General features: G+C 68.3%; 49 protein-coding genes (2 of these 49 running past the window's edge). 28 read left to right on the forward strand and 21 right to left on the reverse strand.

Annotated elements, in window-relative coordinates:
* From phnD to ACK3BB_RS04685, 4 genes are all read left to right on the forward strand, one after another.
* Positions 1-721, forward strand: the 3' portion of a protein-coding gene (gene phnD / locus ACK3BB_RS04670) for a phosphonate ABC transporter substrate-binding protein (RefSeq protein WP_428927571.1). 182 nt of this gene lie to the left of the window's left edge; 721 of the gene's 903 nt are visible here — the last part of the coding sequence; its start codon lies off the left edge, out of view; its stop codon occupies positions 719-721.
* Between the two features lie 94 nt (positions 722-815).
* Complete coding sequence (gene phnE / locus ACK3BB_RS04675; protein WP_428927572.1) at positions 816-1,688, forward strand: phosphonate ABC transporter, permease protein PhnE; 873 nt, start codon at positions 816-818, stop codon at positions 1,686-1,688.
* Entirely contained in the window at positions 1,685-3,013 is a 1,329-nt protein-coding gene (gene phnE, locus ACK3BB_RS04680; RefSeq protein WP_428927573.1) for a phosphonate ABC transporter, permease protein PhnE, read from the forward strand. The genes phnE (ACK3BB_RS04675) and phnE (ACK3BB_RS04680) overlap by 4 nt, the downstream gene beginning before the upstream one ends.
* A complete protein-coding gene (locus tag ACK3BB_RS04685) occupies positions 3,010-3,630 on the forward strand; it encodes a chloramphenicol acetyltransferase (protein WP_428927574.1) in 621 nt (206 codons plus the stop codon). The genes phnE (ACK3BB_RS04680) and ACK3BB_RS04685 overlap by 4 nt, the downstream gene beginning before the upstream one ends.
* 186 nt (positions 3,631-3,816) lie before the next feature.
* Here the strand turns inward: ACK3BB_RS04685 and phnF are convergent, their stop codons facing one another.
* Positions 3,817-4,527 carry a phosphonate metabolism transcriptional regulator PhnF gene (gene phnF / locus ACK3BB_RS04690; RefSeq protein ID WP_428927575.1) on the reverse strand — a complete coding sequence of 237 codons (711 nt, stop codon included), beginning with the start codon at positions 4,525-4,527 and terminating at the stop codon, positions 3,817-3,819.
* Between the two features lie 136 nt (positions 4,528-4,663).
* On the opposite strand from phnF, the gene phnG reads away from it, so the two are divergent.
* The 8 genes from phnG to phnN all read left to right on the forward strand — a co-directional run bounded on the left by phnG (position 4,664) and on the right by phnN (position 10,700).
* Entirely contained in the window at positions 4,664-5,122 is a 459-nt protein-coding gene (phnG, locus tag ACK3BB_RS04695) for a phosphonate C-P lyase system protein PhnG (RefSeq protein WP_428927576.1), read from the forward strand.
* A complete protein-coding gene (gene phnH / locus ACK3BB_RS04700) occupies positions 5,119-5,691 on the forward strand; it encodes a phosphonate C-P lyase system protein PhnH (RefSeq protein WP_428927577.1) in 573 nt (190 codons plus the stop codon). The genes phnG and phnH overlap by 4 nt, the downstream gene beginning before the upstream one ends.
* A gap of 3 nt (positions 5,692-5,694) precedes the next feature.
* Positions 5,695-6,786 (forward strand): carbon-phosphorus lyase complex subunit PhnI, encoded by a 1,092-nt coding sequence (locus tag ACK3BB_RS04705; protein ID WP_428927578.1) that lies wholly within the window; start codon positions 5,695-5,697, stop codon positions 6,784-6,786.
* Between the two features lie 5 nt (positions 6,787-6,791).
* Positions 6,792-7,649: an alpha-D-ribose 1-methylphosphonate 5-phosphate C-P-lyase PhnJ gene (locus ACK3BB_RS04710; RefSeq protein WP_428928682.1), complete on the forward strand. Its 858-nt coding sequence runs from the start codon at positions 6,792-6,794 to the stop codon at positions 7,647-7,649.
* Between the two features lie 73 nt (positions 7,650-7,722).
* A complete protein-coding gene (gene phnK / locus ACK3BB_RS04715; protein WP_428927579.1) occupies positions 7,723-8,493 on the forward strand; it encodes a phosphonate C-P lyase system protein PhnK in 771 nt (256 codons plus the stop codon).
* 4 nt (positions 8,494-8,497) lie between these two features.
* Positions 8,498-9,451: a CorA family divalent cation transporter gene (locus tag ACK3BB_RS04720; RefSeq protein ID WP_428927580.1), complete on the forward strand. Its 954-nt coding sequence runs from the start codon at positions 8,498-8,500 to the stop codon at positions 9,449-9,451.
* A 23-nt stretch (positions 9,452-9,474) separates the two neighbouring features.
* Positions 9,475-10,158 (forward strand): phosphonate C-P lyase system protein PhnL, encoded by a 684-nt coding sequence (phnL, locus tag ACK3BB_RS04725; protein ID WP_428927581.1) that lies wholly within the window; start codon positions 9,475-9,477, stop codon positions 10,156-10,158.
* Positions 10,155-10,700 (forward strand): phosphonate metabolism protein/1,5-bisphosphokinase (PRPP-forming) PhnN, encoded by a 546-nt coding sequence (gene phnN, locus ACK3BB_RS04730; RefSeq protein WP_428927582.1) that lies wholly within the window; start codon positions 10,155-10,157, stop codon positions 10,698-10,700. Before phnL ends, phnN begins: the two co-directional genes overlap by 4 nt.
* On the opposite strand, the gene ACK3BB_RS04735 is transcribed toward phnN, so the two are convergent.
* Positions 10,682-11,362, reverse strand: coding sequence for a DUF1045 domain-containing protein (locus tag ACK3BB_RS04735; protein ID WP_428927583.1), 681 nt, complete (start codon positions 11,360-11,362; stop codon positions 10,682-10,684). The genes phnN and ACK3BB_RS04735 overlap by 19 nt on opposite strands.
* A gap of 56 nt (positions 11,363-11,418) precedes the next feature.
* Here ACK3BB_RS04735 and ACK3BB_RS04740 point away from each other — a divergent pair, with 56 nt between their 5' ends.
* On the forward strand, positions 11,419-12,561 hold the full coding sequence (locus ACK3BB_RS04740) for an alpha-D-ribose 1-methylphosphonate 5-triphosphate diphosphatase (RefSeq protein ID WP_428927584.1): 1,143 nt from the start codon (positions 11,419-11,421) through the stop codon (positions 12,559-12,561).
* A 370-nt stretch (positions 12,562-12,931) separates the two neighbouring features.
* Here ACK3BB_RS04740 and ACK3BB_RS04745 read toward each other — a convergent pair whose 3' ends face one another.
* The 7 genes from ACK3BB_RS04745 to ACK3BB_RS04775 are packed head-to-tail and all read right to left on the reverse strand — an operon-like array spanning position 12,932 to position 19,409.
* On the reverse strand, positions 12,932-13,408 hold the full coding sequence (locus ACK3BB_RS04745; protein WP_428927585.1) for a class I SAM-dependent methyltransferase: 477 nt from the start codon (positions 13,406-13,408) through the stop codon (positions 12,932-12,934).
* Positions 13,405-14,169, reverse strand: coding sequence for a polysaccharide deacetylase family protein (locus ACK3BB_RS04750; RefSeq protein ID WP_428927586.1), 765 nt, complete (start codon positions 14,167-14,169; stop codon positions 13,405-13,407). The genes ACK3BB_RS04745 and ACK3BB_RS04750 overlap by 4 nt, the downstream gene beginning before the upstream one ends.
* Positions 14,166-15,287, reverse strand: a complete 1,122-nt coding sequence (locus ACK3BB_RS04755) for a glycosyltransferase family protein (RefSeq protein ID WP_428927587.1) — start codon at positions 15,285-15,287, stop codon at positions 14,166-14,168. Before ACK3BB_RS04755 ends, ACK3BB_RS04750 begins: the two co-directional genes overlap by 4 nt.
* On the reverse strand, positions 15,284-15,868 hold the full coding sequence (locus ACK3BB_RS04760) for a histidine phosphatase family protein (protein WP_428927588.1): 585 nt from the start codon (positions 15,866-15,868) through the stop codon (positions 15,284-15,286). The genes ACK3BB_RS04755 and ACK3BB_RS04760 overlap by 4 nt, the downstream gene beginning before the upstream one ends.
* The gene (locus tag ACK3BB_RS04765) at positions 15,865-16,941 is read right to left on the reverse strand and encodes a glycosyltransferase family 4 protein (protein WP_428927589.1); all 1,077 of its coding nucleotides are present in this window, start codon (positions 16,939-16,941) and stop codon (positions 15,865-15,867) included. The genes ACK3BB_RS04760 and ACK3BB_RS04765 overlap by 4 nt, the downstream gene beginning before the upstream one ends.
* 3 nt (positions 16,942-16,944) lie before the next feature.
* On the reverse strand, positions 16,945-18,189 hold the full coding sequence (locus tag ACK3BB_RS04770) for a glycosyltransferase family 4 protein (protein ID WP_428927590.1): 1,245 nt from the start codon (positions 18,187-18,189) through the stop codon (positions 16,945-16,947).
* A complete protein-coding gene (locus tag ACK3BB_RS04775; RefSeq protein ID WP_428927591.1) occupies positions 18,186-19,409 on the reverse strand; it encodes a glycosyltransferase family protein in 1,224 nt (407 codons plus the stop codon). The genes ACK3BB_RS04770 and ACK3BB_RS04775 overlap by 4 nt, the downstream gene beginning before the upstream one ends.
* A gap of 484 nt (positions 19,410-19,893) precedes the next feature.
* Between ACK3BB_RS04775 and ACK3BB_RS04780 the strand changes: the two genes are divergently transcribed.
* A complete protein-coding gene (locus ACK3BB_RS04780; RefSeq protein WP_428927592.1) occupies positions 19,894-22,245 on the forward strand; it encodes a mechanosensitive ion channel family protein in 2,352 nt (783 codons plus the stop codon).
* A gap of 63 nt (positions 22,246-22,308) precedes the next feature.
* On the opposite strand, the gene ACK3BB_RS04785 is transcribed toward ACK3BB_RS04780, so the two are convergent.
* Positions 22,309-24,048 carry a methyl-accepting chemotaxis protein gene (locus tag ACK3BB_RS04785; protein ID WP_428927593.1) on the reverse strand — a complete coding sequence of 580 codons (1,740 nt, stop codon included), beginning with the start codon at positions 24,046-24,048 and terminating at the stop codon, positions 22,309-22,311.
* Positions 24,049-24,050: 2 nt separating this feature from the next.
* Positions 24,051-24,512 carry a hypothetical protein gene (locus ACK3BB_RS04790; RefSeq protein WP_428927594.1) on the reverse strand — a complete coding sequence of 154 codons (462 nt, stop codon included), beginning with the start codon at positions 24,510-24,512 and terminating at the stop codon, positions 24,051-24,053.
* A 231-nt stretch (positions 24,513-24,743) separates the two neighbouring features.
* Here ACK3BB_RS04790 and ACK3BB_RS04795 point away from each other — a divergent pair, with 231 nt between their 5' ends.
* A complete protein-coding gene (locus ACK3BB_RS04795) occupies positions 24,744-25,574 on the forward strand; it encodes an amino acid ABC transporter substrate-binding protein (protein ID WP_428927595.1) in 831 nt (276 codons plus the stop codon).
* Positions 25,575-25,890: 316 nt separating this feature from the next.
* Here the strand turns inward: ACK3BB_RS04795 and ACK3BB_RS04800 are convergent, their stop codons facing one another.
* From ACK3BB_RS04800 to ACK3BB_RS04815, 4 genes are all read right to left on the reverse strand, one after another.
* Positions 25,891-27,054, reverse strand: coding sequence for an ABC transporter permease (locus ACK3BB_RS04800; protein WP_428927596.1), 1,164 nt, complete (start codon positions 27,052-27,054; stop codon positions 25,891-25,893).
* Positions 27,051-28,079, reverse strand: coding sequence for an ABC transporter permease (locus ACK3BB_RS04805; protein ID WP_428927597.1), 1,029 nt, complete (start codon positions 28,077-28,079; stop codon positions 27,051-27,053). The genes ACK3BB_RS04800 and ACK3BB_RS04805 overlap by 4 nt, the downstream gene beginning before the upstream one ends.
* 60 nt (positions 28,080-28,139) lie before the next feature.
* Positions 28,140-30,128 carry an ABC transporter substrate-binding protein gene (locus ACK3BB_RS04810; protein ID WP_428927598.1) on the reverse strand — a complete coding sequence of 663 codons (1,989 nt, stop codon included), beginning with the start codon at positions 30,126-30,128 and terminating at the stop codon, positions 28,140-28,142.
* A 154-nt stretch (positions 30,129-30,282) separates the two neighbouring features.
* Complete coding sequence (locus tag ACK3BB_RS04815) at positions 30,283-32,061, reverse strand: dipeptide ABC transporter ATP-binding protein (RefSeq protein WP_428927599.1); 1,779 nt, start codon at positions 32,059-32,061, stop codon at positions 30,283-30,285.
* Positions 32,062-32,364: 303 nt separating this feature from the next.
* On the opposite strand from ACK3BB_RS04815, the gene ACK3BB_RS04820 reads away from it, so the two are divergent.
* The 7 genes from ACK3BB_RS04820 to ACK3BB_RS04850 all read left to right on the forward strand — a co-directional run bounded on the left by ACK3BB_RS04820 (position 32,365) and on the right by ACK3BB_RS04850 (position 38,988).
* Positions 32,365-32,850, forward strand: coding sequence for a class I SAM-dependent methyltransferase (locus tag ACK3BB_RS04820; RefSeq protein WP_428927600.1), 486 nt, complete (start codon positions 32,365-32,367; stop codon positions 32,848-32,850).
* A 416-nt stretch (positions 32,851-33,266) separates the two neighbouring features.
* Entirely contained in the window at positions 33,267-34,280 is a 1,014-nt protein-coding gene (locus ACK3BB_RS04825) for an ABC transporter substrate-binding protein (protein WP_428927601.1), read from the forward strand.
* 55 nt (positions 34,281-34,335) lie between these two features.
* The gene (locus ACK3BB_RS04830) at positions 34,336-35,070 is read left to right on the forward strand and encodes an ABC transporter ATP-binding protein (protein WP_428928683.1); all 735 of its coding nucleotides are present in this window, start codon (positions 34,336-34,338) and stop codon (positions 35,068-35,070) included.
* On the forward strand, positions 35,067-35,945 hold the full coding sequence (locus ACK3BB_RS04835) for an ABC transporter permease (RefSeq protein WP_428927602.1): 879 nt from the start codon (positions 35,067-35,069) through the stop codon (positions 35,943-35,945). The genes ACK3BB_RS04830 and ACK3BB_RS04835 overlap by 4 nt, the downstream gene beginning before the upstream one ends.
* 9 nt (positions 35,946-35,954) lie before the next feature.
* A complete protein-coding gene (locus tag ACK3BB_RS04840; protein ID WP_428927603.1) occupies positions 35,955-37,355 on the forward strand; it encodes an FAD-binding oxidoreductase in 1,401 nt (466 codons plus the stop codon).
* A 108-nt stretch (positions 37,356-37,463) separates the two neighbouring features.
* Positions 37,464-38,090, forward strand: coding sequence for an NAD(P)H-dependent oxidoreductase (locus ACK3BB_RS04845; RefSeq protein ID WP_428927604.1), 627 nt, complete (start codon positions 37,464-37,466; stop codon positions 38,088-38,090).
* A 121-nt stretch (positions 38,091-38,211) separates the two neighbouring features.
* The gene (locus tag ACK3BB_RS04850; RefSeq protein WP_428927605.1) at positions 38,212-38,988 is read left to right on the forward strand and encodes a creatininase family protein; all 777 of its coding nucleotides are present in this window, start codon (positions 38,212-38,214) and stop codon (positions 38,986-38,988) included.
* A 60-nt stretch (positions 38,989-39,048) separates the two neighbouring features.
* Here ACK3BB_RS04850 and ACK3BB_RS04855 read toward each other — a convergent pair whose 3' ends face one another.
* The 6 genes from ACK3BB_RS04855 to ACK3BB_RS04880 form a co-directional block, all read right to left on the reverse strand.
* Positions 39,049-40,533 (reverse strand): ArnT family glycosyltransferase, encoded by a 1,485-nt coding sequence (locus ACK3BB_RS04855; protein WP_428927606.1) that lies wholly within the window; start codon positions 40,531-40,533, stop codon positions 39,049-39,051.
* Positions 40,487-40,789, reverse strand: a complete 303-nt coding sequence (locus ACK3BB_RS04860) for a lipid-A-disaccharide synthase N-terminal domain-containing protein (RefSeq protein ID WP_428927607.1) — start codon at positions 40,787-40,789, stop codon at positions 40,487-40,489. Before ACK3BB_RS04860 ends, ACK3BB_RS04855 begins: the two co-directional genes overlap by 47 nt.
* Positions 40,790-40,791: 2 nt before the next feature.
* Entirely contained in the window at positions 40,792-41,520 is a 729-nt protein-coding gene (locus tag ACK3BB_RS04865) for a glycosyltransferase family 2 protein (RefSeq protein WP_428927608.1), read from the reverse strand.
* 198 nt (positions 41,521-41,718) lie between these two features.
* Positions 41,719-44,856 carry an efflux RND transporter permease subunit gene (locus tag ACK3BB_RS04870; RefSeq protein WP_428927609.1) on the reverse strand — a complete coding sequence of 1,046 codons (3,138 nt, stop codon included), beginning with the start codon at positions 44,854-44,856 and terminating at the stop codon, positions 41,719-41,721.
* Positions 44,857-44,861: 5 nt separating this feature from the next.
* Positions 44,862-45,986: an efflux RND transporter periplasmic adaptor subunit gene (locus tag ACK3BB_RS04875; RefSeq protein ID WP_428927610.1), complete on the reverse strand. Its 1,125-nt coding sequence runs from the start codon at positions 45,984-45,986 to the stop codon at positions 44,862-44,864.
* A gap of 330 nt (positions 45,987-46,316) precedes the next feature.
* Positions 46,317-47,261 (reverse strand): alpha/beta fold hydrolase, encoded by a 945-nt coding sequence (locus tag ACK3BB_RS04880; RefSeq protein WP_428927611.1) that lies wholly within the window; start codon positions 47,259-47,261, stop codon positions 46,317-46,319.
* Between the two features lie 350 nt (positions 47,262-47,611).
* Between ACK3BB_RS04880 and ACK3BB_RS04885 the strand changes: the two genes are divergently transcribed.
* From ACK3BB_RS04885 to mdoH, 6 genes are all read left to right on the forward strand, one after another.
* On the forward strand, positions 47,612-48,145 hold the full coding sequence (locus ACK3BB_RS04885) for a DUF302 domain-containing protein (RefSeq protein ID WP_428927612.1): 534 nt from the start codon (positions 47,612-47,614) through the stop codon (positions 48,143-48,145).
* 76 nt (positions 48,146-48,221) lie between these two features.
* The gene (locus ACK3BB_RS04890) at positions 48,222-49,841 is read left to right on the forward strand and encodes a thiamine pyrophosphate-binding protein (RefSeq protein WP_428927613.1); all 1,620 of its coding nucleotides are present in this window, start codon (positions 48,222-48,224) and stop codon (positions 49,839-49,841) included.
* Positions 49,842-50,197: 356 nt separating this feature from the next.
* A complete protein-coding gene (locus ACK3BB_RS04895; RefSeq protein ID WP_428927614.1) occupies positions 50,198-51,574 on the forward strand; it encodes a tetratricopeptide repeat protein in 1,377 nt (458 codons plus the stop codon).
* 32 nt (positions 51,575-51,606) lie between these two features.
* Entirely contained in the window at positions 51,607-52,830 is a 1,224-nt protein-coding gene (locus tag ACK3BB_RS04900; RefSeq protein WP_428927615.1) for an OpgC family protein, read from the forward strand.
* The gene (locus tag ACK3BB_RS04905; RefSeq protein ID WP_428927616.1) at positions 52,827-54,332 is read left to right on the forward strand and encodes a glucan biosynthesis protein; all 1,506 of its coding nucleotides are present in this window, start codon (positions 52,827-52,829) and stop codon (positions 54,330-54,332) included. Before ACK3BB_RS04900 ends, ACK3BB_RS04905 begins: the two co-directional genes overlap by 4 nt.
* A 9-nt stretch (positions 54,333-54,341) precedes the next feature.
* Positions 54,342-56,136, forward strand: the 5' portion of a protein-coding gene (gene mdoH, locus ACK3BB_RS04910) for a glucans biosynthesis glucosyltransferase MdoH (RefSeq protein ID WP_428927617.1). 77 nt of this gene lie beyond the right edge of the window; 1,795 of the gene's 1,872 nt are visible here — the first part of the coding sequence; the start codon lies at positions 54,342-54,344; its stop codon lies off the right edge, out of view.

Consider the following 56,136-nt stretch of genomic DNA (forward strand, 5'->3'; position numbering starts at 1 on the left):
TGCCCCGGCCGATTACGACGGCGTCATCCAGGGCCTGCTGGGCGGCACGATCGACATGGCCTGGCTGGGCGCTTCGGCCTATGCCAAGACCTATCTCAGCGATGCCGAGGCCGTCGAGCCGGTGCTGGTCAAGGTCAACACCGACGGCTCCTACGGCTATCACTCGATCGGTTTCGCCCGCGTCGACAGCGGCATCACCTCGCTGGAAGACATGCAGGGCAAGGTCTTCGGCTTCGGCGACCCCAACTCGACCTCGGGCTACCTGATCCCCTCGATCGAGATCCCGCAGGTCACCGGCAGCACCATGGAATCGGGTGACTACTTCGGCGAAGTGAAATTCACCGGCGGTCACGAGCAGACCATCGTTGCCGTGTTCAACGGCGACATCGACGGCGGCGTGACCTGGGCCGACGGCCTGGGCGAATGGGAAGACGGCTATAACTCGGGCGCCCTGCGCCGGGCCGTCGACGCCGGCCTGATCGACATGAACGAGATGGTCGAAATCTGGAAATCCAAGCCGATCCCGGAAGGCCCGGTCGTGCTGCGCAAGGCGCTGCCGGCGGACGTCAAGGAAAAGATGACCGCGCTGATGGCCGGCCTGAAGGAGCGTGACGCAGATTGCTTCTACGGCGTTGCCGCGGGCGATGCCCTGGGCTTCCAGCCGATCGGCCACGACGCCTATGAAAGCATCATCGCGGCCCGCCAGTCCGTGGGCGGCTGAGGCCAGGCACGATCCGACGGGGTCCGGCATCGTCCGGGCCCCGTTTTTCATGAGACCAGGGGCGTGACCCGCCCCGGCACGAGGCTTTCCCGAAATGGCAGAGACGACCGCAGGCGCCCCGACCGGGCTTGACCGGATCCAGGCGGATTACATGGCCATGGCGCAGAAGCGCCGGCTCTACAGCTTTGTCATGCTGGCCGTCTTCGTGGCGCTGATGGTCGCGGGCTTTCGCACCGCCGATGCGCGCAATGCGGGCGGGTTCTTTGACGGGCTGCACCGGATCTTCGACTATCCGTCCGAAGTGCTGGGCGAAGCCATTCAGAATGCCGCGGCGCTGCCCGGTTTCATGCTGGAATACCTGCCCTCGCTGGTCGAAACGCTGAACATCGCCGCGGCCTCGACGCTGATCGGCCTGCTGGGTGGCACCTTGCTGTCGCTGCTGGCCACTCGCGGCCTGTCGCTGTGGCCCGGGCTGATCCCGCTCTTCCGCCGGATCATGGATGTCTGCCGGGCGATCCCGGAAATCGTCATCGCCCTGGTGCTGATCTTTGTCATGGGCGGCGGCCCGGTGCCGGCGATGATCGCCATTGCCATCCACACCGCCGGCGCGCTTGGCAAGCTCTACTCGGAGGTCAACGAGAACGTCTCGCTGAAACCGGTCGAAGGGCTGGCCTCGGTCGGTGCCACCTGGGCGCAGCGCATGTACCTGGGCGTGATCCCGCAGGTCGGGCCGAACTATGTCAGCTATGCCCTGCTGCGCTTCGAGATCAACATCCGCGCCTCGGCCATCCTGGGCTTTGTCGGCGCGGGGGGCATCGGCTACGAGCTCAAGAACGCCATTGCCTGGGGCCAGGGGCGCTATGACCGGGCCACGGCGATCTTCATCCTTCTCATTCTCACCATCTTCGTGGTGGACCAGCTGTCGAGCCTGCTGCGCGACCGCCTGACGCACGGAACCAAGTCATGAGCACCTTTGCCACCGATCTGGACACGACCGGCCTGAAGGACGAGGCCGACCGGCTGTTCCGCCGCAAGCGGCTGATGAACTTCGGCCTGCCGGCGCTGATCCTGCTCTACCTGGTCTATGTCTTCTTTGCCTTCGACGTGCCGGGCCTGGCCGAACGGGCCAGCCTGGAAAAGGCCCAGACCCTGATTTCCGACAGCTACAGCTACAAGACCCATGTCACCCGCGACAACCGGTCGGGCGAGGTGTCGGTGGCCATCGAGGGCGAGCGCAAGGGCCGCTATGATCCGGGCACCGGCCCGGCCTGGGTCAGCCTGGGCGCCGACACGGTGATCGACCTCGAAGACGGCTATGTCGTGACCTTCGGCCCCGAGAATTTCGTCAGCTTCGAGATCCCGGGCTATGGCCTAGTCACCGCCCAGCCGACGCGCTCGGGCGGGGTCAACCCGGTCTTTCCGGCCGGCGACCTGCCCGAATGGATCTCGACCTCGAAGAACCGCCTCGACATCCGCACCGAGGCCGGCCGCCTGACCGTCACGCGCAACCGCACCGAGGTCTTCCGCTATTTCTTCGGCTGGGAGCTGTTCTGGTTCACCCTCGACAGCCCATACCACGGCCAGAATCCCGGCGCCCTGATGGGCCTGGCGTTTTCGGGCGAGGCCGGCGAGATCTGGAAGGATTTCTGGAACAATGCCATGTGGCGCCACAAGGACGTGGCCTGGGCGATCTTCGAAACCATCCTGATGGCTTTCCTGGGCACCTTCGGCGCGGCCATCGTCGCCCTGCCGCTGGCCTTCCTGGCCGCGCGCAACTTCACCCTGCTGATGCCCCTGCGCTTTGCCGCCCGCCGGCTGTTCGACTTCCTGCGCGGGGTGGATGCGCTGATCTGGACGATCATCCTGGCCCGGGCGTTCGGGCCGGGGCCGCTGACCGGCGCGCTGGCCATCCTGCTGACCGACACCGGCACCTTCGGCAAGATCTTCTCGGAGGCCCTGGAAAACGTCGACGAGAAGCAGATCGAAGGCGTGTCCTCGACCGGGGCCAAGCCGTTGCAGCGCTATCGTTTCGGCGTCATTCCCCAGATCACCCCGGTGCTGCTGTCGCAGCTGCTGTATTTCCTTGAATCCAACACCCGTTCGGCCACGATCATCGGGGCCATCACCGGCGGCGGCATCGGCCTGATGCTGACCCAGGCGATCATCACCCAGAAGGATTGGGAAGAGGTGACCTATTACATCGTGCTGATCCTGCTCATGGTCTTCTTCATGGACTGGCTGTCGGGCTGGCTGCGCAAGCGGCTGATCACGGGCGACGAGGGCGGACATTGACCAAGTCGCTCTCCGCCGACGCGCCGCTGGTCCACGCGGGCTGCACGCTGGTGCAATCGAGCTTCGGCGCCTTCACCGAGATCGGTGCGGGCAGCCGGGTGATGAATGTCGAGATGGGCGATTATTCCTATTGCGACCGGAGTTGCGACCTGGCCAACGCCAGGATCGGCAAGTTTTCCAACATCGCCAGCTTCGTGCGCATCGGTGCCACGGACCACCCGCTGGACCGGGCCTCGCTGCACCATTTCCTCTACCGCTCGGCCGATTACTGGCCCGATGCCGAGCCCGATGCCGATTGGTTCGCCCATCGTGCCTCGCGGCTGGCCCATGTCGGCCATGACACCTGGATCGGCCACAATGCCCAGGTCAAACCCGAGGTGACCATCGGCCATGGCGCCGTCGTGGCTTCGGGCGCGGTCGTCACCCGCGATGTCGCGCCCTACACGATCGTCGCCGGCGTGCCGGCCAAGCCGGTCCGGCGCCGGCTGCCCGAACCGCTGGCCGAGCGGCTCATGGCCCTGGGCTGGTGGGATTGGGACCACGCCACCCTGCGCACCGCCCTGCCGGATTTCCGCGCCATGACGGCCGAGGCCTTCCTCGACAAGTACGAAACCTGACGCCCGACCTTCGCTGTCACGACAACCGCCAGCGTCACCGCCGCCCCGGTCGCGCTCCCGCCCTGTCGACGTCCCGCTGGCCGGACCTGACCGCAAGCCCACCCCGCACGACCGGGGCGGTCCCTGCTGCTTCTTTCTCTTTCCAAATATCCGGGGCTGGCCCTGTCGCCGCCGCGACGCCCGTGGTCAATCCTCGCCCACCGTCAGCGTCACCCGGTCGCCGGCAAACCAGGTCCGCCCGAACTCGACCGGCCGGCCGTCGGGCCCGGCATTGATGCCCACCGTCCGCAGGATCGGCGCGCCCTCGGCGATCTGCAGGTGCAGCGCCTGGGTCGCCGTGGCCTCCTTGGCCGTGATCCGCGTCGACACCCGCGTGAAATCGGCCACCCCGCAGGCCGCCAGCGCCTCGGTCACCGAGGCCGTGGCCTCCAGCGCCCCGGCCAGGCCGGGCAGGCGGTCAGACGGGAACATCGACTGGAACACCGCAACCGGCTGGCCATCGGCCAGTGACAGCCCGTCATAGACCAGCACCTCGGCCCCTGCCGCGATCTCCAGCGCCGCGGCCTCTTCGGCCCCGGCCGCCTGCACCGCCAGCGACAGCACCTTCTTGGTCGGGATGCGCCCGCCCGAAGCGATGTTCTGGTGGAATCGCACCCGCCGCCCGATGGGATAATCCGCCGGCGCCGCCGCCACGAAGACCCCGGAGCCCCGGCGCGAATGCACCAGCCCGTCCTCGGCCATCACCGCCAGCGCCCGGCGCACGGTGTGGCGGTTGACCCCGAAGCGCCCGGCCAGCTGGGCCTCGGTCGGCAGCCGGTCGCCGGTGGCAAAGCGGCCCTCGGCGATGTCGGCGGTCAGCGACCGCTTGATGGATTGCCAGATCGGCGTGCGCGCCATGCCTGCTCTTTCCTCGCAAGGGCCCCCGCCGGGCGCTGTCATGAAAGTTTCAACTCTTTCCGTTTGCGCCCTCTGCCGGGGATGTCTATTATTTGTATAGTTGTATAGTAATCGCCAACAACCAGGCAAGGACAAAATGGCCGAAGAGATCACGGATACCGAACGTCGCCGGGCTTGGATGAGCCTCCTGGCCAAGGCGCCGGAGGCCGACCTGCTGGCGCTCTGGTCCGCCTATGATGACGCGCCCGAATTCGACTGGCTGCGTGCGCCCGAAGCCGGCGGCGTCATGGTCCGCGCCCGCCTCGGTGGCACCGGCGCGCCGTTCAACATGGGCGAGATGACCGTCACCCGCTGCTCGGTCGCGCTCAGGGACGGCACCGTCGGCCATGCCTATGTGCAGGGCCGGTCCAAACCCAAGGCCGAGGCCGCCGCGCTGATCGACGCGCTGATGCAGACCGATGCCGCGGCCGGGGTCCAGGGCCGCATCCTGGCCCCGCTGGGCAATCTCGTGGCCGACCGCGCCCAGGCCCGGGCCGCCAAGGCCGCGGCCACCAAGGTCGATTTCTTCACCATGGTCCGGGGAGAGAACGCATGACCGCCACCGCCGCCCTGACCGGAGGCTTTGCCGATGCCCCGGTCGATGCCGCCCATGCCTTTCGCGCCATCATGACCGTCATGGCCCGCCCCGGCGAGATCCGCACCGCCGCCCAGGCCACGCCGCCCGCGCCGCTGTCGGTCGCCGCCGGCACCGTCATCCTGACGCTCTGCGACCCCGAGGCCGGTCTGTACCTGGCCGGTCCCTGCGACACGCCGCAGGTCCGCGACTGGGTGGCCTTTCACACCGGCGCGCCCATCGTCGCACCCGACAAGGCCGCCTTTGCCGTCGGGCGCTGGGACGACCTGGTGCCCCTCGACCGCTTTCCGACGGGCACCCAGGAATACCCCGACCGCTCGACCACGCTGATCGTCGAATGCGATGCGTTGCAGGCCGATGGCGCGGTCCTTCGCGGCCCGGGCATCAAGGACACGGCCCGGCTGAACCTGCCGGACATTGCCACCTTTGCCGACAATCACAGGCTCTACCCGCTGGGGCTGGATTTCATCTTTGCTGCCGGAACCGAGGTTGCCGCCTTGCCCCGCAGCACCGCCGTGACGGAGGGCTGAGACATGTATGTTGCCGTGAAAGGCGGAGAGCGGGCGATCGACAATGCCCATGCCTGGCTGGCCGAGGAACGCCGCGGCGACCTGTCGGTCGCCGAGATGTCCATCGCCCAGATCCGCGAACAGCTGTCGCTGGCCGTGAACCGGGTGATGGCCGAAGGCTCGCTTTATGATCCCGACCTGGCCGCGCTGGCCATCAAGCAATCGCGGGGCGACCTGATCGAGGCGATCTTCCTGATCCGGGCCTATCGCACGACCCTGCCGCGCTTTGGCGTGACCACCCCGGTGGACACTGGCGAGATGCGCTGCGACCGCCGGATCTCGGCCACGTTCAAGGACGCCCCGGGCGGCCAGGTGCTGGGGCCGACCTTCGACTACACCCACCGCCTGCTGGATTTCAAACTGGCCGCCGAAGGCGAGCCGGTGACCGCCCCGCAGGGCGAGGCGCGCCGCGAGGCCACGCCGCATATCACCGAGTTCCTGCAGGGCGAGGACATCATACAGCGCGAGCCCCGCGACGACAGCGAACCGCGCGACATCACCCGCCAGCCCATGGCCTACCCGGCCGACCGGGCCACGCGGGCCCAAGCCCTGACGCGCGGCGACGAGGGCTTTGTGCTGTCGCTGGCCTATTCGACCCAGCGCGGCTACGCCAAGAACCACGCTTTCGTGGGCGAGCTGCGCATCGGGCTGGTGGACGTGGAAATGGAGATCCCCGAACTGGGCTTTTCCATCGACATCGGGGAAATCCAGCTGACCGAATGCGAAACGGTCAACCAGTTCGCCGGCTCCAAGACCGAACCGCCGCAATTCACCCGGGGCTACGGGCTGGTTTTCGGCCAGACCGAGCGCAAGGCGATTTCCATGGCCCTCGTCGACCGGGCCTTGCGCTGGGAAGAGCTGGGCGAGGATTTCAAGGGCGCGCCGGCCCAGGACGAGGAATTCGTGCTGAGCCATTGCGACAACATCCAGGCCACCGGGTTCCTCGAACATATCAAGCTGCCGCATTACGTGGATTTCCAGTCCGAGCTGGAGCTGGTCCGCAAGATGCGCCGCGAGGCGGCCGACAACGCCGCCGCACAGGAGGCCGCGCAATGAGCCTGATGGACGATTACAACTTTGCCTACCTGGACGAACAGACCAAGCGGATGATCCGCCGGGCGATCCTCAAGGGCCTGGCCGTGCCGGGCTACCAGGTGCCCTTTGCCAGCCGCGAAATGCCCATGCCCTATGGCTGGGGCACCGGCGGCGTGCAGGTCTCGGCCGCATCGCTGACGCCCGAGGACACGCTGAAGGTCATCGACCAGGGCGCGGATGACACGACCAATGCCGTGTCGATCCGGAAGTTCTTTGAGCGCACGGCCGGGGTGGCCACGACGGAACAGACCGAAGACGCCACGATCATCCAGACCCGCCACCGCATCCCCGAGGCCGAGCTGACCGAGGGCCAGATCCTGGTCTACCAGGTGCCGATCCCCGAGCCGCTTCGGTTCCTCGAACCGCGCGAGACCGAGACGCGCAAGATGCATGCCCTGCAGGAATACGGGCTGATGCATGTGAAGCTCTACGAGGATATCTCGCGGCACGGCAACATCGCCACGGCCTATGCCTATCCGGTCATGGTCAATGACCGCCATGTCATGGACCCGTCGCCGATCCCGAAATTCGACAATCCCAAGATGGAAATGGCCGCGATCCAGCTGTTTGGCGCCGGGCGCGAACAGCGCATCTATGCCGTGCCGCCCTGGACCAAGGTGGTCAGCCTGGATTTCGAGGATTACCCCTTCGAGGCGACCAAGGCCGACCATCCTTGCGATCTGTGCGGATCCGAGGTCAGCTATCTCGACGAGGTGATCATGGACGACGCCGGCAACCGGATGTTCGTCTGTTCCGACACCGATTACTGCCGCACCCGGTGCGAGGCCGGGCACAAGGGCCGTCTGGCCGGGGAGGCCGTGTGATGCCGGGACTGGCAAAATTTTCCGGAAAATTTTGTCCGGATTTTTCGAAAAATCCGGGCGCGGGAGACGACCGATGACACCCTTGCTGCAAGTGCGCGACGTATCAAAGCTCTATGGCGGCCGGATCGGCTGTGCCGACGTGTCCTTCGATCTCTATCCCGGCGAGGTCATGGGCATCGTCGGCGAATCCGGGTCGGGCAAGTCGACCCTGCTGAACTGCCTGGCCGGCCATCTGCCGCCCGACAGCGGCCAGGTGATCTTTGACACCCGCGCCGAGGGGCCGGTCGACACGATCACCATGTCCGAACCCGCCCGGCGCATGCTGGGCCGGACCGACTGGGCCTTTGTCCACCAGCATGCCCGCGAGGGGCTGCGCATGGGGGTCAGCGCCGGGGGCAATATCGGCGAGCGGCTGATGGCCGTGGGCGCGCGCCATTACGGCACGATCCGCCATTCGGCCGAGGACTGGCTGGGCCGGGTCGAGATCGACGCCGACCGGATCGACGACCGCCCGACGCAGTTCTCGGGCGGGATGCAGCAGCGCCTGCAGATCGCGCGCAACCTGGTCACCGGGCCGCGGCTGGTCTTCATGGACGAGCCGACCGGCGGGCTGGACGTGTCGGTCCAGGCCCGTCTGCTCGACCTGCTGCGCGGCCTGGTGCGCGAGATGGGCCTGTCGGCGCTGATCGTCACCCATGACCTGGCCGTCGTGCGCCTGCTGGCCGACCGGCTGATGGTCATGAAGGACGGCCATGTCGTCGAAACCGGGTTGACCGACCAGGTGCTCGACGATCCCCAGCATGCCTATACCCAGCTGCTGGTGTCCTCGGTGCTGCAGGTCTGAGCCGATGATGCGGCTCTTCTCCCGTTCCGGCTCCGGGCTGGAAGAGCTGCCCGCCGGGGCGGCCCCCGCCGGCGCGACCTGGATCGACCTGGCCGAGCCGACCGGGGCCGAAGCGGCCATGCTTTCCGGGTTGGGCATCGACATGCCCAGCCTGGCCGACATGCGCGAGATCGAGGTGTCGAGCCGGCTGTACCGCCAGGGCGGGGCCGATTACATGACGGTCTTCCTGCCCGGGCTGACCCCGGAGGGCAAGCGCCGGGCCCTGCCGGTGACCTTCATCCTGTCCGACGACCGGCTGGTCACCATCCGCCACCATGCCCCGCGGCCCTTCGACAGCTATCCCGGCCATGCGGCCACCTCGGCCGCGGGCACCGGATCGGCCCACCGCATCACCCTGGGCCTGATCGAAGAGATCGTCGGGCGCCAGGCGGACCTGATCGAAGGCGTGGGCGAAGAGCTGGATGCCATGCTGGCCCGGGTGCTGGCCGATGACCTGCCGCGGGCCTCGACGGCCCTGCGCGACGCCCTGCGCGGGCTGGGCCTGCAGGGCGAGCTGCTGGGCCAGGTGCGGCTGGCGCTGCTGTCGCTGGAACGGGCGCTGAGCTTTCACCGCCAGATCCATGCCCAACGCGACGAGACCCTGGTCGACCTGGTCGACGGGGCACAGCGCGACATCCGCGCGCTGGTCGAACATTGCGGGGCGGTCAGCGCGCGGATCACCTTTGCCACCGACCTGACGCTCGGCCTGATCTCGGTCGACCAGAACACGACCATGCGCATCTTCTCGATCGTGGCCGTGTTCTTCCTGCCGCCGACGCTGGTCGCCTCGATCTACGGCATGAACTTCTCGCGCATGCCCGAACTCGATTCGCCCTGGGGCTATCCCCTGGCCCTTCTCGTGATGGTCGCCTCGGCCGTCCTGTCCTATGCAATCTTCAAATGGCGCCGCTGGCTCTAGCGGCCGAAACGGGAGTTTCCCCGATGATCGACATCGAAAACGTGGCCAAGAGCTTTACCCTGCACAACCAGGGCGGAACCGTCCTGCAGGTCATGGCCGGGGCCAGCCTGCGCGTTGCGCCCGGCGAATGCATCGCCCTGACCGGGGCGTCGGGGGCCGGCAAGTCGACCCTGATGCGCTTGATCTACGGCAATTACCTGGCCGCGTCGGGCCGGATCGTCGTCGGCGGGGTCGACGTGGTCACGGCCGAACCGCGCGAGATCCTCAAGCTTCGCCGCGAGACCCTGGGCTATGTCAGCCAGTTCCTGCGCGTCGTGCCGCGCGTGCCCACGCTGGACGTCGTGGCCGAACCGCTGCTGTCGGTCGGCGTCGATGGCGAAACGGCCCGCGCCCGGGCCGGTGAGCTGCTGTCGCGGCTCAACATTCCCGAACCGCTCTGGGGGCTCAGCCCGACGACCTTCTCGGGCGGCGAACAGCAGCGGGTCAACATCGCCCGGGGCTTTGCCCATGATTACCCCGCGCTGCTGCTCGACGAACCCACGGCCAGCCTGGACACCGGCAACCGCCAGGTCGTGCTGGACCTGATCACCGAGGCCAAGTCCCGGGGCGCGGCCATCGTCGGCATCTTCCACGACGTGGCCGCCCGCGAGGCGGTCTGCGACCGCGAGGTCGACGTGTCGGTCTTTACCCCGGACCGCGCGGCATGACCGGCCAGCTGGTGGCCATCGTCGGGCCGTCGGGCGTGGGCAAGGACAGCGTGATGGCCGCGCTGGCCGCCGCCGATCCGGCCGTCCTGCTGGCCCGGCGGGTGATCACCCGGCCGACCGAGGCCGGCGGCGAGGATTTCGACGGGGTCAGCACCGAGACCTTTGCCCGGCGCGAGGCGGCCGGGGATTTCGTGCTGTCCTGGCCGGCCCATGGCCTGTCCTACGGCATTCCCGCGACGATCCGCCGGGATCTCGATGCCGGGCGGATCGTCATCGTCAACCTGTCCCGGGCCGTGCTGTTGCAGGCCCAGCAGGTCTTTCCCGATCTCCAGGTCGTCTCGCTCACCGCGCCGCCAGAGGTCCTGGCCGCGCGTCTCGCCACCCGCGGGCGCGAGGATGCCGAAGAGCAGAAACGCCGCCTGTCGCGCGGTGCGCTGCCCTTGCCCGAGGGCCTGCGCAACGTGCACCAGGTCGACAATTCGGGGCCGATCGAGGCCACCGTCGCGGCCGTCCGGTCGGCGCTTCAGCCCGAAAGCGTGTAACGATGGATCAGCCGGAACCGGCCGTCCGGCCCTTCGCCGACAAGGCCCATGTCCGGGATGTGGAAGGGCCGGGGCAGCAGCGGCTGCAGGTGGGCCTGCAGCCAGTCGGCCACCGGGCCGTCTGTTTCGCGCAGCCGGCGCGACAGAGTGATGTGAAAGCGGAACTGGTCCATCACGTAGGGATAGCCCCAGCGCAGCAGGTGGGCCTCTTGCTGCGGGCTCAGCCCGGCCTTGCGCCGGCGGTCCAGCTCGTCCTGCGGGGCCGGGGCGCGGAAGGCGTCCAGCCCGTCGACACAGGCCGCGGCCAGGGCCTCCAACGCCGTGGTATCGCCCACCGGGCGCAGCGCCAGGAACCCGCCCAGCTGTTCCACGGCCAGCCCGTCCAGCGTGACCGGGGCCAGCCGGGCACAAAGCGCCTCGGCCGCCTCGAACAGGGCGGCCGGCGTCTGGCCGGCGGCCAGCCGGAACGGCGGCTTGATCGTGGCATGCAGCCCGTATTTGCGCGGCCGCTCGGTGATCGCGGCCACGTCGATGCCCGGCACATCGGGGGCGGCGACTTCGGTCCCGGTCTCCATGTCCCAGCCCAGCCAGGACGTGGCCAGGCGGGTCCAGTCCGCCTCGGCCGGCGGGGCAACATACAGCGCGTAACGCGAAAATTCCATTTGGGCTCACTCCCGGATCTGCTCGGGGCAGGTAAGACAAGAAAGACGAAATCCAGATGACAGAAGACGTGATCCTTGCCAATGCGATGCTGGTCCTGCCGGGCGAGACCCTGCCGGGCAGCTTGCGGATCCGCGACGGGATGATCGCGGCCATCGACCAGGGCACCGCCGTGCCGGCCGGGGCCGTGGATTGCGGTGGCGACTACCTGGCGCCCGGGCTGATCGAGGTGCATACCGACAATCTCGAACGCCACATGAAGCCCCGGCCCCGGGTGGCCTGGCCGCTGGAACCGGCGATCCTGGCCCATGATGCCGAGCTGGCCTCGACCGGGATCACGACGGTGTTCGACGCCCTGCGCGTGGGCTCGATCCCGACGGGCAGCCGGGCGCCCTATGGCAAATACGCCCGGGCGCTGTCGTCGCAGATCCTGGCCATGCGCGACCGGGGCGTGTTCCGCATCAGCCATTTCCTGCACCTGCGGGCCGAGATCTGCTCGGAAACCCTGATCGAGGAGTTGGCCGAATTCAGTGCCGACGACCGGGTGGGCATCGTCAGCCTGATGGACCACATGCCCGGCCAGCGCCAGTTCCGCGACATATCCAAGTACCAGGATTACATGGTCGGCAAGTACGGGCTGAACCAGGAGGAATTCGACCGCCACGTCGGTGAGCTCTACGACCTGCACGCCCGGCTGGGTGCGGGCAACGAGGCGGCGGCGGTGGCCGAGGGCAAGCGGCTGGGCGCGGCGCTGGCCAGCCATGACGACACGACGGCCGACCAGGTGGCCGTGTCGGCGGGCCATGGCGTGCGGCTGGCCGAGTTCCCCACGACGGTCGAAGCCGCCCGGGCCAGCCGCGCGGCCGGGATCGCGGTGATCATGGGCGCGCCCAACGTCGTGCGCGGCGGGTCGCATTCGGGCAACGTGGCGGCGGCAGACCTGGCGGGCGAGGGCCTCTTGGACATCCTGTCGTCGGATTACGTGCCGTTCTCGCTGCTGACGGGGGCGGTGCAGCTGGGCCAGTTGTGGGGCGACATGGCCCGGGGGCTGTCGACGGTCACCAGCGCCCCGGCCCGGGCCACGGGCCTGGAGGATCGCGGCCGGCTGGCGCCCGGCCTGCGCGGCGACCTTGTGCGCTTTCGCCTGGTCGACGGCCACCCGGTGCCCGTCGCGACCTGGTCGCGGGGCCAGCGGGTCTGATCGGAACACAGCGCGCCGCCCGGCGGGACGGGCGGCGGCAGGGGGGTGTCAGGGGCGGCCGGTAAGGGCCGCCGGGGAGCGGTCAGGAGGGGCGTCCGGCAGGCGGAGCGTCAGGGGCGGCCCATAGGGGACGGCCGACAGGCAGTCCGTCAGAGAGGTGGCGGCAGGGGCATCCGGTCGGGGTCCTTGGGGACAAGCTGCCGCTGCACGCAGGCCCGCCGCATGCCGATTTCGGCAGCAAGCCCACCCTGCAAAGCCCACCTTCCAAAGCCCGCAGCGCCAATCCCGCCGAAGCGCAGGCGCAGAGAAGGAAACCCTCCGAAGAAGGCCCACCGAAAAACCCCGGAAAAACGAGCGCCCGGCCCGCGGATCAGGCGCGGTAGAACAGGTAGCGGTCGCGGGCGATGCTGCCCGGCCCTTCGACCTGTTCGAACCCGACCAGCGGCTGGCCCGACACGATCAGCCCGCCCGGGCACATCACCCGGGCCAGATCGGGCGACAGGGTGGCGGCTTCGGCCACGTCCTCGTCCTTGATCCCCCGGCCCAGGTCGTAATGGGCCAGCGCCACACCCGCGCTGCGCCCGGCCAGTTCGGCCAGCATCGGCGCGGCCTCGCCCTGCAGGAAATCCTCTGCCGGCGGTTCGCAGGACGGGTGGCATTGCAGCACCCGGTCGATCACCCAGATCCGCCGCCTGGGCAGGATCTCGCGGATGTGGTCATAGGTCCGGCCGTTGCCCAGGCCGAGGTCGAGCACGTCGCCCTCCAGCCCGGCAACCTGGTCGGCGGCCCAGTTCAGCCCATCCCTCTGGGCGGTCAGGCGGCGCAGCATGGAATCGAGACGGCTCATGGTCGGCACTCCGGTTCGGGGGTGTCTCGGGCGGTCCAGTGGACCAGCGGGGCCCGGGACAGGCAGGTCAGCAGGGCGGCCACGAAATCCCGGATCGGATCATCGTGGACGAGGTGATGGGTCAGCAGGCCATAGGGCTCGTCCGGATCGGTCCGGCCGGTGCGCCGGTCGGCCAGGTCGCGGGCCATCTGGGCGATCAGGCGGTCGGGGTCGACCAGGCTGCGGCTGCCGCGCCAGTCGATCGGATCCAGGTGGGTGTTGACGCGCCACAGCCCCGGTGCTGCCCGGGGCGCATCGCGGGGCGTGAAGGTCGAGATCATGGCAAAGCCCGCGTCCGGCAGCATTGGCAACAGGTCGGGCGCCACGCGGTTCCAGGGCGGCACGAACATCGGCGCCGGTTCCGCGCCCAGCAGGTCGGCCAGCCGCGCCCGCGCGGCGCCGGCCTCGGCGGCCATCTCGGCAACCGGGCGATGGGCGCCGAACTCGGCTTTCTTGCTGCCCTCGGGGGCGTGGTTGGCATGGGCCATGCCATGGGTCACGGCCACGACGCCCGGCGCGCGGGCCAGCCGGGCGGCCAGCGAGGCCTCGGCATGGGCGGGGATGACGGCCAGGTGCAGCGGCCAGCCCGTGCCCTCGGCCAGCCCGATCAGCCGGTCCAGCGCGGGGGTGTCGCGGACGGCATCGTCATCGCGCCACCAGACGGGCAGGGGCGCGTCCAGCCGGTCGAGCTCGGCTTCGAGGGGCCGCCAATCGGGGCTCATCCCACCATCCTTTCGCAGATCCGCACCGTTTCGGCCGCACCATCGTCGCGCAGGCCGCGCGGATCGCGCCGGCCCCGGGCCGTGACCCGGGCAATCGCCCGGTCCAGGCTGTCGGGGGTCAGCTCGGCCCCGGGCAAGGCGGTTATGGCCGGCAGGGCCGACAGGCTGTCGGCGCGCAGCCCCTGTTCCACCTCGTTGCCCGCGTCGAAGGGCACGAAGACCGCCGGCGTGCCGGCCTGCAGGATGTCGAGCGCGGTGTTGTAGCCACACAGGCTGACCGAAGCCGCCGCATGGTAGAGCATCTGGCGGAAATCCGGGCGCGGCGGGTCCAGCACGACATTGGCCGGCGCCGCGCGGCGCAGGGTCTCAAGCCGGTCGGCCCCGCCCCCGACCAGCAGCCGCCAGCGCCGGCCCGGTGTCCGGCGCGCGGCCTCCAGGGCCGTGCCGAACAGCGCATCCCCCACCGGCCCGCCCCCGGCGCTGACCAGCACCTCGCCGGTGCCGGTGCCATCGGGATGCGGCCCGGCCGGGGCGGGGGCGACATAGCCCGTGTATATCAGCCGGGGGACCAGCTGCTCCGACACCGGCCAGCTGAGCGACAGTTCGGTGCGCGCCGGGTCGGAATGGACCAGCACACCGTCGTAATGGGCGGCGATGATCTCGTCGGCCCAGGTGGCCTTGGCCGGTTTCGACGGCGGGGCCAGGATATCGCGGATCGAGGCCAGGATACGCGGCCGCTGCGGCAGCGCGCCGGCGGCATCGAGCAGGGCCAGGAATTCGTCGCGCAGGATGCGCCGGCCAAAGGGAAAGAGCTCTGTGATCAGCAGGTCGGGCGCGGGCGACAGGCAACCGCGCAGGGCGTCGACCCGGGCCTGCATCCGCGCGGCATCGGCCGGCGCGCCTTCGGGGGTCAGCAGGCGGGTGAAATCCACCCCGTCCGAGCGCAGGGCCGGCAGCTGGACCAGCCGCAGCCCGCCGGCATCGAGATGCGGCGCGGGGGTGCCGCCGCTGGCCAGGGTCACGTCATGGCCGGCCTGGGCAAAGGCCCGGCCCAGGGTCAGCGCCCGGCTCAGATGGCCGGTGCCCAGCAGGTGGGTGACAACGATCAGCACCCTCATGGCGCGGGCTCCAGCCGCACCGGTTCCGGCCGGGCCTGCCAGCGCCCGTTGTCGCGGGTCATGACATAGAGCCGGTTGCGCTTGATCCGGAACGGTGCGGGCCCGTGGAAATCCCAGCCATGGGCCAGGGCCAGCAGCACGCGCATCACGCCGATATGGGCCACGGCCACGGTGTCGCCGTCCAGCCCGTCCAGCCAGGGTTGCAGGCGGGCGCGCATCTCGGCCGGGCTTTCGCCGCCGGGCGGGCGATAGGCCCAGCCCCAATCCTCGATATGACGATAGCCCGAGCCGGGCTGCTCGATCAGCTCGGCGCCCTTCTGGCCTTCCCAGTCGCCCCAGGACATCTCGACCAGCGCGGGCACCGCCCGGGGCGTCCGCCCGGGAGCCACCAGCCGGGCCGTGTCCATCGCCCGGCTCAGCGGGCTGGCCAGCAGCTGCGCCCGGTCCCAGGGCGCGGGCAGGCGCAGGGCGGCCAGGTCGGCCCGGGCGGCATCGTCCAGGGGAATGTCGCTGCGGCCCTGGATGCGCCCCGCGCGGTTCCAGTCGGTATGGCCATGGCGCAGCAGGGCAAGGCGGGTCATGGGCGATCCTCCAGCAGGGGCGTGACAACCGACCAGAAGGCCCGGGCCGCGGCCGGGGCCAGGTGGCGCTCGGCCACGGCCCGACGGGCGGCCAGGCCGGCATCCTGGCGCCGGGCGGGATCGGCCAGCAGCCAGTTGCAGCGCAGGGCCATCCCGGCGGGGCCGGCCGGGACAGGCGGTTGCGGCCCGGTCACCACGTCGCGCACGCCGGGCCGGTCCTGGGCCACGACGGGCAGGCCGTGGGCCTGGGCCTCGACATAGACCATGCCGAAGGCCTCGTTGACCCCGGGCCACAGGAACAGGTCGGCCGTGCCATAGGCCGCCTGCAGATCCGCCTGGTCCAGCTGGCCCAGGAACCGCACGCGGTCGCCAAAGGGCGCAAACAGCGCCCGCACGGCCGGGCCGGCCGGGCCGTCGCCGGCGATATGCAGGTGCCAGTCCGGGTGGGTCAGCGCCGGCAGGGTCTCGGCGATCAGGCGGTAGGACGCCATCTTGTCGCCCGGGCGCATCATCCCCGCGGCCAGCAGCCGGCCGGGCACCGGGCGCCCGGCGGGTGGCAGCGCCGAGGCCGCCAGGAAAGGCGGAAGAGGGGCCAGCGCCTGGCCGGGCGGGCGGTCGCGGTCCAGCGTCTCGCGGTCATGGGCCGTGGGATGAAAGATCACCGCCGCCGCATCCGATGCCGCCTCGGCCGCCGCCGCAAAGCCGGCCCAGGGCCCGGTCAGCCGCTTGCGCGCCCGCGAGGCCTCGATCAGCACATAGGGCACCCCCCGGCGCCGCGCGATCTCGGGGCCCAGCAGGTCGGGCGCCTTGTAGTAATTGTGATAACTCACCCACAGCCCCAGGTCGGCCGGCAATTCGCGGTCCAGCCGCGCGACCTCTTCTGCCGCAGCTTCGGCCAGCCGGCGCTGGTTCGCCAGGTCACCGCTGCCGTCGCGCAGCCGCAGTTCCGAGGCCAGGATGACCCGGTCGCCCCGCGCGGCCAGCAGGCCCATCAGGTTGCGCGCCATCTCGCGGTCGCCCGAGGGCACCGGGTGGTTGGGCGCCTTGAGCGGGGCGAAGAAGGCGATGTGCATGGCTCAGCCTTCGTCGCCGCAAAGCGCGTGCAGCCGGGCCGACAGCCGGGCGATGCCCGGTTCCATGCGAAATTCGCGGCGCAGCCGGTGCCAGGCCGCATCGGCCAGCGCGGCGGTCACCGCCGGATCGGCGGCCATCTGGGTCATCGCCTGGGCCAGGGCCTCGGGGGCATCGTCGGACAGGAAGCCATGCACCCCGTCCTCGATGAATTCCGGAATCGCCGAGACCGGCGTCGACAGGATCGGCAGCTTTTGCGACGCCGCTTCCATCAGCACGTTGGGCAGCCCGTCGCGGTCGCCGTCGGCCGCGATGCGCGAGGGCAGCACAAAGAGATCGGCCCGGCGCATGGCCTCGATGACCTCGGGCTGGGTCCGCGCCCCGTGCCAGGTGATCCGGTGCGATATCGCCAGCGCGCCCGACCGCGCGGCCAGTGCGGCCTTGTCGCCGCCACCGCCGATATGGTCCCAGTGCCAGTCCAGATCGCCGGGCAGCAGGGCAAAGGCCTCGATCAGCCGATCAAAACCCTTCTTCTCGACCAGCCGCCCGACGCTGAGCATGCGAAACGGCGCGCCGGCCCCGCGCACCGGCCGGTCGGGCGGAGGCGGAAAGCGCTGCATGTCGAGCCCGTGATAGACCAGGTCGACCCGTGCCGGATCATCGGCCAGCCCGCGCAGGTGCTCGGCCCCGAAGGCCGTGCAGGTCGCGCCAAAGACCGCCCCGTGGCTGGCCCCGGTCAGCTTTTCCCGCTTTTCCCAGTCCGGCGAAGTCCAGATGTCCTTGGCATGGGCCGAAAAGGCCCAGGGCAGGCCGCGCATGATCGCCGCGTAGCGGGCCACCGACGAGGGCGTGTGCATGAAATGGGCGTAAAGCCCGCGGATCCCGGCGGGCAGCTCGGCGGCCAGCACACAGGCCTGGCCGAACCGCCGGATGCGGTTGCGCGTGCGGTCGCGGGCGTAATCGGCCTGCCAGGCCCGGCGCGCGGCGGCAAAGCCGGGCAGGCGCGCGGCCGTCAGCCAGCCGCGCAGCACCCGGCCCGGCGTGTCATGCAGGTATTCCGGCAGGTAATTGACCGGCGCCTGCAGCCGGTCATGCAGCGGATGGGTGGCCGTGTCGGTCGGATGGCGCAGCGACCATATTTCCATGCCGTGGCCGGCCTCTTCCAGCGCCACCAGCTCCTGGGCGATGAATGTTTCGGACAGGCGCGGCCAGCCCTTGACGAGCACGGCCAGCGGGCGGGGGGACGTCATTCGGCCGCGCACTCCCGCCGCCGGGTCAGCAGCGCATCGACCCGTTCCGTCACGTGGTCCAGCCCGTCCAGCAGCCCGGCCGGAAAGACCTGCGACGGGCGCGGCCGGTCGGCCAGCCCCCGGATCGCCGCGATCATCGCCCCGGTCGTCAGCCCGTCGCGCCATTCGTCGATCATGCCCACCAGGCCCAGTTCCTCGGCCCGTTTCGCCCGGATGTATTGTTCCAGCCGGGGCACGGTGCGCGGCACGATCACGGCCGGCCGGTCAAAGGACAGGACCTCGCAGAACGTGTTGTAGCCGCCCATGCTGATCACGCCCTGGGCCCCGGCAAAGAGCGTCTCGATCTGGCTTTCGAAACCCACCGCCTCGACCCGGCCGTCCAGCGCCTGGACCCGGGCTTCGAATTCCGCCCTCGTGTCGCCCGACAGGAACGGCCCGTAGACCAGGATCGCCCGGGGCGCCAGGTCGGGGTCGCGTTCGTAGGCCGACAGCACCAGGTTGACCATGGCCTTGCCATCGCCGCCGCCGCCGGGGGTGACCAGCACGTAGGGCGCTTCGGGCGGCGGGCCGGTTTCGGCCCCGTCGCGGCGCAGGTAGCCGGTAAAGACCATGCGGTCGCGCAGCGCGTCGCTGAACGGCAGCGAGGCCGTGGGATCATAGATCGACCGCAGCCCGTAGACCCAGAGTTCGTCGTAATACCGCTCGGCCGCCTGGACGGCATTCTTGCGCGCCCATTCGTCGGTCAGCACTTCGGGCTCGTCCAGCACGTCGCGCAGGCCCAGAACCTGGCGGCAATGGCCTTCGGCCAGCAGCCGTTCGAGCGTGGGCAGCAATTCTCCGCGAAAGCCGGTCGGTTCCTTGTCGACGATCAGCAGGTCGGGCCGGAAGTTCAGGGCCGCGGCTTCGATCAGCCCGGCGCGCAGCTGGGTCGTCTCGTCGATGTCCAGGCCCAGGGCCTGGCTGGCATAGCTGCCATCGGCCAGCTTGGTCACCCCGGGCAGGCGGATGTGGTCGACCTTGGGCGGAAAGGCGAAACGCCCGGCCACGGGCGAGCCGGTGACGATCAGCGCCGAGGCATCGGGATCGGCCCGGGTGATCGCCGCGGCCAGCGCGCGTGTGCGGCGCAGGTGGCCCAGCCCGAAGGTGTCATGGCTGTACAGCATGACCCGCGCCGGCCGGCGGTGCGGCCGCAGGACCCTGTCGGTGAGCGCCTCGGTCATTCTTCCGTTCACTGCCCCTGACACGCGCCGGCTGTCCCCCGGCACGTCATTGCATTCGATGGTCGCCGCCCGGGCCCTGCCCGCCGACCGCGTCCTGGCCGCCTTCTGGGCGAAGCCCGGCAGGGGCGCAAGCCCAACGTTGGCCAGAGCATAACGCCCCCGGACCGGCTTGGCGATGGCCGACTGGTCATGGGGGACGTGCAAGGGGGGCTTTCCCGACCGGGCGGGTGCATCGCGGGCAGAAATCGCCGGGTTGCCGGGCCGGGCCGGGGCGGATCGGCCGGGGCGGCGGGCGTTCCGGCGGTGACCGTGTGCCCGGGCATCGGCCAAATGGCCGGGATGACCGGGTTTTCCCGCCCCGCCCGGGCGATCCGGCCGGCCTGGTCAATTGCGCCCCGGGGCCGGTTTGGCTAGCCTCTGGCGGATCGCCGGGCCGTCAGGGCATGACCCGGCGCGGGTGGTCGGACAACGGGGGCTGGTCCAGGTGACAGGCAGATTTCTCACGCTTTTGTGCGGCGTCGTGCTGGCGGCGGCGCTGTCGGTGCTGGCCCCGGGGGCCGGGGCGCAGAGCATTCCGGGGCTGACATCCTCGGCCGGGTCGACCGGAAGCGACACGGCCAGCCCCAGCGAAACCCTGGCCGATGCGCTGCGCCAGGCGGCGGAGGCCGGGGTCAGCGTCGTGGTGGTCGATGGCGGCGGATCGGTGATCGGGGCGACGGCCCCGCCGGCCCCGGCCACGCCCACGGCCGAGATCTCGGGGCTGATGCAGACCTATCACACGGTCGAAACCTTCGTCGACGAGCTCGAGGAACGGCTGGCCGCGCTGCCGGTGTCGGTGAACGAGGTGCTCTATATCCTGCGCGCCACCAGCCCCAACGGCGAGGTGCTGACCTATGCCAAGGTGCTGGTCTACGTGCTGATCCTGTTGGGCCTGGGCCGGCTGGCCATGGTCGAGATCTTCGGCAAGCGCATGATGAAGGGCTTTGTCACCTCGCGCATCGTCGAGAAACCGCGGGGCTACAGCCAGAAGGTGCCCTTCCTGCTGATGCGGTTCCTCGTGGGCCTGGGCGGCACGCTCTTCGTGCTGATCCTGGTGTCGGTGATCGGGCTGCTGGCCTTCGGCAATCCCGATGACCTGTCGGTGGAAATCACCGTGGCGGCGGTGTTCCTGGCGTTCTTCCTGACCCGCACGGTGGGCGACCTGTGGCGGATGATCCTGTCGCCCTACCTGTCGCAATACCGGTTGCCGAAATTCACCGACCGCGAGGCGCGCAAGCTTTATCTCTGGCTGTGGGGGATCACGGCCTGGGGGATCTGGAGCAGCTATTTCGCGACCTGGATCAAGGAAATCGGCCTGAATTTCAATGTCTATGCCATGATGTCGCTGGTCATCGCGATCGTGGCGATGCTGGCCAACGTGGCGATGGTGCTGTTCAACCGGCGGGCCATCAGCCGGGCGATACGTGGCGGCCGCGCGCCCGAGGACGTGTCCTGGGCCGTGCGCATGATGTCGCTGGCCTGGGCGCCGGTGCTGATCGGGTTCTTCCTGTTCGGCTGGCTGCAGCACAGTTACGACCTGGTGATGGAGCGGCCCGAGCGCATTCCGCTGATTGCCGGGGCCTACCTGGTCTTCCTGACGATGATCGTTGTCTATGCCGTGATGAATTACGCGCTGGAGCGGTACTTTGACCGGCTGCGCCGGCGCGAGGATGCCAATCGCGACATGGCCGAGGCCGAGGCCAGCGAGACGGGCGGCGCGGCGTTGCTGCCGCGGCACCGGCCGATGACCTACGAAGAGCTGTTTCGCCAGGTGGCGGGCATCCTGGCCCTGGCGGCGGGCAGCTATGCGCTGGTGCTGATCTGGCTGCCCGACAACCAGCTGATCAACGAGACACTGATCGGCAATTTCCTCGACGTGGCGATCGTGCTGTTTGCCGGGTACATCACCTACAACCTGTTCCGCATCTGGATCGACCGGATGATCGCCCAGGAGGCGCCCGATCCGGCAGAGGAAACAGAACTGGGCGACGAGGGCGGGGCCAACGGGGCCAGCCGGCTGGCCACCCTGCTGCCGCTCTTCCGGGGGGCGATCCTGGCCGTGGTGGTGGTGACCATCGCGCTGATCGCGCTGCTGGAACTGGGGGTGAATGTCGGGCCGCTCTTTGCCGGGGCCGGGGTGGTGGGCATTGCCATCGGCTTTGGGGCGCAGACGCTGGTGCGCGACATTTTCTCGGGGGCGTTCTTCCTGATCGACGATGCCTTTCGCAAGGGGGAGTACATCGACCTGGGCAACGTGAAGGGCACGGTCGAGAAGATCTCGGTGCGGTCGTTCCAGTTGCGCCACCACCTGGGGGCGCTGCAGACGGTGCCCTTTGGCGAGATCCAGGTGCTGACCAATTATTCGCGCGATTGGGTGATCATGAAGCTGCCGCTGCGGGTGACCTATGACACCGATGTCGAGAAGGTACGCAAGTTGATCAAGAAGCTGGGGCAGCAATTGCTGGACGACCCGGTGATCGGCGAGAATTTCATCCAGCCGCTGAAGAGCCAGGGGGTGATCGAGATGCAGGACAGCGCGATGATCATCCGGGTGAAGTTCATGACCAAGCCGGGGGATCAATGGCTGGTGCGCAAGAAGGTCTACGAAGAGATCCGCGCGCTTTTCGCCCGGGAAGGCATCAAGTTTGCCCATCGCGAGGTCACCGTGCGGTTGGCCGAAGGGCAGGGCGAGGAGTTGACGCCCAAGCAGCGTGACGCGGCCGTGGGCGCCGTGCAGGCGGCGATCGACGAGGACATGCTGGACGACGAGGGCGGCAGCCTGGTCGACGATCGCTAGCGCTCGGCGGGGCGGGCTCATCCCGGCTGGTCGCCGGGCCTCGCGGCTTGCAGAACAGGGAAATCAGGCGGCATGGGCGGAGAGCGCGGCGGCGCTGGCGCCGGTCCTTTGCAGGTTGAAGATGGATATGGCCTGCAACATGGCCTGAGATTGGGTTTCCAGCTCGGTCACACTGCGCGCGGTGCGTTCGGCGGTGCGGGCATTGGCCTGGGTGATCTGGTCGACCGAGGCGACAGTATCGCGGATCTGGGCGATGGTCGTGTCCTGGCTGGCGGAATCCTCGACGATCTGGCGCACGTGACCGGCAATCGTGCTGACCCTATCGACGATCTCGCCCAGGGCGGTTTCTGCCGAATTCACCAGTTCAACCCCGCGGGTGACCTTTTGCTGGCTCTCGTCGATCATTGAGCGCACGTCGTTTGACGCCTGACCGGCGCGAATGGCCAGGTCGCGCACCTCGTTGGCCACGATGGAAAAGCCCTTGCCCGCCTCGCCGGCGCGGGCGGCCTCGACCGCCGCGTTGAGCGCCAGGAGGTTGGTTTCCCGAGCGATATCCTCGATCACGCCGATGATCCGCGCAATCTCACGCGCGCTGTCGTCGATTTCGGCCACCGCGCTCATGCTGGCGCGCACGGTTGTCACGATGCCTTCGACGTCGGTCAGGGTCTGGTCGACGATCACCCCGCTTTCGTCGGCATGCTGGGCGCTGGCCTTTACCGAAGCCGAGACATGGTCCATCGAGGTTGCCGTTTCCTCGAGGGCCGCGGCCTGTTCCTCGGCCTGGGCGGCCAGGTGCTGGGCGCTCTGGCTCAGTTCCTTGGCCTGGTGATCCAGGTCGCCGTTGCGCTCCTTGATGTCCTGAACGATGGTCGACAGCTGGCGGATCGTGGCGTTCAGCCCGGTTTGCAGGCCCTGGAAATCACCCGAGAAATCGCCGCGCATCTGCTCCGACAGGTCACCTTCGGCAATCCGGTCGATCACGCGCCTTGTCTCACCCACCCCGCGCTCGATCATGGCCACCATGTCGTTGAGCCCGTCGCGCAGGCGGGTCAGCGTGGCATCGTCGAAATCGGCGGTGATCCGGGCGGCAAACCGGCCATTGCTGGCCTCGGTCACCACCTTGCCGAATTCGCGTTCCAGCTGCTCCATCATCGCCGCGCGCTCGGCCTGAGCCGCTTCGGCCAGGCGGGTCTGGGCCTCGGCCCGGCGCAGCGATTCCCGGCTGGTCTCGAACAATCGCGATACACGCACGGCCATGCTCATCCCCGATCCGGCCACGGCCGAGGCCAGGATCCCGTGGATCGCCAGATGATACCAACCGAAATTGGCGCTTGGCCAGACCATCGTCGGGGCGAGGATGTTGAAGGCCAGGTGATGCAGGACGACCAGGCCGGCCAGCAGCAACATCGCCCGCCAGCAGAAATAGGCCAGCAGCAGGGCGCTGTAGGTGAAGAACAGCATGTGACCGTCGAGCACGAATTCGCCATTGCCGAACCCGGTGCTGACATAGGTGACCAGCGCCCAGTTGAAGGCCAGCGCCGTTGCGATGACCATCCGTGCGCGCAGGGCCGCGGGGCATGTCCAGGCCTGGTGCACCGCCACGGCGGCCAGCAGGGCCGATGCCCCTGCGATGACCGGCCAGTCCGGGGTCCAGAGCGTGGCAAGAAGGCTGACGAAGACGCCCATCACGCACAGCGTCAGGGCAAAGAACCGCGATGTCGTGCGGCGTAATCCGTCAAGCGCGCCGGTGCTGTCATCCGGGGCTTCGGCCGATGCCGCCTGTGTCATGGAGGGCAGGACCATCTTCAGTCTCCTTGTTGAATGGCTCGAACCATCCGCCTGTCCGGCCCCTGCGGGTTGGTGAATGTCGTGCTGCACAGGGCCGGTGCCTGCGACGACAGGATCAGCATCGCACCGGCCGCGCGGGCCTGACGGGCGATGGCGCGCCCATCTCTTGCCGATGCCCCGGGCCGGCCGGGGTCATCCGGTTGAACGGCAAGGACAAAAGGCCAGGCCCCGCCATCGACGATCGGCAGGTCGAGCGACGCCGTTGCGGCCAGGGTTCGGGCCTGGGACCAGGTCGGCGGGAAGACCAGGACAACCGGCCCGCCGTCCCGGCCAACGCCGCTGGCCAGGCGCAGCCAGAAGGATGTCGCGAAGAGCGACAGGATCATCACCGGCACGGGCCACCAGCGGCCGACGGCCCGCCAAGCCGCTGCGCCCCTGTCCGCCCCTTCATCCCGGTTGGCGATCCTGTTCCTGCCCATGTCGACACTCCGCTCACGTCGGGCGCAGCCTAGGCGCAAGTTCCCCAACAAATCGTAAGCGTCCCCGTGATCTTCCCGTGCAAAACGCAGAAAATCGGCGCAATCCCGCAGAGTTCGGGCTTTTTCCGCCCCGGCCCGCCGCAGGACTGGCCAGCCCGCCGGGCAACCCGTAAGGAGGTCGCGGGACCCGCCGTCGCCTGTTTGGGTCCGCCAGTCTTGAAAGGACCCTTCATGTTGCGCTCCGTCCTGCCCCTGCTTCTTGCCGCCACCCTGGCCGTGCCTGCCGGGGCCCAGACACTCGACCGGATCAAGGCCGAAGGCGAGATCCGCCTGGGCTATCGCCAGGATGCCGCGCCGCTGTCCTTCGTCGACGAGGCCGGCCTGCCGGCGGGCTATACCGTGGCGGTCTGCAGCTCGCTGGCCCAGGCCCTGGGCCGGGCGCTGGAGATGGAGGAAATCGAGGTGCGCTTCGTGCCCGTGGGCACCAACGACCGCTTCGCCAAGATCGTCAACGGCGAGATCGACCTGCTCTGCGGGGCGTCGACCGTCACCATGAGCCGCCGGGAATTCGTCGATTTCTCGATCCCGGTCTTCGTCGATGGCACGGCTGTCATGCTGCCCTCCGGCGCGCCCACGACCTTTGCCTCGCTGAACGGCAAGAAGATCGGCGTGCGCTCGGCCACGACGACGCAAGAGGCCCTGGCCAACACGCTGACCGGCACCGGGACGGATGCCGAAGTCGTGGTCTATGACACCCATGAGGCCGGGCTGGCCGCGATGAAGGCCGGCGAGATCTCGGCCTATTTCGCCGACCAGTCGATCCTGCTGTTCCTCAACAAGGGCGACAGCGATTTCATGGTCATGGACCGGCTTCTGACCATGGAACAGCAGGGCCTGGCCATGCTGCGCGGCGACACCGAATTCCGTTACATGGTCGATGGGGCGCTGTCGGGTATGTACAGCGCGGGCATCATGCAGGGGATCTTTCGCGAGACCATGCCGGGCATCGAGCCGGGCGAAGCCTTGCGCTGGCTCTATCGCCTGGCGCCGCTGCTGCCCTGATGTCCCGCGCGTGGGACGGACACGTGTGTAAGTGAACCCATGAGGTTGCAGGCCCGGTTTTGCCGGGCCTGATCTTTTTTGCGATGGGCCGCCCTTGCCTGGTGGTGTGCGGACGTCGATGTCCGGCCGGATATTTTCAAAGAGAAAGAAGCAGGAAGGCCGGCGCACTTTCCCGCCCTGACCGCCCCCTGTCCTGCCGCTTGCCACCGACGCTGCCGCCGGGGGCATGCACCACGTTGCTGCTTCTTTCTCTTCTTAAATATCCGGAGACCGGTCACCGCTTGCGCGCCGGTTTCAGAAGAAGGTGCTGCGCCCCTCAATCCTGGTAGGGGTCCAGGCTGTCGCGCAACCCGTCGCCAAGGAAGTTGAACGCCAGCACCACCACGATGATCGGCACCATCGGCAGGGCGGTCCAGGGATAGATCTCGATCGAGGCCAGGTTCTGCGCGTCGTTCAGCATCACCCCCCAGCTGACCGCCGGCGCCCGCAGGCCGAGGCCCAGGAAGGACAGCGCCGTTTCGCCCAGGATCATCGCCGGGATCGACAGGGTTGCCGAGGCGATCAGGTGCGACATGAAATTCGGCAGCAGGTGGCGCCCGATCACCCGGCCGGGCCTTGCGCCCATCATCTCGGCCGCCCGGACGTATTCCTCTTCGCGCAGGGACAGGAACTTGGCCCGCACCGAACGGGCCAGGCCGGGCCAGTCCAGGATGCCCAGGATCACCGAGATGATGAAGAACACCGATACCGGCCCCCAGCTGGACGGCACCGCCGCCGACAGGGCCAGCCAGAGCGGCAGCTCGGGAAGGGACCGCAGGATTTCGATCACCCGGTTGATCACCCAGTCGATCCCGCCGCCGAAATAGCCCGCCACCGAGCCGAAGAAGATGCCCAGCGAAAACGACACCAGGATGCCGATCAGACCCACGGTCAGCGACAGCTGCGAGCCATAGAGAATGCGGCTGAAGACATCGCGGCCCAGCCGGTCGGAGCCCCAGAGAAACACCGTCGTGCCCTCGGCCGGGCAGAACAGGTGGGTTGTCGAGGGGATCAGCCCGGCGACCTTCCAGGGCGTGCCCTGGCAGAACCATTCCAGCGGCGCCGGGTTGTCCGTATCGGGCCGGAATTCCCACTGGAAGGTCTCTAGGTTGGCCTCGGCCGTCACCGGGTAGATGAACGGCCCGATGAATGCGCCCTCGTGGAACAGCCGGACCTTCTGGGGCGAGGCATAGAGGTAATCCTCGTTGCGCTCGTTCGGCCCGTAGGGCGCGACAAAGCCCCAGAACGGCAGCATGACATAGGCAAAGACGATGAACAGTCCCGAGATCAGACCCAGCTTGTGGGTGCGGAACTTGCGCCAGACCAGCACCCAGTTGGGCGCATCGAGGTCGGCGCGCTCGATCTCGGTGATCGTGGCCGACGGGTCGAAGGGCGCGTCATCGACGTAACGATCGGGGAAACGGTCGGGCCTGTCGGTCATGCGTCACGCCCCTCGTAGCGGATGCGCGGATCGAGCATGACCAGCAGGATATCGGAAATCATCGTGCCGATCAGGGTCAGCAAGGCGACGAACATCAGGACGAAGCCCGACAGGAACTGGTCCTGGGTCTTGAGCGCGGTCAAGAGCGTCGGCCCGATGGTCTGAAGGCCCAGGACGACCGACACCAGCACCGAGCCCGACACCATCGAGGGCAGCAGGTTGCCGATATCGGCCACGAAGGGGTTGAAGGCCACGCGCAGAGGGTATTTCACCAGCATCCGGCGTTCCGACAGGCCCTTGGCAATGGCGGTTTCGACATAGGGTTTGCCCAGCTCGTCGAGCATGTTGGCCCGCAGGCGCTGGGTCATGGCCGAGGCACCGGAGGTACCGATCACGAAGGTCGGCACGATGAGATGCACGAGGATCGACTTCAGCTTGTCCCAGGTCAGGGGTTGCTGTTCAAAGATCGGGTCCATCAGCCCGCCGATGGGCAGGTTGAAATACTTGTGGCCATAGTAGAACAGGATCAGGGCCAGCAGGAAATTGGGCGTGGCCAGGCCCAGGTAGGCCACCAGAGCGGCTGTGTAATCGATCCAGCTGCGCGACTTGGCCGCCGCCAGCATGCCCAGCGGCAGGGCCACGGCATAGATGAAGAGCACGGCGGCAAGGTTGACCAGGACGGTCAGCCAGAGGCTGTCGCCGACGATATCGGCCACGGGGCGTTCGAATTCGAAGGACCAGCCCCAATCGCCCTGCAGCAGCCCGGAAAACCCGTTGGGCCCGGGCAGGAAGCCGACCCAGATCATGTATTGCTTCCACAGCGGCTGATCGAGCGAATATTCCCGGCGCAGGAATTCGGCCTTGGCCACGCCGGCGCTCTGGCCGGTGGCCTGCAGCTCGTTGATCTGGTTGGACAGGTAATCGCCGGGCGGCAGGTTGATGATGGCAAAGACCAGGACCGAGACCACGAGGAGCGTGAGCACCATGGTCATCATCCGGTAAAGGGCGTAGCGGAGCGTGCTCATGGGGCGCGTGCGGGTCTTTTCGGCGTCAGGTCGTGCAGGGCGGCGGGCGGTGGCGACGCGCTATTGCGCGTCGGCAAAGTAGAATTCATCCGGGCGCAGCACGCCGAAATGGGCGCCGGGCTCCCAGGCCCAGATGGCCTGTTCGGGCACGTTGCGCAGGCGCTTGGACACGACGATGGGCTGGGGCGCCTCGGCCAGGATGCCGATGCCAAAGAGATTGTCGGCATGGATCTTGAGGATCTCGGTCCAGGCCGCACCGCGCTCTTCGTCGCTGCTGGCCTCGTCCCATTCCTGGCACAGTTCCAGCAGGCGGATGGCCGGTTCCATGTCGGCCGGTTCGCCCGAGCCGGCATTGGTCTGGTAATACTGGCCCCATTTCGGCCAGGCAAAGAACTCCTGGCGGCGGGGGCAGGCATAAGACGGCGAGGTATAGGCCTGGGGGATGCCGTTGTCCCAGCCGTACCAGACGGCGGCCATGGTCGTGCCGGCAAAGACCCGGTTGTAGAGGATATCGCGGTCGAGCGGGCGCATGATCAGCTTGACGCCCACATCGCGCCAGTTGTCGATGATGATCTGCAGGGCGTTTTCGACTTCCTGCCGCTCGCCGGCGGTTTCGATGACAATTTCCATCGGCCGGCCGTCGGGCAGCAGGCGGGTGCCGTCGCCCTGGCGGCGGGTCAGGCCGGCTTCGTCCAGCAGGGCATTGGCGGCCTCGACATCATGGGCGGCCCAGGCATCGCGGTTGGCCTGCACGAAGAACGGGCTTTGCGGCAGGACGGTCATCGAGCCGGGCTTGGCCAGCTTGAAATAGAGCGCCTGGTTGATCGACTTGCGGTTGATCGCCAGCGACAGGGCGCGGCGCACGCGGACATCGCGCAGGATGTCGCGCCAGGCTTCGTCGTTGTAGTTCAGGTTGGGATAGATGGCGATCTGCGAGGCATAGCCGTTGCCCCAGAGATAGGTCTTGTAATTGCCGCCATCGGCCTCGCCCTTGCGCAGGATCGAGATGTCGCGGAAATCGAGGCCCCGGCCCTGCAGGTCGCTTTCGCCGGCATTGGCCTTGGCCGCGACCAGCCCGCCGGCGACGATGGTCATCTCGACCTCGTCGATATAGGGCAGCTGCTGGCCGGTGCTGTCGATGCGGTGGTAATAGGGATTGCGCACGAAGATGTGGCGGGTCTGCTTGCCGTCGCTGACATTGACCCAGGGCTGCAGCGTCGGCAGCTCGGGATTGTCGAACCGGTGCATGTTGTCGACCTTGTTGTGCAGGGCCGCCCAGCTGCGCAGGCGGTTTTCGTCGACGACCTCTTCCAGCTTTTCCGGGGTGACGTAACTGGCGTGGAACTGGCTGACGTAATGCTTGGGCCGGTAGATGAACGGCGGCACGGCCTGGGCCAGGGTGGCCAGGAAGGCCGGGTTGGGGTCTTCCCAGGCATAGACGACGGTGTATTCGTCGGGGAAGGTCACGGTGGGGAACTTGCCGTTCACGCGCAGGAAATCGGGCGGGCCGGAGGGCGAGAGCTCTTCGTTGTTGGCCACGTCGTTCCACCAATAGGCGAAATCGGCCGAGGTGAAGGGCGCGCCGTCGGACCATTTCATGCCCGGCCGCAGGTGCATGGTGAACACCCGGTCGCCGTCATTGTCGACGCTTTGCAGGATGTCGGGCTTGAGCTCGTAATTCTCGTCGAACCCGACCAGCCGGGCATAGCCATAGACGACCATCTGGCGCACGTCCTTGGACCGCGAGACCATCGTGCGCAGCGTGCCCCCGGGTGTGCCGGTGGTGCGGCCCTTGGCCGGCAGGTCGACGACCAGCGGCACCGCGGGCAGGCGGTCAGTCACGGCGGGCAGGTCGCCGGCCGCAACCTTGTCGGCGAAATAGGGCGCCTCCTGCGGGTCGAGCGCCCGGGCCGGGCTGGGGGCGAGCGCCAGGGCCGTCAGGCCGATGCCCGTGGCCGCAAACGGGGCCAGCCCGCCGGCCAGGGGCAGGCCCCCGGCAACAAGCAGCGCGGCAGCCGTGGCCCGCAGGCCGGCCGTTGAACGGGTCATGGAGCGGCCCATGGAACGGGTCATGTCCCGGGCCTGCGACCAGAGCGACGATGCGGGTCGGGCCGGAGGGGTCCCCGTAGCCTCGCGGCCGGACGGGGTGGGAGCCGGACGGCTGCACAGGTGGGGCGACAGGGGCGGGCGGAAGGCGGAGAGATCAGACATGTTGGCGTACCTTGTGTCCGGGGCTCATCTGGGTGAGCGCGGGAAAGTCGTCCTCGCCGGTGCCGAAGCGGAATTCCTCGGGCCAGTCGCCGGGCGCGCCGGCGCCACGGGCCACGGTGGCAAGGTCGATGGGGCGGTTGATGTCGGGTTCGGGCTGCGCGGCGATCAGGGCCTTGGTGTAGGGATGGACCGGATCGTAGAACAGGGTTTCGGCCGGAGCCTGTTCGACGATGATCCCGGCGCGCATGACCGCGACCTCGTCGGCGATCCGGGCGACAACGGCCAGATCGTGGGAAATGAAGAGATAGGACAGCCGGTGCAGGTCGCGGATCTCTTCCAGCAGGGAAAGGATCTGTTCCTGCACGCTGACGTCCAGCGCCGAGGTCGGCTCGTCGCAGACCAGCAGCACCGGGTCGAGCATCAGCGCCCGGGCGATCGACAGGCGCTGGCGCTGGCCGCCGGAAAAGGCATGGGGGAAGCGCGTCAGCATGTCGGTCTTCAGCCCGACCTGTTCGATCAGCTGGGCGGCCTTGTCGCGCCGTTCGGACCGGCTGCCGATGCCGTGGATCTCAAGCGGTTCGGTCAGGGCGTCCTGGATGCGCATCCGCGGCGAGAGCGAGGAATAGGGGTCCTGAAAGACCATCTGGGCCTGTTTCTGAAAGGCCACGCGTTCCTCGCGCGTCATCTCGTTGACGCGCACGGGATCACCGCCCGGGGTCGGGCGGAACAGCACCTCGCCACCCGGATCGGGCCGTTCCGAGCCCAGGGCGATCTTGGCGCAGGTGGTCTTGCCCGAGCCGCTTTCGCCGACGATGGCCAGGGTCTTGCCCCGGTCGACAACCAGGTCGACGCCGCGCACGGCGCGGGCCAGCACATCGGGTTTCCAGGCCACCGAGGCCCGCAGCTTGTAGGTCTTGTTGACGCCCGACAGGGTCAGGATCGGATCGTCATGGGCCAGCGGCGCGGCCGGTTCGGCCACGTCGGGGATTTCCGGCGCGGCGGCAAAGAGCTGGCGGGTATAGGGATGGGCCGGGGCCGACAGGATCGGATGGGCGCCGCCCTGTTCCATGACCCGCCCGCGATGCATGACCACGACATGTTCGGCCATGTTGGCAACGACGCCCAGATCATGGGTGACCAGGATGACCGACATGCCGGTCTCTTTCTGCAGCGACTTGATCAGGCCAAGGACCTGGGCCTGGGTCGTCACGTCCAGCGCGGTTGTCGGCTCGTCGGCGATCAGCAGGTCGGGCTTGGCCACCATGGCCATGGCGATCATCGCCCGCTGGCGCATGCCGCCCGACAATTCGAACGGATAGGAATTGTAGGTGCGCTCGGGATCGGGAAAGCCGACCCGCTCGAATTCGCGCAGCACGTCGCGCCGGGCCTCGGCCTCGGAGGCGCCGCGGTGGATCCACAGCACTTCGGAGACCTGGTTGCCGATCCGGTGCAGGGGCGAGAGCGAGCGCATCGGCTCCTGGAAGATCATCGACACGGCATTGCCGCGCACCTGGCGCATCTGGCGTTCGGACAGGGCCGACAATTCGACCGGCCCGTCGCGGCCGTTCAGGGTGATCCTGCCGGATCGCACCTGGGCCGAGCGCGGCAGGATGCGCAGGACCGAGCGGCAGGTGATCGTCTTGCCCGAGCCGCTTTCGCCGACCAGGGCCAGGGTTTCGCCCCGGGGCACCTGGAACGAGACATCGCGGACAACGGACGCCTCGCGGCCGAAGCCGATCTCGAGGTTTTCCACTGTCAGCAAGGGCGACATAATGGCGCTTTCAATCGTTCAAATTCAGGTCAGTATCTGCGAGCAGGACCTCGACACCTTGGCGCGGTGCCATGCGCCTAGTCAAACAGGAATTGATGTCGGACCCATTGTTTTCCGGGCCTGTCGTACAGGTTGGCGCAGGTCGCCGGGCGGGCGGCCGAGGGGCGGCGGAAGGGAAACGCCCGGGGCCTACACATTGTTCCGGTTCTCTGGCATGAGGCGGGGTTCGGGGGCCCGGCCGGGGCCACCCGGCCGGCCGCGACGGGCCGGCCCCGATGCGCCGTCAGCCCGGAAGGATGCCCCATGACCCGCCTTGATCTCTTCATCGACCGCATGGTGTCGCAACGCGCCTGCCTGGATTTCGCCATGGCCGAGACGGCGGCGATGGCCGGGCCGGTCTTCGAGCTGGGCCTGGGCAACGGGCGGACCTATCACCACCTGCGCGAGCGCATGCCCGGGCGCGAGATCTACGTCTTTGAACGGGCGGTGGCCTCGCATCCCGATTCCACGCCGGACCCGGCGTTCCAGATCCTGGGCGACGTGATGGAGACCCTGCCGCAGGCGCTGGGGCGCTTCGGCCCGGTGGCCCGGCTGATCCATGCCGACCTGGGCGGCCACAACCGGGCCAAGAACGATGTCTTTGCGCGCAAGGTCTCGCCGTTGGTCCAGCCGCTGCTGGCCGAGGGCGGGCTGATGGTGTCGTCGGACCGGATGTATTTCGACGGGCTGCAAGAGCTGGCCCTGCCCGAGGGGGCGGTGCCGGGGCGCTGTTTCATCTACCGCAGGTAGGATGGGTCGCCATGCGGGCCGGCCCCGGGGTGCGCCCGGGCCGGGACCGGGGCGAGACGGCACAGGGCAGGGCGGGCGACCCATCCTACGGGGCGCCTGCGCCGGGGTTGTCTTGGGCTCCATCGGGGGCTCGCGGCGGTGCCCGATCCGGGGGCAACAGGGTGGCGTCACAGGGCCGTGTCGCGGGGCCAAGTCACGGGCTCAGGGCGGGCCAATGGCGGAACCGGGGCGGGCCCAGGGTAGGCCCAAGCCGGAACCACTTCGGACACTATGCCCAAAAAGCGGGCGCACCTGCCGGTCATGGCATCACAAGACCCATGGCCGGGGCTGCAGGCACTGGCCCGGTGGGCTGCATCGTTGGAATGTCAGGCGAGGAACGACAGCGTTCATCGGGGATGTCCTGACAGGAGGTGACAATGTCCAGACCCATTTTCGCGATGGCCGGCCTTTTGGCCGCGACGGCCGGCGCCGCCACGGCGCAGGACCTGACCGAAGTGTCCTTCGGCACCAACTGGGTGGCCGAGGCCGAGCACGGGGGCTATTACCAGGCCGTGGTCGATGGCACCTACGCGGCCTGCGGGCTTGACGTGACCATCGTGCCGGGCGGGCCGCAGGTGAACAACCGGGCCCTGCTGCTGGCCGGCAAGATCGACTTCGTGATGGACGGCAACCTGCTGCTGCCCTTCAACGCCATCGCCCAGGGTATCCCGCTGAAGGCCGTCGCCGCGCATTTCCAGAAGGAACCGCAGGTGCTGCTGACCCATCCGGGCAAGGTCGCTTCGTTCGACGCGCTCAAGGATGTCGACAAGCTGTTCATCGGCGACAACGGGTTCCAGAGCTTCTACCAGTGGCTGATCACCGATTACGGGTTCGATGCGGCCAAGCGCGTGCCCTATACCTACAACCCCGCGCCCTTCCTGGCCGACGAGAACAGCGCCCAGCAGGGTTACATCACGTCCGAACCCTTTGCCATCGAGCGCGAGGGCGGCTTTGCGCCCGATATCTGGGTGCTGGCCGACGAGGGCTTTTCGACCTACGCGACCATGGTCGTGGCGATGAACAAGACGATCGAGGAAAAGCCCGAGATCGTGAAATGCTTTGTCGAAGGTTCGGCCATCGGCTGGGCCAATTACCTCTATGGCGATCCGACGGCGGCCAATGCGCTGATCCAGGAGCACAACCCGGACATGTCGATGGACCAGATCACCTATTCCATCGACAAGATGAAGGAATACGGCATCGTCGACAGCGGCGACAGCCTGGAACTGGGCATCGGGGCGATGACCGATGCAACGGTCAAGGATTTCTACGACAAGATGGTCAAGGCCGGCGTGGTCGAGCCGGGGCTGGATTACACCGCGGCCTACACGCTGGACTTTGCCAACACCGGGGCCGCGTTGCCCGTGAAAGCCGCGCTGACCGGGAACTGAGGTGACCGGCACGGCAAGCCCGGACGCGCCGGTGACGTCGGCGCGCCCGCCGCTGATGCGGCTGGACCAGGTGGGCAAGACATTCGGCCGCGACGTGGTGGCCCTGCGGGACATGGCGCTGGACGTGCGCCAGGGCGATTTCATCTCGCTGCTGGGCCCGTCGGGCTGTGGCAAGTCGACGGCCCTGCGGCTGATCGCCGGGCTGATCCATCCCACCGCCGGACGCATCCGCTGGGACGGCCCGCGCGAGCTGGGCGTGGTGTTCCAGGAGCCGACGCTGATGCCCTGGGCTACGGTCGAGGACAACGTCTGGCTGCCCCTGCGGCTGAAACACCGGTCGCGGGCCGAGGCCAGCCGGGACATCGCCGAGGCGCTGGAGCTGGTCGGGCTGGCCGGGTTCGAAACAGCTTATCCGCGCGAATTGTCGGGCGGCATGAAGATGCGCGTGTCGATCGCCCGGGCGATGGTGACCCGGCCCTCGCTGATCCTGATGGATGAACCCTTTGCCGCGCTCGATGAGATCACGCGCTTCAAGCTGAACAACGACCTGCTGGCGATGAAGGAAAAACTGGGCTGCACGGTGATCTTCGTCACCCATTCGGTCTTTGAATCGGTGTTCCTGTCGGATCGCATCGTCATCATGGCCGCCCGCCCCGGCCGGGTGATCGAGGAAGTGGCCGTGGGCGAGGCCTATCCGCGCACGGAAACCTTCCGCACCAGCGCCGATTACGCCGCCCATTGCCGGGCGGCCTCGGACGCGCTGAAACGGGCCATGGGAGAGCCGGCATGAGCATCGCCGAAGACCCCGCGCCGCCGCCGGGCGCCGGGACCGCGCCGGGCGCGATCATGGATCCCGAGGAAGCCGCCCGCCAGCGCCGGCGCAAGCTGGACAGGATCGGCCGCTGGGTCGTGCCCGTCGTCGTGGGCATCCTGGCGATCTGGGGCTGGGACCGCATCGTCGTGGTCAACGAGATCCCCCATTACATCCTGCCCCGGCCCGGGCTGGTGGCGAAAACCCTGTGGATCGACTGGCCGACCCTGGTGGGCAGCCTGTTCATCACGCTCAAGGTGGCCTTTTCCGCCCTGCTGGCCGCCGTGATCGGCGGCGTTGGGCTGGCCGTGCTGTTCACCCAGTCGCGCTGGCTGGAAATGGCGTTTTACCCCTATGCTGTCATCCTGCAGGTCACGCCGGTCATTTCCATCGCGCCGCTGATCCTGATCTACATGGACACCGTGCCGGCGATCATCCTGTGCGCCTGGATCGTGGCCTTTTTCCCAATCCTGTCGAACACGACGCTGGGCCTGAATTCGACCGACCACAACCTGCGCGACCTGTTCACCATCTACGGCGCCACCCGTTGGCAGCGCCTGCGCCTGCTGCAACTGCCCTCGGCCCTGCCCTATTTCCTGGGCGGGCTGCGTATCGCCGGGGGGCTGTCGCTGATCGGGGCGGTGGTGGCCGAATTTGCCGCCGGCACCGGCGGGCTGGGCGCCGGGCTGGCCTTTCGCATCCTCGAAGCGGGGTATCGCCTGAACATCCCGCGCATGTTCGCCGCGCTGTTCCTGATCGCGGGGGCCGGGGTGGCGATCTACACGCTCACCAGTTTCATCAGCCATATGCTCCTGCGGAAATGGCACGAAAGTGCGATCAAGCGGGATGTGTGAGGAGAAGACATGAAGGACAACGTCGCGGCCGCCATGGCGGCGCTGAGCCACCTGGACGTGGATCAAAACCCCGCGTCGATCAAATCGAAGAGCCGGGATTTCTTTTGGTACTCGCCGGTGCTGAAGGACCGGCTGGACCATGTCGTCGCCGATTTCGTGGTCAGCCCGCGCAGCGAGGCCGAGGTCATCGAGGTGCTGAAGGTCTGTTACGACCATGACGTGCCGGTCACGACCCGCGGCGCGGGCACGGGCAATTACGGCCAGGCCATGCCGCTGGCCGGGGGCTGCGTGATGCACCTGCGCTATCTCAACCGGGTGAAATCGGTGATGCCGGGGCGCGTGGTGGTCGAGCCGGGCTGCCTGCTCAAGGATCTTGATGCCGAGTGCAAGGCCCGGTCGGGACAGGAAATCCGCATGTTTTCCTCGACCTGGGCCACGGCCACGATCGGCGGGTTCATCGCCGGGGGCTCGGGGGGCGTGGGGTCGGTGCATTGGGGATCGCTGCGCGACCTGGGCAACATCATCCGCCTGCGCGTGGTCACGATGGAAGAGCAGCCGCGCATCCTGGAATTCACCGGCGAGGAACTGGCCCGGGTCAGCCATGCCTATGGCACCAACGGCATCATAACCGAGATCGAGATGCCGCTGGCCCCGGCCTATGACTGGGTCGACATCTTCCTGACCTCAGACGATTTCATGGCCGCCACGCGGTTTGCCGACGAGCTGGCCAACGAGGACGGCATCCTGCTGAAACTGGCCTCGGTCTACGAGGCGCCGACGGCCCATGCCTATTTCACCCGGGTCCGGCCGCATGTGGACGAAGGCACGCACCTGGTCGGGCTGATGGTCGCGCCGCATTCGATGGACGGGTTCCTGACCTTCCTGGCCCGGCGGCCGGGGGTCACGATGATCTATCGCAGCGACGATCACGATTGGGAACGCGCGCCCGGCCCGGTCTTTGAATACGGCTGGAACCACACGACGCTGCGGGCGCTGAAGGTCGATCCGTCGATCACCTACCTGCAGGTGCGCTATGGCTTTCCCGAACATCTCGAGCTGATCGAGAAGATGCGCGACGATTTCTCGCCGGAAGTGCTGCAGCACCTCGAAGCCATTCGCATGAACGGCAAGCTGGCCTTTGCCGGGCTGTCGATGGTCAAGTTCACGACCGAAGAGCGCCTGGACGAGATCATCCGCCTGCACGAAGAGGCCGGGGCGCTGATCTTCAACCCGCATCGCTACACGCTGGAAGAAGGCGGGCGGCAAAGCGTCGATGACATCCAGCTGGCCTTCAAGCGCGAGGCCGATCCCAAGGGGCTGCTGAACCCGGGCAAGATGATTGCCTGGGACGATCCCGACTGGGATTATGCGCGCATGTATGCCTGGCCGGGGCTGAAGGCCGCGGAATAGGCGGATGCGGCCCGGGGCGTTGGCGGCACATGCGCGCCACGGCCGGGCCGGTGACGAGAAACGGGCGGCATTCCTCGCCCGTAGGGTATCGAAATGGAGGCGTTCTGAATGCGGGCGCTTGTTGTCTATTGTCACCCGAGGCCGGGCAGTTTCACCCAGGCCGTGCGGGATGTCGTGCTGGCCCGGCTGGAGGCGGCCGGGGCCGAGATCCGGCTGGTCGATCTTTATGCCCGGGGGTTCTCGCCGGTGCTGACGGCGCAGGAACACGAATGGTACGAGGACGAGAGCATCAACCGGACGGGCATCGAACAGGATGTCGAAGACCTGGTCTGGTGCGACACGCTGATCTTCGTCTATCCGACCTGGTGGTACGGCCTGCCGGCGCTGCTCAAGGGCTGGCTGGACCGGGCGCTGGTGCCGGGGATTGCCTTCCTGATGCCGGATGACAGCCATTCCGACATCCGCCCCGGCCTGACCCATATCACCCGGCTGGGCGTGTTCACGACCTGCGGGGCCAGCTGGTGGCTGACGCGCATCGTCGGCGCGCCGGGCCGGCGCACGCTGATGCGCGGGCTGCGGTTCATCTGTGCGAAACGCTGCCGCACGACCTTTGCCGCGCATTACCTGATGGACAGTTCGACACCCGAAAGCCGGGCCGCGCACCTGGACAAGGTCGCGCGCAAGATGGAACGGTTCGTCGGGACGGCCAAGGCACCCCAGGCGGTCAGCGCCTGATGTGAGACCCGGGCAGCAGGAGCCCTCCCGCCCGTCGCCATTGGTGCTCGAACCAATGGCGCACCAATTTCAACCCCCGGGCACCCGCTGCCCTTTGCGCCAAGATGATGGAGCCTGCCGGATGACCCGCCGCCTGGACTGGGCCGAATACCGTTACGAGGAATTCGGCGCCTGCGACCCGATGAAGACCATTGCCATCCTGCCCACCGCGGCGATCGAACAGCACGGGCCGCATCTGCCGGTAGGCACCGACACGCTGATCGCCGAGGGCATGCTGGCCGAGCTGCGCCGGCAGGTGCCCGACGACCTGGACATCCGCATCCTGCCCGTCCAGGCCGTGGGCAAGTCGAACGAACATCTCTGGGCCGGGGGCACGCTGACCCTGGGCGCGGCGACGGCGCTGCAGGCCTGGACCGAGATCGGCCTCTCCGTGGCCCGGGCCGGGCTGCGCAAGATCGTCATCGTCAATTCCCATGGCGGCAACCTCGACCTGGTGTCGATCCTGTCGCGGGAATTGCGCGTGCAGGCCGGGATGCTGGCCGTGAAATGCCAATGGGGCGGGTTCGGCACGCCCGAGGGGCTGTTTTCCGAGGAAGAGCTGGCCTTTGGCATCCATGGCGGTGACCGCGAGACCTCGTTGATGCTGGCCTTTGCGCCGCAGACCGTCGACATGACCCGGGCCGTGGACACGCCGTCGAGCGCCGTGTCCACGCCGATCCCGCCGATCGGGCCGGTCAGCTATGGATGGATCGCGACCGACCTGTCACCGACGGGCATTGTCGGTGAGGCGGCCCGGGCCACGGCCGAGAAGGGCCGGGCGGCCTGTGCCCACCAGGTGCGGGGCTTTGTCGAGTTGTTGCGCCAGGTGCGCGACATGGCGATCCCCGGCGACGGTTAGGGTATTGCCCGGCGGGTCACGGGGCCGACCGCCTGGTGGGGCAGGCGGCCGGGGGCGGTGTCAACGCGCCCAGCAATCCGGGCCGACCAGCCAGGCCACGATGGTGCGGCCGCGATAGGCGCCGCGCTCGGGGGTCCAGCGGCCGAGTTCGGTGACCGGCGTGCCGGGGCGGCATTGGGGCGGGACCGGCTCGAAATCGGCATAGACCGCCGGGGCCTCGCGGCCGGCCGGATAGGGGAACCGCTGGGCGTAGTAATGCGGCAGGTGATCGGCGAAGGGCACCGACCAGATGGCAATTCCGCTGCCCTTGGCCTCGTGGAACAGTCCGGCCAGCAGATCGCGGCTGACGGACACGACATCCTCGGCCCCGGCCTGGCGGGCGGCGTCGAGGATGGTGCGGCTGGCCTCGGCCCGGCCGACGTAGCGGGCCAGCACGAGGCGGTCGTTCACTGTCCAGCTGGTGGCCCAGACGGCGGCCAGGGGCAGGGCCAGCGACAGCACCAGGTTGATGCCCAGCCCGGCCCGCCAGATGCGCGGCGCGCGGGCCAGCAGCCAGGGCGCGGTCAGCACGATGCCGGCGACATAGGCCGGGGCGGCCCAGTTGGCATAGGCCCGCGACAGCAGGGCCTGGACACAGACCAGCACGATGATCGGCGCGCTCATCCAGACCAGCCAGCGGGCCGGCCAGTCGCCCCGGCGCAGGGCGGCGACAAGGACCACGAGATAGGCCGCGAAGAAGACCGGGCCCATCACGCCGAACTGGCCGCCCAGGAATTCGCCCAGCCCGGCAAAGTTCAGCGACAGCCGGTCCGACGGTGCGTTGATCCAGTCGACGTTGTCGGCGGTATGCGACAGGGTGGTCAGCCCGTTCTGCAGGTTCCAGACTATGTTGGGCGAAAAGACCAGCAGGAAGGCCAGCACGGCCAGCGCGGCATCGCGCCAGGCAATGCGCGCGCCGGGCACGAAGATCACGGCCAGGCCGGCGCCCAGGGCAAAGTAGATCGCGGCATACTTGGCCATCATGCCCAGGCCGAGCGCCACGCCCAGGCCAAGCGCGGTCGCCGCCGACGGTCCGCGGGTCAGCCGCAGCCAGGCCAGCAGGGCCAGGGCGAAGAAGGGCAGCAGGATCGTGTCGGTGGAAAACAGCAGCGTGCCGACGGCCACGCCGGGCATCGTGGCATAGGCGATGCCGCTGGCCGCCCCGGCGGCGTCCCCCCACAGCCGCCGGCCCAGGGCCAGGACGACCAGCGCGGCGGCGCAATGGAACAGCGGTCCGGGCAGGCGGATCCAGAAGGGCGCGTCGCTGCCGGCCAGGCCGGTCACGGCGCGGATGACCCAGCCGATCAGCGGGGGCTTGGAATAATAGCCGAATTCCAGCTGCTGGCCCCAGGCCCAGTACTGGGCCTCGTCGACGAAGAGATCGGCGGTGGTGAAGGCCAGCAGGACAACGCGGTAGAGCGTCAGGGCCAGGATCGCGATGATCCCGGCGCGCAGGGCCTCAGGCGCTGCGCTTTTCGGCGTGGACCAGCCAGAGATTGCGGGCATAGATGAAGATCCCAAGCGATTGTCCGAGGATGAAGACCGGATCGCGGCGGTGCAGGGCATAGGCGAAGAGGATCAGCCCGCCGCCGATGGAAAACCACCAGAAGACCTCGGGCACCACCGATTTGCGGGCCTTTTCCGAGGCCAGCCACTGGATCAGGAAGCGCATGGTGAACAGCAGCTGCCCGACCAGGCCGACGATGACCCAGATGAACTCGGCCAGTGAATTGACGCGGAAGAAGGCCAGGACGGTTTCCATGATCACTGCGTCCTGTCGATTTCGGTCGGGGCCTGGGTCTTGCGCCGGCGGATCAGCCAGGCCACGCCGAAGAGGTCGTAGAGCCCGACAAGCGCCCGGCCGATGTTGCTGTACTTCGAACGCCCGGCCTCGCGGGCGCGGTGGGTCACGTCGACATGGGCCACGGTCCAGCCGTTGCGCGCGAAGAGCGCCGGCAGGTAGCGGTGCATGTGGTTGAAATAGGGCAGGTCGATGAAGGCGTCGCGGCGGAAGGCCTTGAGCCCGCAGCCGGTGTCGCGGGTGCCGTCCTTGAGCAGCCAGGAGCGCAGCCCGTTGGCCAGGCTGGAGGCCGTGCGGCGCGACCAGGTGTCGTCGCGGTCGACGCGCTGGCCGGCGACCAGGCCGAGATCGGGCGCGCGATCGGCGTCAAGGAAGGGCGCGACGAGGTTGGGGATCTCGTGCGGGGGGTTCTGGCCGTCGCCGTCGAGGGTGCAGATGATGTCGCCCTTCGCGGCATGCACGCCGGAATGCACGGCGGCGGACTGGCCGGCCGACTGGGCGTGGCGCAGCTGGCGGAGCCAGGGGAATTCGTCCTGCAGCCCGGCGATGACCGCGCCGGTGCCATCGTCCGAGCCGTCATCGACGAGGATGACCTCGAAGGGCGCGATCGCCGCGCAGCTTTCGGCCAGCTCGCGGACGAGGCTTTCGACGTTCTCGGACTCGTTCTTCATGGGGGCGATGATCGAGATCATGTGCGGGCCAAACGCTCCGGTCCTGCGGGTCGGATGACCCCTGAATGGTCCGGGCGGGCCGGACCGGCGCATTCCTATCCGCTTGGCCCCGGTGGCGCAAGCGACGGGTTGGGGCGCGGGTGGCCCAAGAAAATTATGCTAATTTTCTTGGGCGTCCGGGGCGACTGTCCGCGGGTCGGGCCGGCTGGCCCCGCGTGATCAGCCGCCCGGCGTGGCCGCGGCCTTGCCGCCACCCAGCGATTTCAGCCATTCGCGCAGGCCCTGCAACAGGACGTAGAGCACCGGCACGACGATCACGCCGATCACCGTGGCGGCCAGCATGCCACCGAAGACGGCGATGCCGATGGCGCTCTGGCTGGCCGCGCCGGCGCCCGAGGCGGTCAGCAGGGGCACCACGCCCAGCAGGAAGGACAGGGCGGTCATCATCACTGCCCGGAACCGCTGGCTGGCCGCTTCGATGGCCGCCTCGCGGATGGTCAGGCCGGCCGCGCGCTGTTCCATGGCAAACTCGACGATCAGGATGGCGTTCTTCGAAGCCAGGCCGATCAGCATGAGCATGCCGATCTGGGTGTAGAGATTGATGTCGCCGCCGGTCACGGCCACGGCGGCCAACGCCCCGAACAGGGCCACGGTGACCGACAGCAGGATGCCGACCGGCAGGGTCCAGCTTTCGTACTGGGCGACCAGGAAGAGATAACCGAAGACCACGGCCATCACCAGGATCAGGGCGACCAGGCCGCCGGCCGATTGCTGTTGCTGGGCCGTGCCCGTCCATTCATAGGCATAGCCCGGGGGCAGGGCGGTGGCGGCCTCTTCCTGCATGACCCGGATGGCATCGCCGGTGGCATAGCCGGGGGCCGGCACGGCGGTGATCGTGGCCGAGCGGAACATGTTGTAGCGGTTGACCATCACCGCGCCCAGCTCGGTCGACTGGGTGATCAGCGCGGCCATCGGCACCATGTCGCCCGTCGACGAGCGCACATAGAGCCGCGACAGGTCGTCGACGCTGTTGCGGAAGCGCCCGTCGGCCTGGATCATGACCCGGTAGACCCGGCCGAACAGGTTGAAATCGTTGACGTAATAGCTGCCCATCTGGGCTTGCAGGGTCTGAAAGACCTCGGCCACCGAGACATTGAGCGACTTGGCCTTCTCGCGGTCGAGATCGACAAAGACCTTGGGCACGTTGGCCCGGAAGGTCGTGTAGGCCTGGGCGATCTCGGGCCGCTGGTTGGCCGCGTAGACCAGCCCGCCAAGCGCGGCCGACAGGTCCTGGACCGAGCCTCCGCCGGCCTGTTGCACCTTCATCTCGACGCCGGCCGACAGGCCCAGCCCGGCGATGGGCGGGGGGTTGAAGGCAATGACGCTGGCCGCGGCTTCCTGGCCGCCGATGGCCAGGATGCGCTGCAGGATGGCATTGGCGCTGAGGTTGTCCGCGGTGCGGTCGTCCCAGGGATCGAGGTTGACGATGATCATCGCGCCGTTGGACCCCGAGCCGTTCATCAGGCTGAAGCCGTTGACCAGGATCGAGCTGCGCACGCCGTCGAGGGCCAGGATCTCGGAATTGACCCGGGCGCTGACGGTTTCGGTCCGGCCCAGGGCCGCGGCATCGGGCAGCTGCAGGTCGACGAACAGCGCGCCGTTGTCCTCGGTCGGGATGAACCCTGCGGGGAGGGCGCGCATCAGCGAGCCCGAGCCGATGATCATCGCGGCGATGATGGCCAGGCCGATCAGGGGCAGGCGGACCAGGCGGCGGACAATGCCGGTATAGCCCTTTCGCGTCCGGTCGATGCCGCCTTCGAACACGGCCAGCAGCCCGCCCGGCGGGCCCTTGCGCGGGCGCAGGATCATGGCACAAAGCGCGGGCGACAGGGTCAGGGCGTTGACCGACGAGATCACGACGGCCACCGAAATGGTCACGGCGAACTGGGAATAGAGCCGGCCGGTGATGCCGGGCATCAGGGTGACGGGCAGGAAGACGGCCAGCAGGACCAGCGTGGTGGCAATGACCGGCCCGGTGATCTGGCCCATGGCCTTGCGCGCGGCCTCGGGCGGCGACAGGCCTTCGTCGGCAATCAGCCGTTCGACATTCTCGACCACGACGATGGCATCATCGACGACGATGCCGATGGCCAGGACCAGGGCAAAGAGCGACACGGTGTTCAGCGTCATGCCAAAGGCCAGCAGGAAGGCAAAGGTGCCGATCAGTGACACCGGGATGGCCACGGCCGGAATGACGGTGGCCCGGACCGACCCCAGGAAGATGAAGACCACGGCGATGACCAGCACGAAGGTCATGATCAGGGTCGAGACCACGTCGGACAGCGATTGCTCGACGAAATCGGTGGAATTGTAGGGGATGTCGTAATCGAGATCGTCGGGAAAGAGCTGGGACAGGCGCTCCAGCTCGGCCGTCACGCCTTCGGACACGGCCAGGGCGTTTTCGCCCGGGGCCTGGTAGACCGCCAGCACGGTGGCCGGCTGGTTGGCATAGGTGCCCGAGGCATTGTAGTAATTCGCGCCCAGCTCGACATCGGCCACGTCGCCCAGCCGGACGATGGCCCCGGCATCACCGGTGCGGATGACGATGTTCTCGAATTCGCGCACCGAGGTCAGCCGCCCGCGCGAGGTGATGGTATATTGGAACTGCTGGTCGCCGGGCACCGGCGGCGCGCCGATCTGGCCGGCGGCGACCTCCAGGTTCTGGTCCCGGATCGCGGCGATCAGGTCGCCGGGCGTCAGGCCCAGCCCGGCCATGCGGTCGGGATCCATCCACATGCGCATGGCATATTCGAAATTGGTCATGACCTCGGCCTGGCCGACCCCGGGCACGCGGCTCAGCGCATCCTTGAGGTTGATCGAGGCATAGTTCGACAGGAAGACCTCGTCATAGGTGCCGCCCGGCGAATAGAGCGTCGCGATCAGCAGCATGTTGGTCGCGGCCTTCTGGGTGGTCACACCCGTGGCCGTGACCTCGGTGGGCAGGCCGGCCGTGGCCCGGGCCACGCGGTTCTGCACGTTGACCGAGGCGATGTCGGGGTCGGTGCCGACCTCGAAGGTGACCGACAGCGAATAGGACCCGGTGTCGGAACTGTCCGACGACATGTAGATCATGTCGTCCACGCCGTTGACCTGGGCCTCGATCGGCGCGGCGACGGTGTTTTCGACGGTCTGGGAATTGGCCCCGGTATAGCTGGCCGACACCTGGACGACCGGCGGGGTGATGTCGGGGAATTGTTCGACGGGCAGGACGGAATAGCCGATGATGCCCATGATCGTCAGCACCAGCGAGATCACCATGGCCATCTTGGGCCGGGCGATGAAGATCGACGAGAACATGGGCCTTACTCCAGCGGCTGGCCCGACAGGACCGGTTCGACCTGGACCCCGGTGCGGACCTTCTGCAGGCCCTCGATGATCACCGTCTCGGCCTCGCGCAGGCCGTCATCGACGACGACCAGCGTATCGACCTGGGGGCCCAGGGTGACATAGCGCTGCGAGACATTGCCCTCGGCGCCCACGACCAGGACGAAATCGCCGCGCTGGTCGCGCTGGACGGCGGCCTGGGGAATGGCCAGGCTTTCGACCGGTTCGGGTGCGGCGATGCGCAGGGTGACGAAACCGCCGTCCGAGATCAGCTCGCGGCTGTTGTCGAACTGGGCGCGCAGGGCGATCGAGCCGGTCAGGGCGTCGACCCGGTTGTCGACGAAGACCAGCTCGCCGGCGCTGTCGAGCTCTTCGCCATTGGGCAGGATGACCCGCACGTCGGGGCGGGTTTCGCTGTGGGTCAGCTGCGGCGCGGTCAGGTCGAGCGATTGCAGCAGCGAGACGAACTGGCGTTCACTGATCGAGAAGGTCACGTAGATCGGATCGAGCCGCACCAGCGAGACCAGCGGCCCGCTGGACGGCGTGACCAGCTCGCCCTCGGAAACCAGCACGCGGCCCAGCCGGCCGGCAAAGGGCGCGGTGACCTGGGTGTAGGACAGGTCCAGCTCGGCCTGGCGGATGGCGGCCCGGGCGGCGGCGATATTGGCTTCGGCCACGCGCTGGTTGGCCAGGGCCACGTCGCGCTCGGCCTCGGTGCCAGACCCGCGGTCCAGCAGGGTGGATTTGCGTTCGTAATCCAGCCGGGCCAGTTCCAGGTTGGCCTCGGCCTGGGCCAGGTCGGCCTGGCGCGCGGCCAGGGCGGCCTCGTAGGCGTCGGGTTCGATGCGGAACAGCGGATCGCCCTCGGCCACATCGGCGCCGTCCTCGGGCAGGACTTCCTGGATGAAGCCGCTGACCCGGGCGACCATGTCGATGGCGTCGATGGCCTCGCCTTCGCCGATGAAGCTGGCCGATTGGGTGACATCGATCATCTGGGCGGCGGCAACGGTGACGCGCGGGGCGTCCTGGGCGGCCACGGGCAGGGCCAGCAGGGCGGCACACAGGGCCAGTCCGGCCGGCGGGATGAGGGGCAGGCGATGCATCGCGCTCTCCTTCGCGTAATCGGCCCTTGGACGGCCCGGGATGAGGCGATGTTTCGCCGGTCGTAACGTAAAGTCAAACCCTTGGCCGGAAAAAACGCCGAACTGTCGCGACGGGGCAAGTCGGCAGCGGGTCGGGATCGGATTGGGGGCTCGGGTCGGGATTGCTGCGGTTCGGGATCGGAGCGGGGGCGGATTGGGAAAGGGGCGTGTCGGGCGGGGCCGTGTTGGGGCGGGGCCGTATTTTGGCGGGGCCGGTTTCGGGCGCAGCAGTATCGGGCCGGCAAAGACAACCGGCCCGGCCGAGGCAATCCGCGGGGCATCAGCCGGCCGTCAGAGCCGGTCCAGCCAATCGACCAGCGTGTCGGCCAGCCGGGTGCGGCTGTCTTCGAGCATGGGCATGTGGCCGGCATCCGACAGGAAGACCGGCGGGTTGCCGTACCAGGCGGCGGTCAGCCAGATGTCGAGCGCGGGAACCAGCCGGTCGCGCCCGGTGCCCACGACCAGCACGTCATCGCGCAGGCCCGGCGGCGGGGCAAAGGGCGGGATGCCCCCGGCGGCCGAGGTCGCGGCCAGGGATTCGTCGCGCAGATGGGTGACAAAGGTCATGTAATCGCGTTCCGACACGCCGTTGGGAAAGAGATTGTCACGCATCACGTCGTGATCGGCATGGGCCAGGCCGAACAGGCTGTAATCGAACAGGGCCTTCCACAATGGCGGGTTGGTCAGGGCCATCTGGGCCGATGCCCGCCACATGCCATAGGGCGGAACCGAGCAGATCAGGGCGGTGCCATGGGCCCAGCCGTGGCGGCGGGCATGGTTCTGGGCCACGGCTCCGCCCAGCGAATGGCCGACGATGGCGCAGGGCCGGCCGACGGCGGCCAGGGCCCGGTCGAGGATATCGGCGAAATCGTCCAGGTCGGGCCCGTCGATCAGCCCGGCACCGGGCAGGATCGAGGCAAAGATCGACAGCACTTCGCTGGTCGAATCGGCGTGCAGGGCGGCCCGCGTGGCCCGGGGCAGGGCCGAAGGATCGCTGCGCAGGGTCGGCCCGGTCAGCCGGCCGGGCAGGGTCAGGGTCCAGACCCGGTAGCCGGTGGCGCGGAACCGGTCGAGGAAATCGGGTTTCCAGATCCAGCCGCCCGAGGCCATGCCATGGACAAACAGCACGTCGCAATCGCGGGGCGGCCCGCCCAGGGGATCCTGCGGGGCCATCGACCAGCCCGGTTCGGACAGGTGGAACGCATCGGTGGGGCGGGTATTCGTGGTGCTCTCCATCAGGCGGAGCCTCCATGGTGATTCGACAGCAGGATAGCAGGTTGGGTGGAAAATGCTGCAGTGCAGAAAGTCGCGGCCCGTCCCGTGGTCTACCTTGTGGGCGGCGCCGGAGATGGCGGAAAGTTCATGGCCCGTGATCGGCCCGGGCAGGGGCAAGCAGGCCTCGGCGCGGTTGTCGTCCGGGGCGGGGCGGCCGGGAGTGTGCCGTGTTTGCAATGGCTTGCCCTGTGTCCCGCCCGAAAGATCCGGTCACCGGCAAGTGCCCGCCAGTCGCGGCACGGGGGCATTGCCCGGTGGGGTGGGGCCGGGACAGGCTGGGGGCCAGTTCGCATTCATTCCGGAGACAAGCGATGTTCCGCCCAAACCCCGCCCGTTCGACCCGTGCCCCGCGCCGGCCTGCCCTGCCGACCTCGCTGCTGGCGCTTGTCCTGGCCCCGGCGCTGACCCTGGCCCCGGCGGTGCATGCCGGGCCCGACATGGCTCCGCGCGCCGGCTTTGCCGTCATGGCCACCGACAAGGAATACGACACCTTGCTGGCCGACCTGTCGGCGGCGGTGAAGGCCAATGGCATGGGCCTGGTCACCCAGGCCGGCCCGACCGAAGCCGCCGCGGCCCGGGGCATCGAGATCCCGGGCAACCGGGTGGTCGGGGTGTTCAACAACGATTTCGCGGTGCGGATCCTGGCGCTGTCGACGGCGGCGATGATCGAGGCGCCGGTGCGGTTCTATGTCACCGAGAATGCCGATGGCACGGCCACCCTGTCGTGGAAACCGCCCAGCCAGGTCTTTGCGCCCTATGTCGACGAGGCCGGGCCCGAGCTGGAAGCCCTGGCCGCCGAGCTGGACGGCCGGTTCGAGGCGATCGCGGCGTCGGCGGTCGATTAGTCACAGCTCCGTTAGGGGCCTTGCGCCCGTCGGGCGGGCGGGCAAGCTCTGCGCGAACCATTGCGGAGTTGCCCTGATGACCGATCTTCCCCTTCGTGCGGCCGATGTCCTGGCGCGCAGATTGCATGCGGCGGGCTGCCGGTTTGCCTTTGGCATGCCCGGGGGGGAGGTGCTGACGCTGATCGATGCGCTGGAACGGGCCGGCATCCGGTTCGTGCTGACCCGGCACGAGAATGCGGCGGGGTTCATGGCCGAGGGCGTGCATCACCGCGACGGGGCGCCGGCGATCCTGGTGGGTACGCTGGGGCCGGGCCTGCTGAACGGGATCAACGTGGTGGCCAATGCACAGCAGGACCGGGTGCCGCTGATCGTGCTGTCGGGCTGCGTCGACGAGGCCGAGGCGCTGAGCTACACCCACCAGGTGCTGGATCACCAGGCGGTGATGCGGCCGATCACCAAGGCCAGCTTTCGGCTGAATGCCGAAGCGGCCGGAGTGCTGGCCGACAAGGCCGTGGCCATCGCGATGGGTCCGCGGCAGGGGCCGGTGCATATCGACGTCCCGATTTCCGTGGCCGATGCCCCGGCCCGCCCGCTCCCCGCCCCCGGCCGGGGCCGTGTCGCCGCCCTGGCGCCGTTCGGGGCCGACCTGGCGCGGGCCAAGACCTGGCTGGCCGAGGCCGAACGGCCGCTGGCCGTGGTCGGGCTGGACGTGCTGCGCGACGGCTCGGGCCAGGTGCTGCGGGCCTTCCTGGAACACCTGCAGATCCCCTTCGTGACAAGCTACAAGGCCAAGGGCGTTCTGCGCGAGGATCACCCGCTCTGCCTGGGCGCGGCGGGGCTGTCGCCGCTGGCCGACGGGCATCTGCTGCCGCTGGTGGGCCAGGCCGACCTGGTGCTGGGGATCGGTTATGACCCGATCGAGATGCGCACGGGCTGGCGCCATGCCTGGGATGCCGGCCGGCAACGGGTGATCGACATTGTGGCCGAACCCAACAGGCACGACATGCATTATGCCACCCTCGAGATCGCCGGCGACACCGGGGCGACGCTCGAGGCCCTGGCCCAGGGCCTGCCGACCCGCCCGCGCTGGCCGGACGGCGCGCCGGACCGGACGCGCGCCGCCCTGGCCGCGGCCTTCCCGCAGGATGCGGAGTGGGGCCCGGGGGCGGTCATCGCCGAAACCCGCGCGGTGTTGCCCGAAACGGCCCTGGCCACGGCCGACAGCGGGGCCCACCGGATCCTGCTGTCGCAGATGTGGAACTGCACCGAGCCGCGTGGCCTGGTGCAATCCTCGGGCCTGTGCACGATGGGCTGCGCGGTGCCCCTGGCCATCGGCCAGGCCCTGGCCGCGCCCGATCGGGTGGTGGTCAGCTTTTCCGGCGATGCGGGCTTCCTGATGGTGGCCGGCGAGCTGGCCACGGCGGCAGAGCTCGGCGTAGCGCCGATCTTCGTGGTCTTCGTCGATGCCTCGCTGGCCCTGATCGAGCTGAAACAGCGCCAGCGGCAGATGGCCAACCGGGGTGTCGATTTCGGGCGCCACGATTACGCGGCCATGGGTCGGGCCTTTGGCGGGGCGGGGGTGACCGTGCGCTCGCGGCCCGAGTTGCGCGCCGCGCTTGAGGCGGCGATGGTTGCGCCGACCTTCACGGTGATTGCCGCCGAAATCGACCGTGGCGCCTATGACGGGCGGATCTGACCGCGCCCTTGATCATTGAGGCGCAGGATGGCTGCGTCCGGCCGGATATTTGAGAAGAGAAAGAAGCAGCAGGGCGCACTTGCTGCTTCTTTCTCTTCTTAAGTATTCCCGGGGGAGTCCTCGTTTACGAGGACGGGGGCAGCGCCCCCTGTCGCGCCCGAGGGGCCGGGCGAAACGCCGGGACGGGGTGTGGCGGGGGTGGTCGCATGAAATCCGGGCGGTGAAATGTTTCAGGCGTTCACGCGCTGGTATGCCAAGGTCACCAATGCGTCAAAACCCCTGTAACACATGCCCCGAGGCGAAAAGGGTTTGCTACCTCTGGAACGCGACATGTTTTCCCGATGTTAGGACCCGCCATGCGATACGACCTGTTCGGCCAGCCCACCAGCCTCGAAAGCCAGGCGGCCCTGGAGGAGTGGAACGCCGCCCAGCTGGCCTTCCTGGCCCATGGGGCCGCCACGCCGAAACACCTGGGCGCCGTGTTGGCGGCCGAGCCGGGCTTTGCCCTGGGCCAGGCCGTGCGGGGCCTGTTCATGATGCTGCTGGGCCGGCGCGAGATGCTGGGCGTTGCGGCCGAGGCCCAGGCGGCGGCCCTGGCGGGCTTGCGCCAGGGCCAGGTCACGCAACGTGAACGGCTCTTCGTCGAGGCGCTGACGCGCTGGATCGCCGGGCGGCCTTCGGCCGCGGTCGAGGCGCTGGAACAGGTGCTGGCCGCCCATCCCGACGACGTGCTGGCCATGAAGCTGGGCCATGCCATCCGCTTCGTGCTGGGCGATGGCAACGGCATGCGGGCCTCGATCGAGCGGGTGCTGCCGGCCTATGCGCCCGATCACGCCGGGCGGGGCTACCTGCTGGGCTGTCATGCCTTCGCCTTGGAAGAGACCGGGGCCTATGACCAGGCCGAGATCGCCGGGCGCCAGGCGCTGTGGATGGCCCCCGACGATGCCTGGGGGCTGCATGCGGTGGCCCATGTCCATGACATGACCTGCGATGCCAGGGCCGGGCTGGACTGGCTGGACGGCCGCGAGGCGGCCTGGGCCCATTGCAACAATTTCCGGTTCCACGTCTGGTGGCACAAGGCCCTGATGCATCTGGACCTGGGCCAGGTCGACGCCGTCATGGCGCTTTACGACGCCGAGGTGCGCAAGGAACAGACCGACGATTACCGCGACATCTCCAATGCCACTTCGCTGCTGGCCCGGTTGGAGCTGGAAGGCGTCGACGTGGGGCACCGCTGGGACGAGCTGGCCGAGCTGTGCGCCGCGCGGACCGAGGACGGCAGCCTGATCTTTGCCGACCTGCATTACCTGCTGGCCCTGACCGCCAGCGGCGATGCCGAGGGCACCGCCCGGCTGGTGGCCCGGATCGCCAGCGACGGCCAGCGCCAGGAGAACGAGGCACAGGAACGCATGGCCGACCCGGGCCTGGCCGCCGCCCGGGGCCTGCAGGCCTTTGGCGAGGGCGAGTACGGCCGGGCCTTTGCCGACCTGGCCGCGGCCCGGGCGACGATGCAGCGCGCCGGCGGCAGCCATGCGCAGCGCGATGTTTTCGAACGGATCACGATCGACGCCGGGCTGCGGGCCGGCCGGTTCGATGCCGTGGAGGAATTGTTGAACGACCGTAGGCGGATGCGCGCCGGGCGGGACGACCAATTTGCCGCTATCCGCCGGGATCTGATCCTTGCGGGACGTGGCGATGGCGCAGCCGCCTGGAACAGCGTACCGGCACAGTAACAGACGACCACGACCACCATAGAGGGAGGCGAATGACAAGCCTGTCGCCCGAAGCGGCCTGCGCCGCCAGCCGGCCTGCCGCGACCATTGCGGCGGCACCCGTGTCCACGACCCGCGACCTGCGGCTCGACGTGGCGCGCGGGATCGCCATGTTCATCATCCTGATCGCCCATATCCCCAACAACCCCTGGACCTCCTGGATCCCGGCGCGGTTCGGGTTCTCAGACGCGACGGAGATCTTCGTCTTCTGCTCGGGCATGGCGTCGGCCATCGCCTTCGGCGGCAGCTTCGAGCGCAAGGGCTGGGCCATCGGCACCGCCCGCGTGGCCTTTCGCTGCTGGCAGGTCTACTGGGCCCATGTCTGCCTGTTCTTCTTCGTGGCCATGACCATGGCCGCGATCGACACCTATGCCGGGGTCGACAAGAGCTATGTCAACGCGCTGAACCTGGGCCGGTTCTTCAGCGATCCGATGCCCCAGATCGTCGGGCTGTTCACCCTGACCTACGTGCCCAACTATTTCGACATCCTGCCGATGTACCTGGTCATCCTGGCCCTGATGCCCCTGGTCATGGCCCTGGCCCGGGTCAGCCCGGGCGCGGCCATGGCGGGCTGCGCCATCCTGTGGGCCGTGGCCAACCTGGGCCTGCTGCCGCTGTCGGCCGAACCCTGGTCGGACCGGCAATGGTTCTTCAATCCCTTCGGCTGGCAGTTGCTGTTCTTTACCGGATTCGCCTTCATGCGCGGATGGTTGCCACCGCCGCCCCGACAGGCCTGGATCGCCTGGGCGGCGGCGGCTTTCCTGGTGCTGGGCGCGCCCTTCGGGTCGTGGAAGGTGTTCACCTGGATCAACGATGCCTGGCCCCAGCTTGGCGCCGCCATCCGGCCCAGCTGGCCGGTCACGTCCGAGCTGAGATTCAAGACTGAATTCGGGCTGTTACGCTATATCCACTTCCTCTCGATCGCCTACCTGGCCTGGTATTGGGCCGGGGTCGGGGGCACCCGTCTTTCGGCGCTCTATGACCGCCGGATCGGCCATATCCTGCTCACGATCATCACCCGCGTCGGTCAGCAGAGTCTTGCCGTCTTCGTCTTCTCGATGGCCCTGGCCCGGCTCATCGGATTCGCCTTTGACCAGCTTGGCCGGTCAGGTTTTGTCGTGACGGCCGGGAACCTTATGGGTGCGGCGCTGCTTGTCCTCACAGCCTACACGGCGTCCTGGTTCAAATCCCAGCCCTGGCGGAGCAAGCGTACATGACATTGACCCGACGACGATTTTGCATGGCTTCCATGATCGCCGTCCTGTCTTCGGGCATGGCCCGGGCATCGGGGCCCGGCATGCCCTTCGACCACAGCCAAGTGATCGAGCGCGCCCGCGCGCTGGCCGGGCGGCGATACGAGGCGCGGCCGACGGTTCCACAGGACTGGCTGGACATCGGCTATGAAGACTATCGCACGATCTGGCCGCGCCACGACCGGGCGCTGTGGTATGGCAGCGACCGGTCCTACGAGGTCGACCTGCTGCACCCGGGGCTGTATTTCAAACGGCCCATCGCGGTGAACACCGTCGAAAACGGCATGGCAACGCCGGTGGGCTTTGACATCTCGCGGTTCGACCGGACCGACCAGGCGCCCGAGCTGACCGTCGACGAGACGCTGGGCTATTCCGGCCTGCGCCTGCGCACCGAGCTGGACGGCACGGGCAACAAGAGCGAATTCTGCGTCTTCCAGGGCGCCAGCTATTTCCGGGCGATCGGCGCTGGCGAGACCTACGGGCTGTCGGCCCGGGGCCTGGCGCTGAACACGGCCGACGAGACCGGCGAGGAATTTCCCGAGTTCATCGAGTTCTGGCTGGAAAGCCCGGCGCCCGACCAGCGCGAGATCGTCGTGCATGCGCTGATGGACAGCCCGTCGGTGGCCGGGGCCTACCGGTTCGAGATCACGCCCGGCCCGGCCTGCGTGATGGAGGTCGAGGCGACGTTGTTCCCGCGCAAGGACCTGGCCCATGTCGGGCTGGGGCCGCTGACCTCTATGTTCCTGTTCGACGCCAAGGACCGCACGCGGTTCCACGATTTCCGCCCGGCGGTGCATGACAGCGACGGGCTGCTGATCCGCAACGGCAGCGGCGAGGTCATCTGGCGGCCGCTCAACAACCCGCGCGAGCTGCAGATCTCGTCGTTCCTGGACAATGGCGTGCAGGGCTTTGGCCTGTTGCAGCGCCCGCGCGACTTTTCGGATTTCAACGATCTCGAAGCGCTCTACCACAAGCGCCCGGGCCTTTGGGTGGAACCCAAGGGCGATTGGGGCCGCGGGGCGGTGACGCTGGTCGAGATCCCCGCGGATCGCGAGATCTACGACAATATCGTGGCCTACTGGCGCCCGGCCGAGCCCTTTGCGGCGGGGTCGGAAACGCGGCTGGCCTACCGGCTGACCTGGGGCCAGGACGAGCCCCTGCCGGGCGGGCCTGCGCGGGTGATCGGCACCGCGATGGGCAATGGATGGCACTCGGGACAGCTGGTGACCATCGACTTCGAAGACGCGCCGATCTTCGACGACGGATTGGACGGAATCGACATCCATGTCGCTTCCTTGCATGCGGAAACGACGCCGGGGGTGATACAGCGCAACCCCGAGACCGGCGGACCCAGAATCGCCTTCGGCTTCGAGCCCGGAGACAGATCGATGGTGGAGCTGCGCGCGCAGCTTCGCAAGGACGGAGCGGCGGCCAGCGAAGTCTGGCTCTACCGCTGGACAGCTTGAGGCCTACCCATGTTCAAAGACTTGAATGTCATGCCGCCGGAATCGCCCCTGGCAATGCCGGTACAGAACTTCGCCGCACGGTTCCGGGACGAAAAGGCCCCGGGGCTGGAACGGCCCCGCAATGTCGCGCTGTGGCGCGCCCTGGCTTTCAGCCCGGCGACGCTGGGCACCCTGGCCCTGGCCTGGGTCATGCACGGCTGGTTCTCGACCGACGGGATCACCTGGTTGGAGGTCGTGCTGCTGGCGCTGATCGGCTTCAACTTCTTCTGGATCTGCCAGACGGTCTGCACCGTGGCGCTCGGCCTGGTGTCGCTGTCGCGCAAGGCCCCGCAGGATGTGACGGGCGGGGCGCCGGCGCCGATGAACGTGGCCCTGCTGATGCCGGTCTACAACGAGGTGCCCTGGTACGTGCTGGGCAACGCCAAGTCGATGCTGGAAGAGCTGCGCGACAAGAGCGGTGATCACCATTACGCGGCCTTCATCCTGTCGGACACCCGCGACGAGGACATCGCCCGCCAGGAACAGGCCGCCGTTGCGGCGATCCGGGACACGCTGTCGCCGGGGCTGGAGCTGTACTACCGTCGGCGCGAGGAAAACACCGACCGCAAGGTGGGCAACATTGCCGATTGGGTCGTGCGCTGGGGCGGTGACTGGGATGCCATGCTGGTGCTGGATGCCGACAGCCTGATGACCGGCGACGCCATCGCCCGGCTGACCGATGCCCTGGCCCGCGATCCTTCGGCCGGCCTGATCCAGAGCTATCCGCAGCTGATCGGCGCGCAATCGGTCTTTGCCCGGATGCAGCAATTCGCCAATTGCGTCTACGGCGTGGCCATTGCCGAGGGCATGGGCCGCTGGTGCGGCGCCGAGGGCAACTACTGGGGTCACAACGCCATCATCCGCACCCGGGCCTTTGCCGCTTCGGCCGGCCTGCCGCGGGTCAAGAGCCTGCGCGGCGGCGGCCTGATCATGAGCCACGATTTCGTCGAGGCGGGGCTGCTGCGCCGGGCCGGCTGGGCCGTGCGCTTCCTGCCGCGCATCCGGGGCAGCTATGAGGAAACCCCGCAAACGCTGATCGACCATGTCCTGCGCGACCGGCGCTGGTGCCAGGGCAACCTGCAGCACCTGCACCTGCTGGGCGCCCGGGGCCTGTCGGCCATGTCGCGGTTCCACCTCTTCCACGGGGCCATGGGGTACCTGATGTCGCCCATCTGGTTTGCCCTGCTGGTCATGTGGGCCGTCATCGGCATGGGCGAGGATCGCTCGGTGCTGACCTATTTCTCGCCGTCCAACCCGCTGTTCCCGACCTGGCCCACGGCTGACGACAGCCACCACGTTCTGGTCATCGTCCTGGTCTACGGCATGCTGCTGCTGCCCAAGCTGCTGGGCATCGCCGCCCTGCGCCTGACGGGTGACCGGTTCAGCGCCTATGGCGGGGTCGGGCGGTTCGGCCTGTCCTTCGTGACCGAGGTCACCCTGTCGGTCATCTATGCCCCGGTCCTGATGGTCCAGCAGATGATCGCGGTCTTCCGCACGGCCTTCGGCCTGCAGAAGGGCTGGTCGCCCCAGACCCGTGACGGCGGCGCCTACGGGCTGCGCACCCTGCTGCAGTTCCACTGGCTGGAAACGGTCAGCGGCGGGCTGCTGATGCTGGGCATCGTAACGGGCTTCGTTTCGGTCTGGCTGCTGCCCATCGGCCTCAGCCTGGCCCTGGCCGTGCCGCTCTCGGCGCTCAGCGGGTTCAGCTTTGGCCGGCCCGGGGCGCTGATGGGCACGCGCGACGAATATGTCGAGCCGGCCATCA

This window comes from Marinibacterium sp. SX1, from assembly GCF_050389775.1.
Classification (GTDB): Bacteria; Pseudomonadota; Alphaproteobacteria; order Rhodobacterales; family Rhodobacteraceae; genus Marinibacterium.

Excerpts from the sequence above, each read along its gene's own strand:
- ACK3BB_RS04825 (WP_428927601.1), top strand. The coding sequence starts at position 33,267 with ATGTCCAGACCCATTTTCGCGATGGCCGGCCTTTTGGCCGCGACGGCC.
- ACK3BB_RS04875 (WP_428927610.1), bottom strand. The coding sequence starts at position 45,986 with ATGCATCGCCTGCCCCTCATCCCGCCGGCCGGACTGGCCCTGTGTGCC.
- ACK3BB_RS04905 (WP_428927616.1), top strand. The coding sequence starts at position 52,827 with ATGACATTGACCCGACGACGATTTTGCATGGCTTCCATGATCGCCGTC.
- phnE (WP_428927572.1), top strand. The coding sequence starts at position 816 with ATGGCAGAGACGACCGCAGGCGCCCCGACCGGGCTTGACCGGATCCAG.
- ACK3BB_RS04835 (WP_428927602.1), top strand. The coding sequence starts at position 35,067 with ATGAGCATCGCCGAAGACCCCGCGCCGCCGCCGGGCGCCGGGACCGCG.
- ACK3BB_RS04855 (WP_428927606.1), bottom strand. The coding sequence starts at position 40,533 with ATGCCCGCAATCTCTGGCTGGTCCACGCCGAAAAGCGCAGCGCCTGAG.
- ACK3BB_RS04895 (WP_428927614.1), top strand. The coding sequence starts at position 50,198 with ATGCGATACGACCTGTTCGGCCAGCCCACCAGCCTCGAAAGCCAGGCG.
- ACK3BB_RS04850 (WP_428927605.1), top strand. The coding sequence starts at position 38,212 with ATGACCCGCCGCCTGGACTGGGCCGAATACCGTTACGAGGAATTCGGC.
- ACK3BB_RS04785 (WP_428927593.1), bottom strand. The coding sequence starts at position 24,048 with ATGGTCCTGCCCTCCATGACACAGGCGGCATCGGCCGAAGCCCCGGAT.
- ACK3BB_RS04890 (WP_428927613.1), top strand. The coding sequence starts at position 48,222 with ATGACCGATCTTCCCCTTCGTGCGGCCGATGTCCTGGCGCGCAGATTG.
- ACK3BB_RS04860 (WP_428927607.1), bottom strand. The coding sequence starts at position 40,789 with ATGGAAACCGTCCTGGCCTTCTTCCGCGTCAATTCACTGGCCGAGTTC.
- ACK3BB_RS04775 (WP_428927591.1), bottom strand. The coding sequence starts at position 19,409 with ATGACCGAGGCGCTCACCGACAGGGTCCTGCGGCCGCACCGCCGGCCG.
- phnK (WP_428927579.1), top strand. The coding sequence starts at position 7,723 with ATGACACCCTTGCTGCAAGTGCGCGACGTATCAAAGCTCTATGGCGGC.
- ACK3BB_RS04760 (WP_428927588.1), bottom strand. The coding sequence starts at position 15,868 with ATGACCCGCCTTGCCCTGCTGCGCCATGGCCATACCGACTGGAACCGC.
- phnE (WP_428927573.1), top strand. The coding sequence starts at position 1,685 with ATGAGCACCTTTGCCACCGATCTGGACACGACCGGCCTGAAGGACGAG.
- ACK3BB_RS04885 (WP_428927612.1), top strand. The coding sequence starts at position 47,612 with ATGTTCCGCCCAAACCCCGCCCGTTCGACCCGTGCCCCGCGCCGGCCT.
- ACK3BB_RS04750 (WP_428927586.1), bottom strand. The coding sequence starts at position 14,169 with ATGAGCCCCGATTGGCGGCCCCTCGAAGCCGAGCTCGACCGGCTGGAC.
- ACK3BB_RS04755 (WP_428927587.1), bottom strand. The coding sequence starts at position 15,287 with ATGAGGGTGCTGATCGTTGTCACCCACCTGCTGGGCACCGGCCATCTG.
- ACK3BB_RS04880 (WP_428927611.1), bottom strand. The coding sequence starts at position 47,261 with ATGGAGAGCACCACGAATACCCGCCCCACCGATGCGTTCCACCTGTCC.
- ACK3BB_RS04745 (WP_428927585.1), bottom strand. The coding sequence starts at position 13,408 with ATGAGCCGTCTCGATTCCATGCTGCGCCGCCTGACCGCCCAGAGGGAT.
- ACK3BB_RS04740 (WP_428927584.1), top strand. The coding sequence starts at position 11,419 with ATGACAGAAGACGTGATCCTTGCCAATGCGATGCTGGTCCTGCCGGGC.
- ACK3BB_RS04800 (WP_428927596.1), bottom strand. The coding sequence starts at position 27,054 with ATGACCGACAGGCCCGACCGTTTCCCCGATCGTTACGTCGATGACGCG.
- ACK3BB_RS04805 (WP_428927597.1), bottom strand. The coding sequence starts at position 28,079 with ATGAGCACGCTCCGCTACGCCCTTTACCGGATGATGACCATGGTGCTC.
- ACK3BB_RS04705 (WP_428927578.1), top strand. The coding sequence starts at position 5,695 with ATGTATGTTGCCGTGAAAGGCGGAGAGCGGGCGATCGACAATGCCCAT.
- ACK3BB_RS04790 (WP_428927594.1), bottom strand. The coding sequence starts at position 24,512 with ATGGGCAGGAACAGGATCGCCAACCGGGATGAAGGGGCGGACAGGGGC.
- ACK3BB_RS04765 (WP_428927589.1), bottom strand. The coding sequence starts at position 16,941 with ATGCACATCGCCTTCTTCGCCCCGCTCAAGGCGCCCAACCACCCGGTG.
- ACK3BB_RS04710 (WP_428928682.1), top strand. The coding sequence starts at position 6,792 with ATGGACGATTACAACTTTGCCTACCTGGACGAACAGACCAAGCGGATG.
- ACK3BB_RS04810 (WP_428927598.1), bottom strand. The coding sequence starts at position 30,128 with ATGACCCGTTCAACGGCCGGCCTGCGGGCCACGGCTGCCGCGCTGCTT.
- phnH (WP_428927577.1), top strand. The coding sequence starts at position 5,119 with ATGACCGCCACCGCCGCCCTGACCGGAGGCTTTGCCGATGCCCCGGTC.
- phnN (WP_428927582.1), top strand. The coding sequence starts at position 10,155 with ATGACCGGCCAGCTGGTGGCCATCGTCGGGCCGTCGGGCGTGGGCAAG.
- phnL (WP_428927581.1), top strand. The coding sequence starts at position 9,475 with ATGATCGACATCGAAAACGTGGCCAAGAGCTTTACCCTGCACAACCAG.
- ACK3BB_RS04720 (WP_428927580.1), top strand. The coding sequence starts at position 8,498 with ATGATGCGGCTCTTCTCCCGTTCCGGCTCCGGGCTGGAAGAGCTGCCC.
- ACK3BB_RS04795 (WP_428927595.1), top strand. The coding sequence starts at position 24,744 with ATGTTGCGCTCCGTCCTGCCCCTGCTTCTTGCCGCCACCCTGGCCGTG.
- ACK3BB_RS04865 (WP_428927608.1), bottom strand. The coding sequence starts at position 41,520 with ATGATCTCGATCATCGCCCCCATGAAGAACGAGTCCGAGAACGTCGAA.
- ACK3BB_RS04870 (WP_428927609.1), bottom strand. The coding sequence starts at position 44,856 with ATGTTCTCGTCGATCTTCATCGCCCGGCCCAAGATGGCCATGGTGATC.
- ACK3BB_RS04770 (WP_428927590.1), bottom strand. The coding sequence starts at position 18,189 with ATGACGTCCCCCCGCCCGCTGGCCGTGCTCGTCAAGGGCTGGCCGCGC.
- phnG (WP_428927576.1), top strand. The coding sequence starts at position 4,664 with ATGGCCGAAGAGATCACGGATACCGAACGTCGCCGGGCTTGGATGAGC.
- ACK3BB_RS04820 (WP_428927600.1), top strand. The coding sequence starts at position 32,365 with ATGACCCGCCTTGATCTCTTCATCGACCGCATGGTGTCGCAACGCGCC.
- phnF (WP_428927575.1), bottom strand. The coding sequence starts at position 4,527 with ATGGCGCGCACGCCGATCTGGCAATCCATCAAGCGGTCGCTGACCGCC.
- ACK3BB_RS04900 (WP_428927615.1), top strand. The coding sequence starts at position 51,607 with ATGACAAGCCTGTCGCCCGAAGCGGCCTGCGCCGCCAGCCGGCCTGCC.
- ACK3BB_RS04830 (WP_428928683.1), top strand. The coding sequence starts at position 34,336 with ATGCGGCTGGACCAGGTGGGCAAGACATTCGGCCGCGACGTGGTGGCC.
- ACK3BB_RS04840 (WP_428927603.1), top strand. The coding sequence starts at position 35,955 with ATGAAGGACAACGTCGCGGCCGCCATGGCGGCGCTGAGCCACCTGGAC.
- ACK3BB_RS04845 (WP_428927604.1), top strand. The coding sequence starts at position 37,464 with ATGCGGGCGCTTGTTGTCTATTGTCACCCGAGGCCGGGCAGTTTCACC.
- ACK3BB_RS04735 (WP_428927583.1), bottom strand. The coding sequence starts at position 11,362 with ATGGAATTTTCGCGTTACGCGCTGTATGTTGCCCCGCCGGCCGAGGCG.
- ACK3BB_RS04815 (WP_428927599.1), bottom strand. The coding sequence starts at position 32,061 with ATGTCGCCCTTGCTGACAGTGGAAAACCTCGAGATCGGCTTCGGCCGC.